Raw genomic sequence first — 57,671 nt, 5'->3', positions numbered from 1 at the left:
ATCTGCACGCGGAAGGCGCGTCCCTGATTGTGACTGACATTAACAAAGAAGCGGTACAGCGCGCCGTGGAGGCCTATGGAGCCAAAGCGGTCGATCCGGGAGATATCGTTGGCTCGGCATGCGATATTTATGCGCCATGCGCGCTTGGCGCCGTCATTAACGATACAACACTGCCTGTGCTTAAGGCGAAGGTGGTGGCAGGCGCGGCGAACAATCAGCTGAAGGAGCCGCGCCACGGCGACGCCTTGTATGAACTGGGGATTGTCTATGCTCCGGACTATGTCATCAATGCGGGCGGCGTCATCAATATCGCTGACGAGCTGCAGGGCTACAACAAGGACCGTGCCTGGAAACAGGTCGCCAAAATTTATGACAACATCACCCGTGTGCTTGAAATTTCCCGTGAACGGGGCATTCCTTCGTACCAGGCGGCCGACCGGCTTGCCGAGGACCGGATTGCTTTGCTCCGGGATACCCGCAGCACGTTTTTGCGCAGCGGACAGCATGCCCTCAGCCGGCGGCGGGTGCGCGGATAATTGGAGTATTCCCCCGGAGGGCCTGGCTTTCCGGGGGCTTCTGTTGTCAGGGCTTCGTGACCAATGTCGCTGCTTAAGAAAACGCTCTCAGGAGAAACTGGAAAAAACGGCAACCAGGGACAGTTAAGAGGCTGAGCTTGGCGGGGATGGATAGATTAGCGGACTGATCAATGTAGAGATGAACACGTGTGCGGAGGACTAAAGCCGGTACAACGAAGGCTGGCAGAACGAAGCTGGGAAAATGGCGGTATCAGCCTGCAAAAAGACGATAGCACCGGCGTAGAGGTGGCAGCGGCAAGCGCAGGCGGTAGCAGCAAGTACAGGCAGCAGCAAGCACAGGCCAACAAGCATAGGCAGCAGCAGGCGCATGTGGCAGCAGCTTTTACAGGTAGGAACAGCAAGCGCACGCAGCAGCAGCCTGCGTGGAAGACGGACAAACGGAGGGCCGGCCCCGTAAAAAAGACAGGCTGGCACCGGGAAATAACACGGCAAGCCTGTCTTGCTGATGTTTTGGCATGGAGGCCAAAAGGGGAGCTTATTGAATCTTTTGCGGTTCGGGATAAGTTTGGCCTAAAGTATCGACGGTTACTTTCTTCATCGCCGGCGGTTCGTTTGGCCGGTCGGATGTGTCCCGCGGCAGAGCGACAATGGCGTCGACAACGTCCATTCCTTCCGTCACCATGCCGAAAGCGGCATAACTGCCGTCCAAATGCGGCGCGTCATCTGTCATAATGAAGAACTGCGAGCCCGCGGAATCGGGCGCTTGGGATCTGGCCATGGACAAGACGCCACGCGTATGCTTTAAGTGATTCTCAAATCCGTTAGCCAAGAATTCGCCCGCGATGCTGTAGTCGGGTCCACCCATCCCGGTGCCCTCAGGGTCGCCGCCCTGAATCATGAAGCCGGGAATCACGCGGTGAAAAATTGTACCGTCATAAGCGCCCGCCTGGATCAGCGAAATAAAGTTATTTACGGTATTCGGGGCTACCTCAGGGTAAAGCTCCGCTTTGATCACTCCGCCGTTGTCCATCTCGATCGTCACGACCGGATGGCTCGTGGACGGATCGGGCAGTCCTTGTCCCGTCTGCTGTTCCGTCTGCTGCGTTGCTGCAGGCTCCGTTGCCGCCGGCTGGCTGGCCGCCGCGCTCGGAGCGGCGGATGGCGCCGCGGACGCTTCGCCTGTGGCCCCGCCGTTCCCGCCGGCTCCGCTTGTTCCGTTCTGCGCGTATTTATTCCCGCAGGCGGCAAGCAGGACGGTCAGCAGCAGCGCAAGCACGAGCAGCATGGGCCGTTTGCGTTGAAGTCTACCTGTCACTGTTATTCTCTCCTTTATGCTTGTAGGTTGTCCTAATTATCATAACGGTTCCAAGCCTCCGGGAAAAGCCCCGGGCGCTGAGCCGTTCGAGAGGGAGGAATCCGCCCGGAAAGCTTCCGGACAAAACAACGAAAGGAAGTGCACACCAATGAAGTTTTCATGGAAGCGAAATCTGGTGGTGCTGTGGATTGGTGTTTTTTTCTGCAGTACCGCTTATTCCATCTCCATCCCGTTTCTGTCGATTTTTATGGCCGAGGAGCTGGGGGTCGACAATCATCTGGAGCTGTGGTCGGGCGTCGCCTTTGGCATCACCTTTCTGGCGAGCGCGCTTGTATCGCCATTCTGGGGTTCGCTCGCTGACAAATACGGGCGCAAGCCGATGCTGATCCGGTCCGGCTTTAGCTTGGCTGTACTGTATTTTTTGAACTATTTTGTTTATGATCCCTATTGGTTTGTTGTGCTCCGTATTTTTCAGGGGCTGCTGGCCGGGTTCGTGCCTGCGGCGATCGCCATGGTAGCAACCAACACGCCTGAAGAAAAAACGGGGTATGCGCTCAGCATCATGTCTACCTCCGGGGCCACCGGCAGCATTGTCGGCCCGCTGATCGGCGGGGTGGTCAGTTTTTATTTTGGCAACCGGAATGCGTTTCTTTTTTCAGCCGGGATTGTGCTGGTTTCGGCTTTGATCGCGGTGTTTTTTGCAAAAGAGCAAAATTTCAACCGCTCGGCACCCCGGTCTCACGTTCGCGACGACCTCAAGGAAGCGGCCGGGAACCGGACTTTCGTGACACTGCTGATGCTGACCGGAATCTGTAATTTCTCGGTGATGATTCTGGAGCCGCTGCTGCCGATCTACCTGCTGGATATGGGGGTATCGCGGGACACGGCGTCGCTCAGCTCGGGCATTGCTTTTTCGGCCGTCGGTATCGCTACGGTGTTAATGGCTCCGCAGTGGGGAAAGATTGGCAGCCGCAAAGGATTTGAGCGGATTTTGTTCATCGGGCTGATCGGCGCCGGTATTGGAAACCTGCTGCAGTTTGCCGTCTCGGGTTATGTGGAATTTGCGCTGCTGCGTTTCGCTTACGGCCTGTTTTATGCCGCCGTACTGCCATCCATTAACGCAATGATTGTACAGGTGACCGATGCTTCCTTCCGCGGCCGGGCGTTTAGCCTAAACCAGTCTTCGTCGCAAATGGCAACGATGGCGGGGCCGATCCTAGGCGGGCTGCTTGGCGGACTGCTGCCGATCCGCTGGGTATTTGTGCTGAATGGTCTGCTTCTGCTGGCGGCGGCGTTTTTTATCAAAAAGCGGAAGCTGGAGTCGGCAAAACCGGCCGGTGTCAAGCGCACGGGAGCGCCGGCGCGAAGTGATGTTTAACCGATGCAGGAGCCATTCGGCTGCTTGACCCTGTCCACCCTTGGATGTTCACGTTCACATTATAAATCGGGGTGCAGATGTCAGACACAGAGCAGGGAAGGGCAGTGCATCAAGTGCATTAACATCAAGCGCACGCATCAAGCACAAAAAGTACAAAAAGCTAAGAATAACAACAGCAAGCCGGCCGGCAAGGAGCTTCTCCTAAACCGGCCGGCTTGCTGTTGTCTATTAAACTGAACGCCATAGTACGGCGGATGTTAATCAACGGCTTCGTTTCAGCGGCTATATGCGTAACGAACAGTTAGCCTGGACTTAGAGATCTTCCTCCCCTGTAGAACCGTTAAGAAGATCCGTACCGTGCGGCTCATCCTCCGGAGGCGAGGCGGGATCGACGGGCGAGCCTGGCTGCAACTCGTCGGCGTCCGGAACGTCCGGCAGCGGGTCCTCCGCTTCCGTCTCCGCTCCGGCCGGGTCATCGGCGTAGTCAATGCTGCCTGTGCCCGCCGCGTAGTCTGCTGCGCCGCCAGTCAGCCCCGCGGCTCCCGCCGCCGTCATCGCATCGGACATCCGCAGGTCGTTCCGTCCGGGCGCAGGCCCGCCGACCACGCCGGAAGCCGGATCGATGCCGTCCGCTGCGTCTCCGGCATAGGTGTCTCCGGTATACGTGTCCGCAGCATAAGCGTCGGCAGCATGCGAGCCTCCGGCATACGCTTCGCCGCGCTCCGTGCCAGCGGCCGGTTCGGAGCGGTCCCTCGCTCCCGAACCGGCCGGCGCGCCGGCTGCCCCGTCGAGCCCGACATCGTAGGCCAGGCGCGGATCAAGCCGGAGCTCTTCATCCAGATCGGACACGGCCAGGCCCGAGTAAGCAGCTGGTTCGTCCCCGCCGCTTCCGGCCGACCATCTGGAGCCTGCGGCCTCTGTCCGGGCTGGATCCGCACCCGGAGGATCCTCGCTGAGACTTTGCCGGGTTTCCCCCTCAAGCGGCTTCATGTCGTCCAGCGGAATATCCTGCGCGGCAGGGAAGTCGGTGCTCATTTTATTGTAACGTTCATATGCAAAATCGGCTTCTGTCTTGTTGTACCGGTTAGCCATTGCACTCAGCTCCTTTGAGTTTAGGTGGAATATGAGGCGGACTTTAGTTGTCGTGCCGCTCCGTCCGGTTTGATGAAGCAGTTTCCCCTGAGGAGGGGTTACCGCCGGAGGATGTCCTGCGGTCCGGCGGATAAGCGTGGCGGATGGCATCCTGCTGATCTTCATCGTCCAGTGCGCCGGGAAATGAGTTTTCCCGAAACAGACCAAACGTCTCGTCGTTATCGCGCTCCGTCACCAGGTTGTCTTCTTCGGCATCCCTGCCGGGGCCGCGGCTCTGTTCCTTGGTCATGATCAGACCTCCTTCAAGTGGAACTTTTCTGGCAATATGCCGATATAACTAAATACCCGCATTAGGGTAACCGAACCGCTTTTCGTTAATAATGAGGTTTTGGTTAATATTGACCAGGGACCGACTTCTTAACCGCCGAATGGGGGAGCGGGTCCGGCTAATGGCATGCGAATTGAGTCCCTTCTCTACGGAGGTCCGAGGGGGCTGACGAATGTCAGAAATCGCCTTTATTCGCCGTTATTTGCACTTCTCTGGCAGGGATACGACGAAGGATGTCGAATTTAAATCCCTATGCTTACTGCTTCCAGACTATTCTTCCTTGACGAGGTGTCATCAAGCTATGAAGCTGCCTACGAACAAAACGGCTGCTCTGATTTTTATATTGCTGCTCCTCTCGGCCCTGATTCCGGCCGGGATTTCACTGGAGTGGAACCGGCATGACGCAGGCGGTGTGCCGGATCTCGCAGTTTACCGGGGAGACGATGGCCGGGCTTCCTTCCCGCCGGGCAATGCGGCGTGGACCAAGGTGAGCGGACAAAGTCCAATTGCCGAAGCCGAAGCCGGTTCCGCACCGTTATGGATGCGGATTACTCTGCCCCCGTCGGAAGGCGGGGCTGCCGTGCTGCTCGACCGGATCACCTGCAGCGGCTTGCAGGCTTATCTGGACGGTCAGCCGTTCTATGAAATGAACCGGCCGCTGCATGGTGAGAAGCTGCTGATCCCGATTCCGGGCGGCCGGCACCATGACGAAAAAATGTATATCCGGACTGGAGGACCATTTTTGCTGGAGGGCGGTATTCGGGCGGGCGATTATGGCAGCATGCTGTCGCAGTATGTCAAAAACGACCTGATCGACGTGATCATCGGTGCGGCCCTGATCCTGATGGCTGTTGTGCTGCTGCTATGCACACTGTTTCTGCGAAGCGAGACTTCACCGGCCGGATATGCGCTGGTCCTGATTATTTTCTCCTCGGGAGTAATGGTCATCACCTACTCGCCGTTTATTCCGCTGGTGGCAGGGGGGAGGAACCGGCTGATTGAGCTGATATTCTCCGCTGCGGTATTTACTTTTTTGCCGGCGTTTACGTATTTCTTCGAGCAGCTCTTCGGCGGAGGCCCGCGCCGGCTGATCACCAAGCTGCGCAAAATCCAAACCTGGGCCTCATTCCTGTTCGCGGCAGTGGTGCTAGTCAATACGCTGCTGCCTTCACCGGCCAGCGGAAAGGTGAATTTTACCGCCGTTACCGTGATCGGCATTGTGGTGATTGCACAAATTTTGCTGCTGCTGTCCGTGCTTTTTTTCAATATGCGCTACCGCGATCCCGATTCGCTGATTTTCGGGGCCGGTTTTAGTGTGCTGGCCGTAACGGGGCTGGCTGAAATGATTTTTTATTTTGCCTCGGAAGGCGGATACCGCCTGTATTGGTGGAAATGGGGGATTGTCGGCTTTATCCTCTCTCTGATTGTCATTATGGGCCGGCGGTTTGCGCTGAACCATGACCGGGTCGTCCAATATTCCACACGGCTTGAAAAGTTTAATAACGAGCTGCAGCGCTCCGAAAAAATGGAAATTATCAGCGAGCTCGCCGCCTCCGTGGCGCATGAGGTCCGGAATCCGCTGCAGGTGACCCGAGGGTTCCTGCAAATTTTGGGCGAGCGTTCGGCGCCGAAAGAGAAGGAATATTTGCAGCTGGCCATCGCCGAGCTGGATCGGGCGTCCATGATTATCACCGACTTTTTAACCTTCGCCAAACCGGAAATGCAAGAATCCGGCCGGCTGGATGTGCTTGCCGAACTGAAGCAGGTCGCCGGTATTCTGGCGCCGCTCGGGCATTTGCAGGGGGTGGAGCTGAAGATGGACCTGCAGCAGAATCTCTATGTGACAGGCAATGCATCCAAGTTCAAGCAGGCGCTGATTAACCTGATCAAAAATGCAATTGAAGCGATGCCTGACCGCGGGACGGTTACAGTTGGCGCGTGGAGCTCGGGCACGGAGGTGATTGTCAGCGTCCGGGATAACGGAATCGGCATGACGCCGCCTGAGCTGGCCCGGCTGGGCGAACCTTATTACTCGAACAAAACCAAAGGAACGGGGCTGGGCTTGATGGTAACCTACCGGATTGTCGAAGCGATGAACGGTGAGCTGAAGTTTTACAGCCATAAAGGTGTCGGGACCCAGGCTGTGATGGTTTTTCCGGCGGCGGACTAACACCCGGCGTAAGAAAATAGAAAAATATTCAAACTTTCCGAAATTTTGAAGGAGTGGAAGCCTTAAGGGGCGAAATAGTACTATGATGTGAGGTTTCTATATAGACTAAGAGCTTGGGGTGCTGGAATGCGCTGTTTGCTGAAAGTAATGTACGGTACACTGCTGCTGTGGGTCATGCTTGCGGCCTCCGGCCTGACGGCGGTTTACGCCGCTTCGAATCCGCCGGAGCAGATTACGGATTGGCGGATCCGTTGGGATGCGCGTGATGGAGGGGCCGTTCATCCGCCCGCCGACGATTCCCTGTGGCTGGAGATGAGAGGTGACAATGCAACCACAAAGCTGCCAAAACCTCATTCGGGAGCCTGGGTTTCGGTCAAGCTGCCTGAGATGAAATGGTCTTCTCCCGCGCTGTACATAGAGACGCTGTATGCGTTGAAAGTTAAAGTGTATGTGGAAGACCGGCTTGTGTACGAGAACAGCAGGAACTACATCAAAGACCACTATTCGCTCCTTGTACCGCTAGGCGTAAACGATGCGGGCAAGAATTTGTACATCTGGACCGGCACGCTGCAGGAACGGGCGGGGATCAAGGAAGCGCCGGTAATCGGAGAGCATTCCGAGATGGTGGACCGCTACATCAAAAACGGGCTGGTTGACGTAATTTTGGGCTGTTCGTTTATATTTGTGGCTTTGGTGCTGTTTGTGTGCTCTTTTTTTCTGAACCGGGATTATTTCTCCGCCGCGGCTTCTCTATCTGTAGTAATCGCTTCGACGGGGCTGCTGGCCATCACGTATTCTCCATTTGTCTACTCGTTCTATGGCTACTTAGGTCCTGCCAGCATCGTGCTGTTTGACCTGGGTTTGCTTTCGCTGCTGCCTGCATTGACCTTTCTGTTTGAGAAAATATTCGGCGGCGGCAAATACGGCCTGATCCGGCATTTTCGCCGGTTCCAAGTGGCGTATTCCGCATTTTGTGTCCTGTGTATGGCGATTAACGGCCTGTCGGGGAACCGGTACGTGGAGCTTTATTATTTTGTCTCTACCCGGGTGATCGGTTACATCATGATTTTCCAGTTTGTATTGCTGATCGGGTGCGTGCTGATCTATTCGCTGAAAGGCAACAAGGATGCGATTATTTTTGCGGTTGGGTTCGGCACTGCGGCGCTTACGGGCGTTATTGAACTGATCTGGTATTTTGCCCGCTCCAGCAACTATGATTTGTTCTACTGGAAGTGGGCTTTAGTAGTCTTTATTTTGTCCCTGATCGTTATTCTTGGACGGCGTCTGGCGCTGAATCACCGTCAGGTTGTGCAGTATTCGCAGGAGCTGGAGATGTTCAACAACGAGCTGCAGCGCTCCGAAAAAATGGAGATCATCAGCGAACTGGCGGCCTCCGTCGCTCACGAGGTACGCAATCCGCTTCAGGTGACACGGGGTTTCCTGCAGCTGCTGGAGCAGAAGACAGACGGCGACGAGCGCAAGTACCTGACTATGGCGCTTAGCGAGCTGGACCGCGCTTCAGGAATTATTACGGATTTTCTGACATTCGCGAAGCCGGAATTTGAACAGGTGACGGTTCTGAACGTACATAACGAGTTCACCCATATCGAGAGCATCCTGCTGCCGCTGTGCCACCTGAACGGAGGCAAAATGGTGCTCGACGTTGCTGAAGGCCTGTGGGTCAAAGGCAACTCCTCCAAGTTCAAGCAGGCGTTCATCAACATTATCAAAAACAGCATCGAAGCGCTTAATGGAGAAGGAATGATCCAGGTTCTGGCTTATGCCAAAGGGGACAAGGCCATTATCCGCATCCGTGACAACGGCGAGGGGATGGAACCGGAGGTGCTGGGCCGGCTGGGCGAACCTTATTTCTCCAACAAAACGAAGGGGACGGGGCTTGGCCTGATGGTGACGTTCCGGATTATTGAAGCCATGAGCGGGGAAATTCAATTTTACAGCAAAAAAGGAGCGGGAACCGAATCGGTTATTCAGCTTCCGCTGACGGCCGTTTAGGTTCGTCGCTCCTTGGCGAACTCTATGAGGTTAAGGTTGAGGGGTCCTTACCAGGATCCCAGGGTTCTGACGTTCGCTTTCTTGTCATTCGAGGCGGGACTTTGCGGGATGACCAGGTACAGCTCGTCGGAGCCTTCCTCAACTGCCTTCAGCTTCATGCTCTCCGGAAGATTGATGCCGAGTACTTCCTTAAGAGCAGTCTTCGGGTCGGACAACAACCGCTGCTTGAAACTTGGATCTTCCCATGCCTTCTGGATTACTTGATTTCTAAGAATTGCTTCTGACATCAACATCCACTCTCCTCAAATGGGTTTTTTTTCCTCCTCAAGTATAGCACAGCCAAATCTCGAATTCTATGCTATTTTTTTGTCGAATTCATATTTTTTGACAGCCAATACGAGAATCCGCCGCCCATTAGCGCCTGCTTCTCCTCCTCTATTTCATGGGCAATCCGCCGCAAGTCCGCTGTCAGGTCCTGGTGAAAAGCATACAGCCCGGGATAACAGGTTTCGGCATGTGCGTTCAAAGCAAGCTGCCTTTCGGCCAAGGAAACGTAAGCTTCCAGGCCGCCGGACACATGGATGAACGTGCGGACTGTCTCCGGAGCAGGGAGCGCAGAAGCGGCGGCAGGTTCGCCGGGGACGGACTGCACGGAGACTAAGGACAGCAGGCAGTTGGAGCTGCCTGTCTGCAAATCTTCTTCCCAATCTTCGAAATCGTCCAGCATCTGCAGCGTAACCAAAGCGCGGTCGATCGCCTCCTCGGCCAGCGGCAGCCGCTCAAGCCGTCCGGTATGCTGCAGCATGCCGGCTGCGGTTATTTTCAGCGGGCTTGATTTGCGTGCGGCATCCAGGGGATCGTCAATAAAGTAGCGGCCTGAGCGTTCCCGGACGGCGCTTGCTGCCCACTCTCTCCAATATCGGTTAAAATAAGACCAGAACGGCGAATCGCCGGGAAAGCAGGCCCGGTAAATATTGAGAAATTCAGCGAAAAAAAGATTGGCGAGCGGCAATGCCTCCGCCGGCGTATGATCCGGCTCGTCCATCAGATCGTCCTGAAGAAAAAAATACAGCATGCAAAAGAGGTTGCCGGCGGTCAGGCGCCGGGCGAGTTCCCGTTCCGTTCCGTCCGGGTCTAGCCAAAAAGGCAGCAGATAGCAGATGTAGTTGGTACGGCTTCCGGCCCGCCTCGGGTCGAAATGTGACAGATAAGCGGCTCCCTTGGCGTTCAGCGGTTCGGGAAAATGGCGGATGGCCAGCGCACATTCGTCAAAAATAGACTCCAGTTCCCCGGTATACGGATTCAGCCAGTTCATAGGCAGGTCTCCTGTCCTAATATGGAATGGTTAATTATGGAATATGGTCAATCCCAGTATAGCGCCGCAGGTTTGCGGCGATCAATAGCAAACTAGGAAAGGGGAAGCAGCGTGAACGAATGGTATACGTTTGGACAGCTGCTGATGCGCATCCGGCTCGGGGAGCAGGCTTCCACGCCGGATGGACGGGTTTTAATCCGTACGCCGGACGGGCTGCGGTGGAAGGATGTCCAGTCTGGCGGCACGGGCAAGTTCGTGGAAATCCGCGATTATTTATTCTCCGATCTGTGGCGGATTGATCCCGCAGAGAGCGTCGAATGGCTGGAGCAGCGTGAGCGGAAAGAGCAGCTGGAACGGGAAATGCTGGAGAACCAGTATGAGGAGATCCGCGAAGCGATGCGGCAGGACAGGCGGGAGCGCAAATAGCGGGAGCTGCTGAACATTGTTTTGCGCCTCCTCCATCCCCGAAGGCAGGAGTGACTCAGTTCAGAGGAATCCGGGGCCCCGTAATCACGGACCTGCCCGTATACAGGCAGGAGGCTGCAGCAGTATGGACAAACATGGACCCGCCCATATACAGACAGGAGGTTGCAGTATGGATAAAATCACATTTGGTCTGCTCGGGAGCGGCTGGCGGGCTGACTTTTACCGGCGCGTCGCCGAGGCGCTGCCTGAGCGGTTCCGCCTTTCGGCCGTGTGGACGCACAGCCCCGGCCGGGCCGCCGAGCTGCAGGCAGCCTGGGACGTGCCGGTCTTCGACTCGCTGGAGGCGTTTCTTGACCGCGGCGGGTTCCGGTTCGCGGTTGTCTGCCTGAACCGCGCCGCTGCCCCGGAATATACCGCTCGGCTGGCGGAGCGGGATATTCCGGTTCTGGCGGAAACGCCGCCGGCTGCGGATCTGCACGGCCTCCGCGTCTTGTGGGAGCGGCTGGGGGCGCAGGCCGCGCGGGTCCAGGTCGCCGAGCAGTACGCGTTCCAGCCGATGCACGCCGCAAGGCTGGCGCTGGCCCGGTCGGGCCGGCTGGGGAGCATCAGCCACGTGCAGGTGTCGGCGGCACACGACTACCATGGCGTCAGCCTGATGCGCGGTCTGCTCGGCGCGGGGTTTGGCCCCGCCGCGGTCCGCGGCGTGAAGCTCACCGCGCCGCTCGCCATCGGGCCGGGACGGAGCGGCCCGCCGGCCGGAGAAGGGACGGCCGAATCGGAGCAGACGCTGGCCGTGTTTGATTTTGGCGGAAAAACCGGCGTGTACGATTTTGCCAAAGAACAGTATTTCTCCTGGATCCGGAACAGCCGGATGCTGATCCGGGGCGAACGGGGCGAAATTTTAAATCAAGAGGCCTCATGGCTGGAACACTATGATTCGCCGCTTTACGCCGAACTGCGGCGGGTAGACGCGGGGCATGGGGGAAATCTTGAAGGGCTGTTTCTCAAAGGCATTTTGTGCGGGTCCGAGTGGCTGTACCGCAATCCTTTTGCGCCCGCCCGGCTGACGGAGGATGAAATCGCGGTGGCCGAAAGTCTGGTGCGGATGGACGAGTTCGTCCGGGGCGGTCCGCCCGTGTACAGTCTTGCGGAGGCATGCCAGGATCAGTATCTGGCGCTTGCCATGCACGAGGCGGTATTAAAGGGGACGGAGATCGTTACCGAAACGCAGGTGTGGGCACCTCCCGGCACCTGATCGCCATCCTTTGGCTTTGGATCCGTCAGCCAGAGCTGTTTTTGCATCTGATCCGCTTGGTGCAGGTGTCTGATCCGGCCAGTTTTGTACAGCCGCTTGAGGGCTTTCGGTCTGACGGCCCTGATAGCCTTGCGGCCTGCTAGCCTGACGGCCCTAATAGCCTTGTGGCCTGCAGCCTGACGGCCCTAATAGCCTTGTGGCCTGCACAGCCTGACGGTCTGATAGCCTTGTGGCCTGATAGCCTGACGTCCGGACGGCCCGATGGCCCTAGCGGTGCGGTCCGCAGCTTGATGGTCCGGCCTGACGGCCTAGTGGCTTACAGCTTGGCGCCATGCGGCTTGATAGCCTAGCGATCTGGTGGCCTCCAGCCTGACGGCAGGAAACCCCGACGGCCCGGCCTCACAGCCTGGCGCCTTGCTTCCCGCCGCTGAACGCCATACCGCCGTGTTCAGTCACCGGCCATCGGCATGCAAAGGCCCCGCTTTCCAGACAGGAAGCGGGGCCTTTCGTCGTTATCGGAGCAGGGCTGCGAGGTTTATAGACCTTTTGCGCCGCCTTCAATCGAGGCCGCAAAGGCGGCGTATTCCCGGCGCAGATGCAGCAGGCGGGAGACGCTTTTGTCGAGGCCGCCGAGACGGTTGCGGCTCAGCCACAGCTGCCGGTACTCGTGCAGCAGGCCGTCCAGGTCGTGCGCCAGCGCTTCCGCTTCGCGCGCCAGCGCCGGGCCGGGCTGCCCTGCCAGTCCGCGCTTCAGCAGACCGAGCCGTACGGCGTGGCGGACGAAGCGGATGCCGTTCTGCAGCTCCCGCATTACCAGTCCGGCATCGTCGCAGCGCAGGCTGAGCCGGTCAAGCCGGCCTTCTATCTCGCCGATGTAGTTCCCCAGCGCCTCCAGCTTTTGCTCGTCAAGCTGCTCTACAATCACCACATTATCGAGATCGGTGCGCAGCAGCATCGACATCTCCGTGTCGTTCCACCGCATGATATCCGACTCCAGCTTGTAGTAGTTTCCGAGGTCGATCAGGAGGCGTCCGGCTTCTGACGCTTCGTCCTTAAAAACAAACCGGTCCAGATAACCCGCCGTATCGGCGTTCAAATTGCCGTCCACGTTCCAGGAGACGGCCGCTCCGTACACATAACCCGGATAGCTGACCGGGAGATGCTGCCAGTGTCCATGGTCGCCCCAATCGGTAATCAGGTAGCCGATGGCGCCGTTATTCCGGCCATGCACCGCTGCATTGCGCAGGTTGCCAAATGCGTTGTCTGCCTGGCCCGTAAGGGAGTTCCAGGCGCTTGTGCCCGGACAGACATAAAACGGAATACCGGCTTCCCGGAATTTTTGCGTATGCTCCTCAAACGGATGCACCTCATGGTATCCCCATTCCATCGCAATAAGATCTTTAGGCAGCCGGGGAATCAGCTCGGGATGCTGCAGAATGATATCGCCCCAGAACTGCATGGTTTTGCCTCTTTGCTTGACCAGTTCATAGACTTCAAGTAAAAAATCGAGATAAACTTCGCCGGCCCCGCGTTTCTCTACTTCTTCTTTACTCCGTCCTAGCCCGAGCTCAAAGGTTTCGTCCAGCCCGGCATTAAACAGAGAAGAGCTGAAATAAGGCAGCAGGTCGTCATACATCCGCTCCAGCAGACGGAATACTTCCGGCTCGCCGGTATAAAACGTTCCGGGCCGCATATACAGCCCTTTCGGGGAAAAATCTGTGGAATACAAGTGTTCCGGCATCATAAACCCTTCGGGTGTCTCCGCCAGATGGTTGAACTCGGGGCGGATCAGCCATTCCTCCATATGGCCGAAGCTGTTCTGGTTCGGCACCAGATCGATGTACCGCTCGCGGCAGTACTCGTCGAGACGGAGAATTTCGTCCCCGGAAATCGGGGTTTCCAGTTCCCAGGCCTGAGGGAAAGATTCGTAGGCGAAAGGCAGGCCTTCGATATACAGCTGCAGCTGATTCAGCTTCAGGTCGGCCATCAAATCCACGATCCGGTGCAGGGTATCCGTTGTCGGAATTTTGTTGCGGCTGATGTCGAGCATTACGCCCCGGGACGGGAAATCGGGTTCGTCGCGGATAAGCAGGCAGGGGAAAACGCGGCCGCACTGCAGCGCAATCTGCTTCAAGGTGGAGACGGCGTAGAACGCGCCTTCCGGCGAGCTGTAAGCAATTTGTACACCTTCGGAACTAATCCTGATTTCATAGCCCTGCGCTGGGAGTGAGGCATTTGCCGCAAAAAGAAAGGCGGCGGAAACTTCGGCCCGTGCCGGCACGGAAATGGGCAGCGACAGGCTGCAGCTGTCTTCGAGCGTTGTCTGGAGCCGGCGGGCAGCCGACAGGGCAGCCTTGTCGGCTGTTTCTTTCAGAACGATCTTGGAAGCATACGGCACGTTAAATGTGCCGCTGTGCGGCTCAAGGTGCCGGGGGGCAGGCATAAGCAGCGGAGTTTGGTTAAAGGACATAGCGGGCTTCACCTCATGTAATGTAGAATATGATCATCTTGAAGTAACCATATCACGCTTAAATGTACGGAGGAATGCAAATGGTATCCAAAGTCATGGATTATATGATCAGCCCGGTGCCGATACGAATCATCGATCCGCACGTCGAACGCTCCATGCTGCGAATCGGGGGCATCCGGGTCGGGCAGACGGGACATCTGCCGGGCCGGACGCTGTTCCGCAGGGAAGCCGTGTTCGATACCTGGGCGGCGGTATTTATCATTTCGGGCGCGGGAACGTACCGCGAGGACGGCGGCGGAGAGCAGGCGGTCCGCGGCGGATCGCTGTTTTTTTTTCATCCGGGGCGGACGTATGACTTTGGGCCTGAAGCGGGAGGCAGCTGGGACGAGTATTACATCAACTTTGAAGGCGAGCGGAGCAGGGAATGGCTGGAGAACGGGCTGATCTTTGCGGGCAGAGTGCTTGAAGGAGCGGTCGGGGAAGAAGTTCCGGCCATGTGCGAGGAGATATTGGCCTGTATGGAGCGGGGGCTGCCGGGGGAAGCGGACCGGGCGGCGCTGCTGCTGGAACGGCTGCTGCTGGAATGCGCGCTTACCGCGGCCGGGAAAGAGCGGCTGCCGGAGGATGACCTGATGTCCCGCGTCCGGAAGGACCTGGAGGCTTCCGTCTACGGAGGGCTCCAGCCGGAGACGATCGCCGAGCGGCACCATGTTTCCGTCTCCACGCTTCGAAGGGCGGTCCGCCGGGCAAGCGGTTATCCGCTGTATGAATACGTACACCGGCTGAAGATGGCGGAAGCCCGTCATCTGCTGCTGAATACGCCGCTCCGGATTCAGGAAATTGCCGCTGCGCTTGGTTATGCGGACCCGTTTTATTTTTCCAGACTGTTCAAAAAATACAGCGGTAAGTCGCCAACAGCGTGCCGGGAACAAATCTACCAAAGTTAATTCTAAACCGGGGTAAAGCGGAGGGATTAAAATCGGGTTATCCGACCTGTATTTAAGGAATTGAGTCGGAATTTGTAGTTTTTTGTTGACACCCTTCGTCAAACGGTGCTATTCTTTAGGTATTGCTGGAAATATAGGTCGGAATCGGAGCACTCACCGCTTAAGCAGAGCCGAGAATGGAACCGAGATCGCTTTTTCGCATACTGGAGATGAAGAACATGAGCGAATTTTACTGCATCACCTGCGGCAGTCTCCATACACTGGATTCCGGGAGCACCCATGTGCGGATTTTATCCACCGGCTTTCATATTGTGGACGGGACCCGTTATCAGATCTGCATTTGCGGATGCGAAGCGCAGAAGCCGGCTGTTGAAGCAGGCAGTACGTGTGACAAGATCTCTTGAGACGGGATGGAATGAATTTAATATAAGACGGAAGAACGCTTGCTCCAGAGAAGAGCTGGCGTTTTTTTTGTAAAGGTCACATTAACATGCCATGTAATGTGCAATTTATAGCAATATTTCCTTTGATTACGTTTGCATTAATTAATGAAACGTAACTTTTTTTGTTTTTTATGTAATGTAACCGTTCACAAAAAATGACGTAACTTGTTATTGTGATTTTTTTTATGTATGATGCTTTTAAACACAGCGCTAAAACAAGCTCGCATTTTCCACAATCTTGGAGAATAGGGTGGTGGGATGAGAATAAGATCAACTGCGGAAGACAGAATGTTCGCTTATTACCGCTACTTTTCCCTGTCCCTGACCTCGCTAATCTATCTGATCAGCCCCGTGGGACCTTCCGTAGGCTACAAAACACTGCTTATCGCGATATTGTTTGGGCTTGCCCGCGTCTTTGACAGCTTGTACCGCAGGCTGCGCGGCGCAAGAAAAACCATGATGCTGGCCGTAAGCGTAGAGACGGCGGGGATTGTGGTGCTGGCCCTGTCAACAGGGGGGCTGGACAGCCCGTTCGGCTGGTACGCGTTAAACCCGGTTATTGCAGCTGCCGGTTTTTTACATTTTTATTTCGCATGGATACTTCTCCTAGGTTATATCGGTTCTTTGATGGCATTTTGTTATAGTTTTTTTGATGGCGATGAATTTTTTTTGACGGCGGCGGTCCGGGAGAACGGAAATCTGTTCCTGGCGCTTGTATTAGCCGTCACGGTGATGCAGATGCTGGTCCGGGCCAAACGGGAGCGGGAGGAAGCCGACGCCCGTACCAACGAGACCATGGAGCACATCAAATCGCTGTATCACATTGTGGAGAACTCCAGCCAGCATGATTTCATGAACATCGGACAGGTCATTACGGACTATGTGGTCAAGCTGACGAAACTGGAGAAGGCGCTGTTCTGGTTCGCCCGAAAGAGCGGCGAGTCGGCCCCGGACAGCCGACAGACCGGCTGGCAGCGGCAGGAGGAGCTGTATCTTTTTGCGGAGCTTGAGAAGCATGAGCAGGAATGGAGATTGCAGCGGGAGCCGGTATTCAAAAGTCTTCCGGGACTAGGCGACTTCCTGCTGATGCCGGTGCGGATGAGCACCCGATTCGTCGGCATGATTGGAGTCAAGCTGGAGTCGGCGGAGGGACTGGAAGGCAGGAGATGGTATATCCAGCAGCTCATGTTCCTTGCGGAGCTGAGCGCGATCATCCTGGAGCGGCATGAGCTGGGCGTCATCGAGAACCGGCTGATCATTACCAATGAGCAGAACCGGATCGCGGATGAAATGCATGACAGCGTATCGCAAAGCTTGTTTGGGATTGTGTATGCGACGCATTCGCTGAAGCAGACATGGCGCAAGATGTCGGATACCGAGCTCGAGGAACAGATCGAGCTGATTCACGATTCGGCGACGAAGGTCGCCAAGGAACTGCGCGTTACCATTTACAGCCTGAGCTCCAAAAAAAGCGGCGGCCCGACCTGGATCGGCATGGTGCGGTCGCACTTGAAGAGCCTGTCCAGGCTGAACAACGTGGAAATCGAGCTGAAGATCACGGGGGACGATTTCAGTCTTCCTTACCCGTACCACAAAGCGCTGTTTCGGATTATTTCCGAAGCTACAGGCAACGCAATCCGCCACGGCGGGGCGACCCGGGTGGATGTGGAGCTGTCCCTGAAGCCGAAATGGATCCGTCTGTCGATCTCCGATGACGGAGCCGGCTTCGATGCGGACAGGCTGTGGGCGCAGTCGGAAGAAGGTTCCGGCGGACTTGGCATGAAGAATATGAAGTATTTGGCGCAATCGCTTGGAGGAAGCTTCCAGCTTTCCAGCAGTCATAATAACGGAACGCAGGTGCTGGTATCGGTACCGGTAGGCATGGCGGAATTGAAGAACGCATAACGAGACAGGAGGTCGCGTAAAGTGAAAATTGTCATCGTGGACGATCACCCTTTGGTGAGAAGAGGCCTGGCGGCGGTTATTTCCATGCAGCCCAATGTGCAGTTTGCCGGTGAAGCCACAAGCGGCCAGGAGGCGCTTGAGGTCATTGCCGAATGCGAGCCGGATCTCGTGCTGATCGATTTGAAGCTGGCCGACGAATCGGGACTGGATGTGATTAAGGCGGCCCGGCAGAAGGGGCTGAATACGAAGTTTATTTTGCTGACGTCGTCGGCGAGCCGGGAGGACTTTTTGAAAGCGGAGGAAGTGCTCGTAGACGGATATGTGCTCAAAGAGGCGCTGCCCGAAGAGCTGTTGTTCGCCATCCAGCTTGTACATAAGGGGAGAAAATACTACGACCCCGGCCTGATGGAGGACAAAATGCGGATGAGTGTCGGCAGTCCGACGGACGAGCTGACGCCCAAGGAACGCGAGGTGCTCATCGAGCTTGGACAAGGCGCGTGCAACCGGGAAATTGCCTCCCGGCTGTTTATCAGCGAGTTCACCGTGAAGAAGCATGTCAGCCAGATCCTGGCTAAACTTCAGGTGGCGGACCGGACGCAGGCGGCGCTGTATGCCAATGCGGTCGGATTAACCAAATACGAAATGTCGGTGGACTAAGCTTTCTGCTTAAGAAGCCTGCTAATGACAGCGTCCCGCCAGGGTAATGGCGGGGCGCTTGTTTTTGTACGCCCAGCATGGGCGTCATTTCTAGGGTGAAAGTCCCGAACGGGGGCTGGCGAACGCCTACCGTTAGCCAAGAGCATGGGTGTCCGCCTTGAGGTGGAATCTAACTGGAACGAATCCTCTCCTGTGACACACCCGCAGCGGATTACCACCGAACGCGATACCGAGGTTTTTCCGGACCCAGAGGACGTTATTTCTGAGTTTCGTGGGCTTTTGGGTTGCCTTGCGGACTCCAGATCCGTTATTCGTACCGAAAACATCCAAACGATGGACTTTCTGCGTAAATAAGGGAATCTGAGTCCGTCTCTTGGCCAAAACACGGAATAATCAGCAAATTAGGTCCTCTGAGTCCGTGAGAAAGTCACAGGGGAGGACAATGCTGAATCGCGTAAGCATAGATTCTGCATCAGATTGGCCAAGTCCATTACGAACAAGGGCTGTCACCTGCAGCGACTTATGAGACAGCCTTTTTTGTATCGGGGGCCGGGTTGGAAATTCGGGAACTCTGGGGGCCCCGATGCCGTTCCGGCAGCAGCTGCGTCCCCGCCTCCGCGCGATTCCCGCGGCGTTGCCCGTCCCGCTTCCGCGCGATTCCCGCAGCGTTGCCCGCCCCCGCTACCGCGCGTACCCCGCAGCGTTGCCCGCCCCCGCCTCCGCGCGTACCCGCAGCGTTGCCAGCCCCGCCTCCGCGCGTACCCCGCAGCGTTGCCCGCCCCGCCTCCGCAGGTTCCGACAGCTTTTTGCGAATATGGCACTAAAGTATACCAAGGGGTAGTCCCATGCGGTAAGAAGGCTCATTCCAAAGTGAACAGGAAAGTGAAGCTACGGCCCATGTCCCCCGGAAGACGAGTTGATAGAATTAAAGCAAGAAAACTGAAAGTTTCATGATTGTTTCAATTGTTTTGCTTGTCGGCACAACGAGAGAAAAAATGCTACGGAAGGAGGCTTCTTGTGGAAAAGACGATTTTGGATTACATCCAGCTGATCAAACGGCGCTTATGGATTATCGTAGCGTTTGTTCTGATCTCCTGCGGCACTACCTACTACGTAAGCAAAAACTTCGTAGAACCCGTCTACTCCGCTTCGGGTCAGCTCCTGGTCAACAACGTCCCCTATGCTGCCGAAGGCAATCAGCTGAATCAACTGAATTTCAGTCTGAATCTGATCGAGAGCTACAAGGACATTTTGAAATCCCCGGCCATTATGGACGAAGTGGTCGCGGCCCATCCCGAATTCGGCATGACGGCGAAAGAGCTCAGCAGCAAGCTGGAAATCCGCTCCTCGGACAAAAGCCAGGTTATCAACCTGAGCATCCAGGACAAGAGTTATGAGCAAGCGGCGAACATCGTCAACGCGGTGTCGCAGACGTTTATTCGCAACGTCCCTTCGCTGATGAAGCTGGACAACGTATCCTTCCTGACGCCGGCCGATCCAAACGCCGAAGCGGTTCCGGTGAACGGCGGATCGATGATGAACATCCTGATCAGCTTCGTTGTATCACTGATGGCGTCGCTGGGACTGATCCTCCTGCTGGAGACGCTGAACAACACGCTCCGCACCGAAAAGGAGGCGCTGCACGATATCGGGCTTCCGGTGATCGCTTCGGTTCCGACCATCCGCAAGCGGGATATGGGCGGAGCGGCGAAGTCAAAAGCAAGAGTAGGGGAGGGCGCTTATGTTGCGGTTGAATAACAGCCTGGTCGCCGACGCGAATCCCGCGTCCCGGGTATCTGAGTCGTTCCGCAGCCTGCGGACGTACATCCGCCAGCTCGGCATTCTGGAGCCTGGAGCCGGCAAGGTGCTGCTGTTCACCTCGGCGGGGGACGGAGAGGGCAAAACGACCATTCTCTCCAACCTGGCAGTGTCCTTCGTACAGGACGGCAAAAAAGTTGCCGTGGTGGATTGCAATCTGAGAAAGCCGGCCCTGCACCTCGTGTTCGGAACGGAGGAAGGCGGCGGACTGACGGGCTACCTGAAAGGCCAGGCGGAAGCGGACGAGACGCCGGTATACGGCTCGCTTGCCAATCTGGCGGTGATTCCCGCAGGAGAGACGGTGCTGAGCCCAGCCGACCTGCTTGGCGGAGAGCGGATGCAGGTTCTGCTGAACGAGCTGCGCGCCTCTTTTGATCTGGTGCTGCTCGATACGCCCCCGGCCGTGGAGTTCAGCGACGCCCGCGTGCTTGCGCCGCAGAGCGACGGAGTCATCGTGGTCGCCCGTCACGGCAAAACAAAACGTGAAAGCCTGCGCAAGCTGAAGCTGCTGCTGGATCAGGCAGGTACCCCGATTCTCGGTATCGCTATGAATCAAACCAAATAACGAAGTCAAGGAGGCAAGTGCGATGAAAAAAGTGAAAAAGGTGATTATCCCCGCAGCCGGTCTGGGAACGCGCTTTCTTCCCGCGACGAAAGCCATGCCTAAAGAAATGCTTCCGATTATCAACAAACCGACAATCCAGTACATTGTCGAGGAGGCGATCGCTTCCGGGATCGAAGACATCATCATCGTAACGGGTAAAGGCAAACGGGCGATCGAAGACCATTTCGACAATGCTTTTGAACTTGAATCCCGCCTGCTGGAAGACGGCAAGCTGGAGCTTTTGCAAGAGGTGCAGCGTTCCTCCAAGGTGGAGATTCACTACATCCGCCAAAAAGAACCCAAAGGCCTCGGCCATGCCGTATGGTGCGCAAGACGCTTTATCGGGGACGAGCCGTTTGGCGTTATGCTGGGCGATGACATTGTAACCGGCCAGACGCCTTGCCTGAAGCAGCTGATTGACCAATACGAGGAAACGCAAAACTCGGTAATCGGCGTACAGACGATTCCGGACGAATTCACGAACCGTTACGGCATCATTGAGCCGGACCTGCAGGACGGACGCCTGTACCGGGTCAACAACTTCGTGGAGAAGCCGCCGCTCGGCACGGCTCCGTCGAACTTGGCCATCATGGGCCGCTACGTGTTTACGCCAAAAATCTTTAAATACCTCGACCTTCAGGAAAAAGGCGCGGGCGGCGAAATCCAGCTGACCGATGCCATTCAAAAGCTGAATCAAAGCGAGCGCGTGTATGCCTATAACTTTGAAGGCACCCGTTACGACGTGGGCGAGCGTCTCGGCTATATTTTGACAACACTGGAGTTTGCGCTTCAGAACGAAGACCTGCGTTATCCGGTGATGGATGCGATGGCCGAATGGCTGAGCAAAGCGGGACAAGCGACGGTCAGCTGACAAACGAAGGTGAGTTCATTTACGGGAAGAGGAGGAATGACGGGGAATGAGCATGCAAAAAATGCCCGAGGATTATGATGTCGTGGCGTCCAAACTTTACATGCTGCAAGCCAAAGAAGGAATCAAAGAAGCGGAATCCTATCTGGTGATGAAGCGGATGATCGATATCTTTTTTTCCGCTCTTGGCCTTCTCGTGCTGCTGCCTCTGTTCATACTGGTTGCCGTACTTATCAAGCTGGAGGACCCCAAAGGCAAGGTGTTCTTCCGGCAGACCCGGGTCGGCAAAGACGAAAAGCCGTTTTCGATGTACAAGTTCCGTTCCATGGTCTCCAATGCCGAAGAGCTGAAAAAGCAGCTGCTGGAGCAGAACGAAGTCAGCGGGGCGATGTTCAAAATGAAAAACGACCCGCGCGTGACCCGCATCGGCCGGTTTATCCGCAAAACAAGCATTGACGAGCTTCCCCAGCTCTGGAACGTGCTGATCGGGAACATGAGCCTTGTTGGTCCCCGGCCGCCGCTCCCCGAGGAAGTGGCCCAGTATACGGAGTACGACAAACAGCGGCTGATGGTAACGCCGGGCTGCACCGGATATTGGCAGGTCAGCGCAAGGAACAGCGTCGGCTTTGACGAGATGGTTCAGATGGACCTGACTTACATTCAAACGCGCAGCACACTGCTTGATCTGAAGATTATTTTCAAAACCGGACTTTTGCTGCTCGGGTCCAAAGATGCCTATTGATACAACAATCCGTGAACTTTAGGAGAATGATTATGCGTGATTCCGGAGACGCTCCCAAGGTTTCCATTATCATCTGCACGTACAACCGCGTTGCTCTGCTGGTCAAGACGCTGGAGTCGCTGCTGTCTCTGGACCGCCTGAGCGAGGCGGAGGTGATTGTGGTCGACAACCGGTCCACCGATACGACGGCGGATGCCGTCAAACGTTTCCTCGAAAAGCACGCCGGCGAACTGGACGCCCGCTACATTTTGGAGCCTGTCCAGGGCTTGTCGGCGGCGCGGAATACGGGGATTCTGGCGGCAAAAGCAGACATCATCGCCTTTCTCGACGACGATGCCATCCCTTGTCCCGGCTGGATCGATACCATCGTCTCCACATTCGGCAGCAGGCCGGATTGTATGGCGATGGGCGGACCGATCGCGCCGATCTTCGAAAGCGGCCGCCCCGAATGGCTGATCAAGCCGTTTGAGCTGCCGTACACGATCGTCGATCTGGGCGGCCGGGTCCGGGAATACCCGGGCAAGCTGCATCCGTGCGGAGCGAACATGGCCATGCGTAAAACGGTGTTCGACATCAGCCTGTTCCCGCTCGAGCTGGGCCGTAAAGGCGATTCGCTGCTGTCGGGCGAAGAGCAGTGGCTGTTCGGACAGATCCGGAAGGAGCGGCACACCATTTTGTACCATCCGGAGATGGCGGTCGACCATTTTGTGGCGGCGGGCCGGCTGACGGAAGAATGGATTATGAAACGATATTATAGCCAAGGCATTTCGAACGCGATGAAGCGGGAGGGCCTGAAAGGCAATGCGGTGCTGCTCGGAACAACGGCCGCAAAAATCGCGTTTGTCCTGGTCGACTCGCTGTTCTCCAGGAGCGCGGGGCGCAAACTGCTGGTCAAGTGCAGGCTGGAGAGTATACGCGGAACCCTCGAAATGATCTGGAACCGGAAAAGGGAATCCGCAGCGGGGTGAGAGACGAATCGTGGCCAACTTTCAATGGGGCTCCAAACTGAATGCTCTGCCTGTCGGAGCGCTATATCTTCTGTCCGCCCTGTTCCTGGGGACGGCGGTTATCGTACAGCCCATCCTCGCGGTGGCGTTTGTCGGCCTGATTCTCGTGCTTGCGGTTTCGCTGTCCCGGCCGGAGATCATTAGCTACTTCGTCCTCATGTCGACGGCAATTTCGGTGAATTTTCTCTACGCCGGAAGCATGTTTGGACTCGAAGTGCTGTCGTTCTACAAGCTGGCGATTATCGGTCTATTAATTCCCTGCATTCTCGTGAACGGTTTGCGCTTCAAGCTGAGCCATCCGATCTGGGCCATGGCCGCGCTCGTGCTGATCACGTTCGGATTTTCGGTCTGGCTGCCGGAGATGACGTCGTCGATCGCGATCAAGGCGTTTATCGGACTATCGCTGCCGTTTATCTTCCTGCTGATCAATTGGAAGAAGCAGGTGGCCGAAACGCATATCCGGATCATCTGCCTGCTCCCGGCCGTCAGCGTCGCGGCGGGGGTGCTGCTCCAGGCGGCGCACCTGCATTCGCTCATGAACGTCGAATTTACCGGCGCGGTCCGGATTCAGGGGGCGAATATTCCGGCGCATCTGGCGATGCTGGCTTTTCTCGGGATTACGATTCCGTTCATCGAGATCAAGCGGAACCCGGATAAATCCCGGTTTTATTATATCGTGCTGGCGGTCAATTTCCTGATCCTGATCGGCACGGGGACGCGGGGTCCCATATTGGCAATGGCGCCGCTGGTTCTCTATTACTTTTACGACATTTCACGGCAGTATTTGAAAGGCAGAACGAAATACCTCATTCCGATCGTTTGCTCGGTCGCGCTCATCACGGGTGCTGTGGCCCTGCAGTGGGACAACATCATGAAGCGGTCGTTCGAGCGGCAGACGGATGAGGGGATCGACTTGTCGGGGCGGGCGGAAGCCTGGACGTATTTCCTGGACAAGGCAGAAGGTTCGCCCTGGTCCGGCAGAGGGCTTGGCGCCGTAACGGTGGCGAATGACGGCACGCTGTACGGAGGGTTCGTCGTTCCCCATAACGAATACATCCGGTTTTATTTTGACGGGGGATATATCGGCTCCACGCTGCTGTTCTTGTCCTTATTGGCTGTGTTTCTCCTGGTCTACCGGGTATTGGCGCCGCCGGTCAAGCCTTATTACGCACTGTTTATCGCGGCTTTTCTGATTTATTCGTTTTCCGACAACACCTTGTCGACGGTCCAGTTTATCATTCCGTTCTGCTGGTATCTAAACTGCCTGTACCGGTCTTCACAGCCAACCGATTCCCCACAAAAAGAAGTGATACGATGAATCTAGTGAACATGTTCGATGTCAATTTCAACAATTACGATTTCATGGATCTGCTTGATTACATAGACACGGCGATCAAGGAGCGGAACCATTCCTACATCCTAACCTGCAACGTCGATCATGTGATCAAGCTGCGCAAGGACAAGGAGTTTCAGACCGTTTACTCCAAAGCCGGAGCGGTTGTCGCGGACGGAATGCCTCTGATCTGGGCGTCAAAAATGCTGGGCAAGCCGCTGAAGCAAAAGGTGTCCGGCGCCGATTTGTTCAACCGTTTGGGCGATGCGTTCGAGCAGCGCAAATACCGGCTGTTTTTCCTCGGATCTGCGGAAGGCGTACCCGAGAAGGCGACGATGAAGCTTAAAGCCGCCTATCCGGGGATGAATATTGTGGGATGTTATTCCCCGTCCTACGGATTTGAGAACAATGCCGAGGAAAATGAACGCATTGTACAGATGCTTACGGAGACCAAGCCGGACATCGTATTTGTCGGCGTAGGCGCGCCGAAGCAGGAGAAGTGGATTTACCGCCATTACCTGTCTTACCAGGCGCCGGTCTCCATCGGCGTTGGCGCGACCTTCGATTTTATCTCCGGGTCGGTCAAACGAGCGCCGGATTTCATGCAGCGGACGGGCCTGGAATGGTTCTGGCGGCTCAGCCAGGAACCGGGCAGGCTGTGGAAGAGATACCTGGTCGATGACGCCCAGTTTCTTGTCCTGCTGCTCAAAGAACTGCGGAAGCGGGGGAGGCCTTAATCATGACGAGCCGGAATCAGGGGAGCGTAAGGCTGCCATCCATGGTACAACTGCGCAGCGCGGGTGCAATGTTCGCGGTCGCGGCGGCCTGTCTCGGACTGCCGCTTGTGATCGGCTTTATCAGCGCGAAGCTCACCGAATCGACGAGCCTTCAAGCCGCCGTCCTGGCTGGGCTGCTGTTCCCGGCTCTGCTGCTGGCGCTGATCAAGCCTAAAGCGCTGGTGCCTTACACGCTGCTCATTTGGGCGGTTGCGCCTGAGCTGCGGCGGATTGCCGACTGGGCGCAAGGCGAATACCATTCCGTGTCGCTGCTGAGTCTGGCGCCGCTGCTTACGGGGGCAACCCTGATCATTCCGGTGATGCGGGAGTTGCACAAGATCCAGCGGTCCTCCACCCGGATCATCGCCCTCTTTGGCGGCGCACTTGTCTACGGCACGCTGATCGGGCTTGCGAAGAACGGGCTTGGCTCGGTGTATGACCTGGCCAATTATATTGTGCCGCTGCTGCTGATTCCGTATTTTGCCGTCATCCGCTTCAGCTCCAAGGATATCGACAGGCTGCTGTACGCCTACGCCAACATCGCGGTGCTTGTGTCGATTTACGGCATCATCCAGTATTTGACGGTTCCCGAATGGGACGCCTTCTGGATGCGGCACGCGGACATGATTTCGATCGGCACGCCGTATCCGCTGGAGATCCGGGTGTTCTCAACCTTGAATTCGCCGGGTCCGGCCGCAACGTTTCTTGTTTTTGCGCTTGTTCCCATGATCCTGGAGCGAAAATGGCAGGGCACGCTGCGCTGGATCGGCGTACTGCTCGTCGTCGTCTGCCTGCTGACCACGCTGGTCCGCTCGGCCTGGCTGGTCCTGCTGGTGATGCTGCTCGTATACATCGCCACCTCACCGTCCAAGGGCAAATGGAAGTCGCTGCTGCAGCTTGGATTTGTGGCAGCGCTGCTGATCTGGATCGTGCCTAAGCTGCCGGGCGCCGAAGGGCTGGTGGCCCGCATGGAGACGTTGACCTCGGTGCAGGAGGACCACTCCTACAATGAACGTCTCGATTTATGGCGCAGCATGCTGCCGACAGTAATGAGCAATCCGGTCGGGCAGGGCATCGGCAGCGTCGGGCAGGGGACAAAGCTGGGCAACGGCGGCGAACTCGGCGAATACGGCAATATGGACAACGGGTTTATCGCCCTGCTGCTGACCTTCGGGATTGCGGGCGGCCTGTTTTTCTTCGGCGCTTTGGGCGCGGCCCTGAAGCAGCTGGCGGTCAAAGTCGCCAAAAAAAATCCCATGCAGCCTTACGCCAGGCTTGCGCTGGCCGCCTGGATGGGCGCCGTAGCCAGCCTGGTGTCGGACAACGGTTTCCCGGGACTGAAAGGGTATCTGATCTGGATGCTGGTCGGCATCGGGCTGGGAGCAAGAGAAGCTATTGCGAACAGAAAGAAGGGGACCTCCCATGCAGCAATTGAACGCGAAATCATATCCTCGTAGCTCCGTCTGGTCCACCCTGGTCCGCTTTACTAAAAGCAAGGACAACAGCTCGGCGGCAGTGAAAACCATGTTCGTCAGCGTCATGATCCTGCTGCTGAATATGCTGACAGGCGTGCTGACCGCGCGTTATCTCGGCCCGACCGGACGCGGGGAGCAGACGGCGATGGTGAACTGGTCCCAGTTCCTGGCGTTCAGTCTCAGTTTCGGTATTCCTTCCGCTCTGATCTACAATGCCAAAAAAAATCCGGACGACGCCGGCCTCCTGTACCGGATGGCGCTGCTGATCGCCCTTGGATTCGGGGCAATCGCCGCCATTGTCGGCGTAGTGGTAATGCCTTATTGGCTGGGTTCCTTCGATCCGGCAGTTGTGCGGACCGCCCAATGGACGATGATCCTGTGCCCGATCGTGGCGATCTCGCAGATCAATAACGCCGCCTTTCAGTTCCGCGGCGATTACAAGCGTTTCAACTGGGTCCGGTACCTGAACCCGGTCATGACGCTGGTCATTATCGGCATTTTGATCGCGACCGATACGATGAATCCTTACACTACCGCGATGGCCTACCTGCTTCCGTCAGTGCCGATGTACATTGGCATGACGGTGACGCTGCTGAAGACCTACAAGCAAAAAATGCGGGACGGGTATCTGCAGTTCAAACGCCTGATCACCTATGGAATGGGGTCTTACGGCAACGATTTGCTTGGTCAATTCTCGTATTACATTGACCAGATCTTGATCGCGGGCCTGCTCCGCCCGGCCGATCTGGGCTTGTACGCGGTGGCGGTCAGCTTGTCGCGGATGGTCAATATTTTTTCGACCTCCATCACGGTTGTCCTTTTCCCGAAAGCTTCTGACCTTTCGAAGGATGACGCGATTAACCTTACGTTCCGGGCGTTCCGGATCAGCTCCACCTTCACGCTGCTTGGTTCGCTGGCGCTGATGCTTATCGCGCCGCTGGTCATTCCGCTGCTGTACGGCAAAGAGTTCAACACGGCGCTGACCGTGTTCCGCCTGCTGCTGCTGGAGGTGACCATCAGCGGAAGCGTGCTGATTCTGGCCCAAGTGTTTATGGCGCTTGGTAAGCCGAAGTTTGTTTCGCTCCTGCAGCTTGTAGGACTGCTGCTGGTGATCCCGCTGCTTCTGTGGCTGGTGCCGGCTTACGGGCTGTTCGGCGCAGGGCTTGCGATGCTGCTCTCCAGCACGCTCCGGTTCGCGTTTATTATCTTTAACATCCGCTTCAGTCTGAAAGTGAAGGTTCCCCGTCTGCTGATTACGGGCGAGGATATCCGCTGGCTGAAGACGACAATGAATTCCTACATCCGCAAGAAACCGGCGGACGTGTAGAACAAGGAGGAAACGTCATGGGTTCAGTAACCAGCGTAATTGGCGGCCCGGGGAATTATCCGATTTCGGTGGTCATCATTGCTCAGGATGACGAGGTACGGATTGCCAAAGCCATCGAATCCTGCCGGCCTTTCGCCGACGAGATCGTCGTCATTGACGGCGGAAGCAAGGACGGGACGGTGCGGCTGGCCGAAAGCCTGAACTGCCGTGTGTTCGTCAATCCATGGCCCGGATACGCCAGACAGCGCGAATTTGGGGTGGAGCGCGCCGTCCATGATTGGGTTTTCCTTATCGACACCGACGAAGTGGTCTCGGACGAGCTTGCCGCCGATATCCTGCAGCGCAAACGGGGATTGTCCGATCCGACGGCGGCCTACTCGCTGTACCGGATCGGCGATTTTCTCGGCAAATGGCTGGACCGCGGCGAGTACCTGGTCCGGCTGTACAACCGGAAGCAATACGGCATCCGCAACAGCCTGGTGCATGAGATGCCCGAGGTGTCCGAGGAGAAGACGGTGAAGCTGAAGGGCACGCTCTGGCATCAGGGCTTCCGCAGCATTAACGACCACGTGAATCGCTTCAACAAATACACCGATCTGGAAGCGCAGGCCGCCTTCGAGAGCGGGAAGCCGTTCCGGGTCAGCCGGTTGCTGCTGCGTCCGCCGGCGCGTTTTTTCCAGAAGTATCTGGTGCACGGCCTGTATAAAAAAGGGCTGTCCGGCTTCGCCGTCTCGGTATTCTGGGTGATGTACGAATTCATGGTCGGCTTCAAACATTACGAGCTTCAGAGCAAAGACAAGCTTGCGGCCCATAACCGTATGGAGCAGGCGGAGCCGGACAAGAAGGGGGAGAGAAGCTATGCAGTACAATGACGGTCTTAACATTATGGCGACGGGCCTGAGCTGGCCGTCGGTGCAGCCCGGCGGTTTGAATACGTATTTCAAATCGGTGTGCGAGGAGTTGTCCTCCCGCAACCGGGTGCATGCGCTGATCTGCACGCCCGACCGGCCGGATACGCCGGAGAACCTGACGCTCCACAGCGCAGGCGACCCGAAGGAGACGATCTGGAAACGCAAAGACGCGTTCCAGCGGAGGGCTGCCGAGCTGATGGGAGAAGGAACGGGACGGATCGATGTATTGTACTCCCATTTCGCGCCATACGGCGTCGGACCGGCGCTGGAGGCGAAAAAACGGGGAATTCCCGTCGTCATGACCTTTCACGGTCCCTGGAACGAGGAGATGAAAATCGAGGGAGCGGGCCTCAAACACCGGGTCAAAACGACCATCGCCCGCTCGATCGAACGCAAAGCCTACCGGCTTGCGGATAAATTCATTGTGCTGAGCGAGACGTTCCGCGATATTTTGCACCGGGAACACAACGTCCCGCTGCATAAAATCCGGATCGTTCCCGGGGCGGCGAATATCGAACGTTTTGTGCCGGCGGCTAACCGGCTGGCGGTCCGCCGGACGCTGGGGCTGCCGGAAGGAGCCACCACCGTGCTGACCGTGCGGCGCCTGGTGAACCGGATGGGGCTGCTGCAGCTGCTGGAAGCCTGGCGGCAGGTGTCTGAACGGTTCCCGAACGCGATTCTGCTGATTGGGGGCAAAGGCCCGCTGCGCGGCGAATTGGAGACACGGATTGCCGATTACGGACTAAGCAACAAGGTGAAGCTCCTGGGCTACATTCCCGATCATGAGCTGGCCGGTTATTACCAGGCCGCCGACCTGTTTGTAGTTCCGTCGCAGGCGCTGGAAGGCTTCGGCCTCATTACGACCGAAGCGCTGTCGTCCGGACTGCCGGTGATGGCAACGCCAATCGGGGGCAACCGGGAAATTCTTGAGAAGTTCCGCCCGGAGCTGCTGTTTAAAGGCACGACGTCGGCGGATATTGCCGAGGGCATGATCCACATGCTCGGCAACCGCAAGCTGCTGCCGAGCCGGGAAGAATGCCGGCAGCATGTGCTGGAACGGTACACATGGGAGAAGGTGGCCGATGAAGTCGAGTCGGTCTTCCGTCAAATGCTTGGGAAGGAGGTGGCCGCAGGATGCTGAGAGTGGCTTATATCGATCACACCGCCAAATGGAGCGGCGGCGAAGTAGCGCTTTATAACATTTTGACGAATATCGGGAGTCAAATCGATCCGCTGGTGATTTTGGCCGAGGAGGGCGCGCTGGCTGACCGGCTGCGTGAGCGCGGCATCGACGTGCGCGTTGTTCCGCTGGATGAAAGCGTCCGGACCCGGAACCGCAACGCGGTGAACCTGGGCGCGCCAAGCGCGGCCCTCAAGCTGCTGTCTTACGGCAGACGCCTTGCACCGCTGCTGAAGCGGGAGCAGGTAGCCTGCGTGCATACCAATTCCCTGAAATCGGCCCTTTACGGCGCGATTGCGGCGAAGCTGGCGGGTGTGCCGCTGATCTGGCATATCCGGGACCATATCGGTCCCCCGTATCTGAAGCCGGTGGTCGCCAAAACCATCCGGCTCCTGTCGCGTCTGCTTCCGAACGGCGTGATCGCCAATTCTCATTCTACACTGAACGCGCTGGAGCTTCCGAGAACGAAAAAGACGCTGGTTGTCTACTCGGCGTTTGCCAAAGCGATCGGCGGCGGACGCGGCCGGGAGCAGGGAAAAGACTTCAACGTGCTGCTGGTCGGGCGGCTGGCGCACTGGAAAGGGCAGCATGTTCTGCTGCAGGCGGCCAAGTCGTTTAAGCCGGATACCCGGGTGAAGTTCTGGCTGGCCGGGGACGCGCTTTTTGGAGAAGACGCCTACAAGCAGGAGCTGCTGAAAATGATCGAGCAGGACGGTTTAACAAACGTCAGCCTTCTCGGTCACGTCGACGACATTCAGGGCCTCATGCAGCAGGCGGATCTGCTGGTGCATACCTCCATCACGCCGGAGCCGTTTGGCCAGGTTATCGTGGAAGGGATGGCGGCCGGTCTGCCGGTAATCGCCTCAAATGAAGGCGGGCCGGTGGAAATCGTCGTTCCCGGCGAAACCGGACTGCTGATCCGGCCCGGCGACCCCGCTGTCCTGGCTGAATCCATCGCCTGGATGCTGGAGCATCCGGAAGAGCGGAGACAGATGGCGGAACGGGGAGTGAAGCGGGTCAAAGAGCATTTTGTTATCGAAAACACGGTCAAGGATATTGTCGATTATTATAAGGGATTGCTGGCGGGCACCTGATCCACGGCTCCCGGGCCGGTTGGCCGGGAAGAGGCAAGTCTGCGTCCGCAGTGGCTGCTCCATAAAACTTTGAGGATGATTCACATGAAAATAGCGATAGCACACGATTATTTGATCCAGATGGGCGGAGCCGAACGAGTCGTGGAAGTATTTCACCATATGTATCCGGAAGCTCCGATCTTCACGACGGTATTCAACGGAAGCCGCCTGACCGAGAACTTGAAGGATGCGGACATCCGGGCGTCCTTTCTGCAAAAAATCCCGGGCGTGAAGACCAATTTCAAAGGAGTGCTGCCGCTGTATCCCATGGCTGTCCGTGATTTGGACTTTCGCGGTTTCGATATCGTCCTGAGTTCCAGCAGCGCTTTTATGAAAAGCATTCAGGTGCCCAAGCACACCTTTCATTTGTGCTACTGCCATACGCCGATGCGTTTCGCGTGGGATTACGACACATACATGGAACGGCAGTCGAACTCCGGTTTGTTCAAAAAGTTACTGAAGGTATATATGCAGCAGCTTAAATCCTGGGATCAGCGCACTTCAAAAAACGTGAACCAGTTTGTGGCCAACTCGTCCGTGGTGAAGACCCGCATCCGCAATTACTACCAACGCGATGCGGACGTTATCTTCCCGCCGATCAACACATCCAGGTTCACAAGCTCCAGCTCTATCGGAGACTATTACCTGATTGTCTCCCGGCTTGTATCGTACAAACGGATTGACCTGGCGGTTGAAGCGTTCAACCGCAACGGCCTGAAGCTGTATATCGTGGGCGACGGACCGGACCGTAAGCGGCTGGAGGGAATGGCTAAATCCAACGTCTCTTTCCTCGGGCGGCTGGAGGATGAGCAGGTGACCGGGCTGATGGCCCAATGCCGGGCGTTTATTTTCCCCGGGGAAGAGGATTTCGGCATTACGCCGCTGGAAGCAAATGCGGCGGGACGGCCGGTGATTGCTTACCAGGCGGGGGGCGCACTCGATACGATTGTCCCTTACGTCAACGGCGTGTTTTTCAAACGCCAGGAGGTCGACGACCTGCTGGAGGCGATCTCCGAGGTGGAGCGTTACGCCTGGGATATCGGACAAATTATGCAGCACGCGCAAAAATTCGATGAACGCACGTTCATGGACCAGTTCAAGCAGTATGTCGAGCAGGCCTACGTGAACTTTTTAAAAGGAGGATGAAGGGTATGAAAATCGCGGTAATCGGAACCGGCTATGTCGGTCTGGTATCGGGCGTCTGCTTTACGCTTAACGGGAACCATGTCATCTGTGTGGACAAGGACGAAAGCAAAATCGAAAAGCTGAACCGTATGGAGTCGCCGATTTACGAACCCGGCATCGAAGCGCTGATTGAAATGAACCTGAAGGAAGGCCGGTTGTCGTTCTCCCCGGATATCCGGGAATCGGTGCAGCGCTCCGAAATCGTCATTTTGGCCGTGGGCACGCCTTCGCTGCCGAACGGGGAAGCCGACCTGCAGTATATCGAAGCGGCGGCGGCCGAAGTCGGCCGGTCGATGGAAGGCTACAAAATTATCATGACCAAATCGACGGTGCCGGTCGGCACCAACGAGCGGATTCGTTCCATCATCGCAGCGCAGACACAGCATCCGTTCGATATCGTATCCGCGCCGGAATTCCTGCGCGAAGGTTCGGCGATCCGCGATACGCTGCATCCGGACCGGATCGTGATCGGCATCGACAACCCCGCGCTGGAGCCGGTGATGCGTGAGCTGCATCAGGGTTTTACCCCGAATATTGTAGTCACGGACATCCGCAGTGCGGAAATGATCAAATACGCTTCGAACGCCTTCCTCGCCACCAAAATATCGTTCATCAACGAAATCGCCAACATCTGCGAGAAGGTCGGCGCGGACGTCACTGAAGTCGCCCAAGGGATGGGATTGGACAAACGGATCGGCTCGTCGTTCCTGCAGGCGGGTATCGGCTACGGCGGGTCCTGCTTCCCGAAAGACACCAACGCGCTGATTCAGATTGCCGGCAATGTGGACTACAACTTCAAGCTGCTGCGTTCGGTGGTGGAAGTGAACAAAGACCAGCGTTTTATGATAATCGCGAAGCTGCGCGAATCGCTTGGCGCGCTGCGCGGGGCGGAAATCGGCATCTGGGGGCTGGCGTTTAAGCCGAACACCGACGATGTCCGCGAAGCGCCGGCCCGCGAAATCGTGGAGACGCTGGTAGCGGAAGGCGCAATCGTCAAACTGTATGATCCAATCGCTGCAGACAAGTTCCGTGAGCAATACGATCATCCGCAGCTCCGGTGGTGCGTAAGTGCGGAAGAAGCAGCGGCGGGCAGCGACGCGGTTTGCCTCCTGACGGATTGGAGCGTATTCAAGGACATCGACCTGCACCTCCTTGCGCCGACGATGCGGCGGCAGGTGCTGATCGACGGACGTAACGTGTATACGAAAGAGCAAATCGAGGGCACGGGGCTGGAATACCATTCGGTCGGCCGCCCGCAGATGGGCGGACTGAGCGGCATGTCCCGCAGTATGGCGGGAGCGCTGTAGGCATTGCGGGCTGACACTGCAGCGGATATGACCGGAAGTGCAAATCTGCCGCAGTGCCAGCTCCGCCTAGCCTGTACATTTTCAGCTCAATCCATTGATAGACTGACCAATGAAATGGCAGCAAAAGCGGCAGGCCCGCTTATAACGAACGATCAGGAGGGTTCACTATGAAACTGGTTCTTTTATCGGGCGGTTCGGGCAAACGCCTGTGGCCGCTGTCCAACGACTCGCGGTCCAAGCAGTTCTTGAAAGTATTGGAGGGGCCTACGGGCCAGCCGGAGTCGATGGTGCAGCGGGTATGGCGGCAGCTGACCGAAACCGGACTCGCAGACTCTTCGTACCTGGCTACCGGCCGGGGGCAGGTGGAGATGATTCAGAGCCAGCTTGGCGCCGAGGTGCCGATCATCGTAGAGCCTGAGCGGCGGGACACCTTCCCGGCGATTGCGCTGACCGCCAGCTATCTGTATTCCATGGAAGGCGTGTCGCCGGACTCCGCCGTGGCAATTTTGCCGGTTGATCCGTATGTGGAGTCCTCCTTTTTCGAAAGCGTGGCGCTGCTGGAGCAGACGATGCGGGAGAGCGGAGCGAACCTTGCGCTGATGGGCGTAGTTCCGGAACTCGCATCGGAGAAATACGGATACATTATCCCGGCCGAGCCCGACGGAGCCGAGCGCGGTTACCTGAAAGTCAGCCATTTTCAGGAGAAGCCGGACCGCAAGCTGGCGCAGGAGCTAATCTCCCGCGGGGCGCTCTGGAACTGCGGCGTGTTCGCTTTCCGTTTGGGGTATCTGCTTGATATTCTCCAGCGCAAGGGACTGCCGCTCAATTATGAGGAGATGCAGAAGCAATACAAGCTGCTTGCGTCGATCAGCTTCGATTACGAAGTGGTGGAAAAAGAGGAAAACATCGTCGTTCTCCCCTATAACGGATTTTGGAAGGACCTTGGCACCTGGAATACGTTGACCGAGGAAATGTCCCGAAATCAGCTGGGCCGGGGCGTGCTGACGGAAGATTCAAGCTCCAGCTGCCTGATCAACGAGCTGGACATTCCGATCACCGTGATCGGCGCCCAAGATCTGATTGTGGCGGCCAGTCCCGACGGGATTCTGGTTACCAGCAAATCGGAGAGCCCGCGGATCAAAGAAGTGCTGAAGGGCATCGAGCAGCGGCCGATGTACGAAGAGCGGCGCTGGGGACATTACCGGGTTATCGATTATGTGAAATATGAAGAGGGGAACGAGGTCCTGACGAAACGCATCCGGATTAAAGAGGGGAAAAACATCAGCTACCAGCTGCACCGCAAACGCAGCGAAATCTGGACGATTATCAGCGGCGAGGCCAGCGTCATTCTGAATGAGCGGCTGCATCAAGTGAAAGCCGGGGACGTCGTCCGGATTCCCGAAGGCACCAAACACAGCATCCTGGCACTGACGGATGTGGAGTTTATCGAGGTACAGACCGGCTCCGAGCTGGTGGAGGAAGACAACATCCGGATTTGCCTGGAGTGGGACGATATAGTTCTACAGCAGTTTATTTCATAAGTCAAAAACATATTATTACCCGAAAAAACCGGGACTGAAACAGAAAAACGTGCGACTAATTAACCATTTTTGAATTTTGCACTAAAACGAAAACTAAATAGGTCGATAACATACGGTAAGAAGGATGAATCCTTCCAAAATACGACAAAGGCAAACCTGTCGAAAGGCAGGGACGCAAAGCTATAGGGCCTTTCGCAAGAGTGGCAGCCTGGCTACCGAAAGGAAGATGATTTTTGAACGCTTACCGTTTGTTTCGACCTCTGTGCAGAATTTTGTCGATTGCTCTGCTTGCTGCTGTAATACCGGTGGGAGCCGGCGCTTTTCCGTCCGCTGCATCGGCGGCCGTTGAGCCCGGTACTCCAGTTAATGCTTCCGCTTCGCCTGAAGCGGTGAAGCTGCTTCAGTACTTGACGTCCATCTCCGGGAAAAGCACGCTGACAGGGCAACACGATTACCTGGAAAGCCCGGATGAGTTCAATAATAAGCTGAAGAACACCAGCGGAAAGTTTGCCGCTCTGCATGGTTATGAGATTGGAGCCATCAGCGGACAGTCCGAAAGCGGCGTCGCCTGGTACCGCCAGAATGTGGTGAATAGCGCCATCAACTGGCACAAAAACGGCGGCGTAGTCGCCATGACCTTTCACGCGAATCTGCCGGGAACGTCTTATGACTGGTCCAATGTGTCCAGAAGTCTCAGCCAGGCGGAGTTTAATAAATATGTAACGCCAGGTACGGCGCAGTACAACAGCCTGATCAACGAACTGGATAAAGTGGCCGTATCACTGAAACAACTCCGCGATGCCGACGTGCCCGTGCTGTGGAGACCGTATCACGAAATGAACGGCGGCTGGTTCTGGTGGGGCCAAAAAACAAATTTTGCCGCACTTTGGAACATCATGTACGACCGGTTCGTTAATGTGCACAAACTGAACAACCTGCTGTGGGTGTGGAGCCCAAATGCTCCAAACGCCTGGTCTGACGCCTACTCGCTGACCTACCCGGGAGCGAGCAAGGTGGACATTCTCGCCGCCGACATTTATGAGAACGACTATAAGCAGAGCCATTACGACGGCCTGCTGGCCTTGGCGGCCGGCAAACCGATCGCCATCGGGGAGAACGGCGAAATGCCGAACCTCACCACCCTGTCCAAAACGCAGAGCAAGTGGGCGTTTATGATGACTTGGGGCAAGATGCTGTACGAAAAGAATTCTACCGATACCATTAAAGGCTTTATGGGCAGCAGTCAAACGCTGACGAGAGACGAGTTTACAGCCGCTTTGACGGCGCTGCCGAGCCCGACGCCGAAACCAAGCCCGACACCGACGCCGAGCCCGAGCGTATCGCCAAGCCCGACACCGACGCCGAGTCCGAGCATATCGCCGAGCCCAACGCCGAAACCGAGCCCGAGTGTATCGCCAAGCCCGGCGCCGGTGCCGAGCCCGAGTGTATCGCCAAGCCCGGCGCCGACACCGAGTCCAAGTGTAGCACCAAGTCCGACGCCGGTGCCAAGTCCAAGTGTAGCGCCAAGTCCGACGCCGGTGCCGAGCCCAAGCGTGATGCCGAGCCCGACGCCGGTACCGAGCCCAAGCGTGATGCCGAGCCCGGCCCCTATGCCGGAGCCATCCGCACCGGTTCAGGCTCCGCTGCCGGACAGCCCGCAAAAACCGGCCCCGGCTGAACCCGAGCCGGTGTACGCAGCCGGACTGATGGCCGAGTATTTCAATAACAAGACGCTTTCCGATTCACCGGTTCTGGTCAGAACGGATGCGGCAATCAATTTCAACTGGAGACAAGCCAGTCCGGACGCCGCGCTTGGCGCCGATAACTTCTCGGTCCGTTGGACCGGAACAATCAAGCCGAAATACAGCGAGACCTACAAATTCTACATGCAAGCGGACGATGGCGTCCGGTTATGGATCGACGGCCAGCTGATTATCGACGGCTGGGTCAAACAGAGCGGTGTGGAGCGCTCCGGAACGATCGCCCTTACCGCCGGTCAAATGCACGATATCAAAGTGGAATATTTTGAGAACCAGGGAGACGCCAGCGCAAAAATGATTTGGGAAAGCCCAAGCCAGCCCTGGACCACTGTACCGGCATCCGCCCTGTTTTCGCTTCAATAATGCAGCCGGGCCCTTAAAGGGCCTGTCCGCGTTTTCGTTGGGATAAAAAAAAGGAGTCTCAAGCTCTTTCAGCAGCAGTCCGGTTTTTGCTGCCCTGCTGATTCCAACGAAACGCTGCGGACCTGCGAGTCGATACCTGCCAGGGCGTTAGAAGCAATCTTATCCGCGGTTTTGTAGGCCCTGCTATCCGGCAGGGCTACTGAACTATCGGGTCCCGCTTTCGCGAGAGGACTGCCGGATGCCGTTAAAAAGGCAGCCGGCGGTTCGGCCACCGAAAGGAAGATGACTTTGAACACGAAGCGTATGTACCGACTATTTAGCACCGTGCTCCCTATACTTGTGGTACTTAGCCTGCTCCCTTGGGGCGAAGGTTCAAAGCCCGATACGCCGGCGGAAGGGGAGGTCCCTGTCCCGGCGCGTACCGGTGCGGCTGTGCCTTCCGGCCAGCCGGTCAAGCCGATTAACCCCGATGCTTCGCCCGAAGCCCGGGAGCTGCTGGAGGAGCTGTCGAGTCTTTCGGGCAAAGGGATGATCAGCGGCCAGCATGACTATTTGGAGAGCCCTGACGAGTTCAGCAACAAGCTGAATCAAACCGCGGGCCAGCATGCGCTGCTGCACGGTTATGAGCTGGGACCGATCAACAACCAGTCCAAAAGCACAATCGCATGGCAGCGGCAAAATGTGGTGGACAGCGCCATCCGCTGGCACGATCAGGGCGGAATTGTCGCTATGACCTTTCATCAGGCGCTGCCCGGCCGTTCGCCAGCCTGGTCTAATGTCACCATGCCGCTGAGCCAGAATATGTTCGATGCTTATGTTACGCCGGGAACACCGGAATACAAGCAGCTGATCTCCGATCTGGATGAAGTTGCCGGTTATCTGAAGCAGCTGAAGGAAGCGGGCGTGCCCGTATTGTGGCGGCCGTATCATGAAATGAACGGCGGTTGGTTCTGGTGGGGCCAAAAGGACAATTTTACCGCCTTGTGGGATTTGATGTACAACCGTTTTACCGGCACCCATCAACTGAACAATCTGCTGTGGGTGTGGAACCCAAACGCGCCGAATGAGTGGGCGGACCCGTATGAGACACATTTTCCCGGAATCGGCAAGGTGGATATCCTTGCCGCCGATATTTATAATAACGACTTCAAGCAGTCCTATCACGATGATCTGCTGAAGCTGGCCGGCGGGAAGCCGATAGCCATCGGCGAAAGCGGCGAACTGCCTGATCCCGACCTTATGGCGGGAAAACAGAATCAGTGGGTGTATATGATGACCTGGGGAAAAATGCTGACCGAAAACAACAGCACCCAAGACATCAAAAAGTTCATGACCCATCCGTTTACGGTTTCCATGGAGAAACGGTTATCCGTGCCGAGTCCCGGAAAAACAGCTCCGGCCGAACGTCCGGGCAGCGAACAACAGGACAACACACAGAAGGACAATCCACAACAGGACAATGCACAGCAGGGCACCGGACTGCGGGGAGAATATTTTAACAACACGGAGCTGAGGGGGAAACCGGCGCTTGTCCGCGAGGATGCGAATGTAGACTTCAACTGGCGCGGAGACGCTCCGGCACCGGTGATCGCGGTTGATGAATTCTCCGTGCGCTGGACTGGAAAGCTGAAGCCGGCGGTTAGCGGCGAATACAGCTTTACGGCTTCGTCGGACGACGGCATCCGGGTCTGGATCGGCGGCCGGTTGATCATTGATAACTGGGAAACGCAAAGCGGAGTGGACCGCAAAGGCAGCCTTTCCCTGAAAAGCGGCGAAACATACGACATCAAGGTGGAATATTTCGAACAGCATGGCGATGCGAATGTCCAATTGAAATGGAAGCCGCCGGGACGGGCGGAGTCCGTTATTCCCGGAAACGTATTGTTCCTGCCCTAAAGACAGGGTGAGCTGACGAGTGCTGTACATTCCGAAGAAAGCGAGGGCGGGGAGATGAGCGATTCACACAGGAAAAAGCGCACCTCTACCAAGTACAAGCTGCTTGGGATCTTACTCCTGCTTTTGCTGTCCGGTTATTATTTGGGAGGCGGAGGCGCCCGCGAGCATGGAGAGACAGTGGAGCAGGAACCGCTGACCGGGGAAAATACCGTCAAAAGCATCATGCCTGCCGGCTCCGTACTCTGGAAGCTGGGCAGCCATGACGGCTCGGCCGGCGAATTCAAGGGTAAAGGCAATACTGAAGCCGTGGCCGTTTCATCCAATAAGCAGAGCGGACCAAGTCCAAGCGGTATTCCAGCCGGATTAAACGGGAAATCCCAGCCGGAGCTGAAGATCGGCTATGACCTGAAGGAGGTCCCGCAAAACGGCGTTTTGTTTCGCGTAAGTATTTTGGAGGCATACAAAAACGTTCCCCAGATGGCCGTGTTCTCCAACCGCCAGCTGTCAGGCATCATTCAGCTTGCCGGGGTGTCGGGGACGGGGGTTGAACAGCCGTTCCGCAAAACCTATGAGCTGTATATCCCGAAAGAGCAGCTTCAGACCGGACAAAATGAGCTGCGGCTCGAAGCGGTCCGGTGCTTATACTGTTCGGCGGCGGAAGACCAGTTTAACTGGTGGACGTGGGACGATCTCAGCCTTGAGGCGCTGTCTACGCCTGCGCCTGAGCCGGTTCACGGCAATTACGTGCTTACCGGCACAACCATTAACAACAAACAGTTTTATTTTGACGAAGGGGCAGTCAAGCATTTGCCTTATTTGATCAAATGGCTTGGCTTAGCATACAGCGGCAACATTATGCGGACGAACTGCGCCAGCGATGTCGGCCGCTCCTGCTCCAACATGGAAGAATACTACAAGGTGCTGCAGGATTATAATATGCAGTCGGTGGCTCTTTATCTGTATACCGGCGACATCAAGCTGGATGCGGACGGCTCTCTGCCTAAGGAAGCGGAAGCCAAGCTGGAAGACTATTTCAAGAAATACGGTTCTTACTTCCAATATTACGAGGTGGATAATGAGCCGGGACTGTTTAACCGTTCCAAGGCCGTCAATCTGGCGATTGCGGACTGGCTGAACAAGCGGGGCAAACAGCTGTCCCCCGAGCTGCAGACCGTCGCGCCAGGCTGGGCGTATTGGCCGAGCTACAAGGACGACTCATGCGGCAACCAGAAAGGAAGTGTCCGCAAGTGCGGCGATCCCGACGGTTGGGAACGCGATCCCAAGCAGCGGCTGGAGCTGGAGGAAGCAACGGATTTGACGAACGGTCACTCTTACGGAGAATCTTATATTTTCCGGGGAGGCGGCAGCTTTACCGAAAACCTGAAGACGTTTAGCGGCGCGGCGAACGGGCTGCCCAAAAAAATGCTGTCCACGGAATTCGGGACCTCCGACAGTCATGTGGATGATTACCGGTACGGCGCGGACCAGCGGAATGCCGCCGTGTTTGACCGGATTATGCGGGCGCATATCGGGTATGCCGACATGTTTGTGCAGCATGCAGCTTTTTTTAAGGATTACAGCCTGTTTGAATACGGGTTTAATCTGGAGGAGCATGATCCCGCCAAAACAAAAGTGTACTATATTACCAAAGACCAGGAGTCCCGTGTGAGCATCATGCGGCGTTTGGCTTTGGCCTACGCTACACACGGTGCGCCGCTCACCTATGAAGTGAGCAACAAGGCGGAGCTGGCCGATAAACTGGTGTATGTCCGTGCGGTTGATACGTCGACGCTGAAGCCGCTGCCGGTTACGGGAGCCGAGTCGAATAAGGTGCTGGTTAATCTGGTCAATTTTGAGGATACCGAGCAGCGGATTACGGTAAAAGTCAAAATGCCGAAACAGGAAGTCTACGAAGGCGAGCGTTACGGCCGGGGCGATACGTATGAGGAAGCCCGCAGTTACGTAAAAGGGCAAGCAGCCGGAGAGATGACCTTTACCGAAACGCTGGCGCCCGGAGAAGGAGTGCAGTTTATTTTGCAGCCCTCCTCCGAGGTGACGGGGGAAGCGCCGCAGCAGCTGACAGCTGCCGCGGTGAAAGGCCCCGGCGTAAGCCTGAACTGGCTTGAGGTAACGGGGAACGGTTATGAGGTGCTGCGGGCCGACGGCCCCGATGCGGACTTGCGCGTGATTGCTTCGGGAGTTCAGCAGACCGGTTATATTGACAAAAGTGTGCGCGAAAGCACGGATTATACTTATGCGGTAAGGGTTACCGGGTCAAAGGAGCTGTCGAATCCGGTGACCATCACGGCGACGGGTCTTGTCCCGCTGGACCGTTCCAGCTGGAAAATCTCGTCCAATGTAAACGAGCAGGGCGCCAATCCGGCAAGCGCGATTGACGGTGACCGCCGTACCCGCTGGGATTCGGGACGCCATCAAAAAGGCGGCGAAGCGCTCCGGGTAGACCTGGGCCGCACCCACCGGATTGAACAGGTGACACTGGACAATACGATTTCGGCTTATGATTACCCGAGAGTATACGAGGTCCAGGTATCCACCGACGGAACCAATTGGACAACAGCGGCGTCGGGAGTCAACCGGAACAAGCAGGAGCGGACGATCATCCGTTTTAATCCGGTGACTGCGCGTTATGTGCGGATTATGCAAAACGGATCGGGCGGCAACTATTGGTCGGTCCACGAGCTGTATATTTACTCCAGGGATTAAAACGAATCGCGGTGCACTGTGTGGAACTGCCGGGTGGCGGATGGCAAATTGGCCAGCAGGCAGGATCATAAATTATGCAAGCAGGATTACTAAATACCGCTTACGCTTAATAGAAGAAAAGCGGGTAACTCCAGTTTCCCACCTAAGACAAACAGCCTTCGACCGCATGCGGGGAAGGTTTTTTGGCATGTTCAGGACGTTCTTTCGGTGTTCCGCGTTCTTTTGGTGTCCTGGCGTTCTTTCTGTCTCCAGACATTTTTTCTGCCTCCCGGGTTCTGCTGGTGTTCCTCCGGTTTTGGATGGCAGGGTTTTCTGATCTTGTTTGTTCGGCGGCTCAATGGCAAAAAGAAGCAGGCTGCCGCCTGCTTCCTACGTGTTTCTACTATTATATATGTGACATGTATATCGTATGATCCGGTCAGGCGGTTTCGCGGGACCGGGAACCGGACCCGCCCAGACGCAGTGACGAGACGCCGAGCGCCAGCAGACAGACGGCCATCGCAGTCCAGAATACCGGGTGCAGCGCGTTCAGGACCGCTTGCTCGGCGCCAGTGCCGGGTGCAGCCTGCTCAGCCATAAGGCGGGTAGAGTACAGAGCAACGGACAGTGAAGTCCCCAGCACCATGCCGATATTGCGGACCAGCGCGTTCAGACCGCCTGCGGTACCCAGCTTGGTCCGGGGGACGGCCCCCATGATGCTGGAGTTGTTGGGCGATTGGAATAGCCCGCCGCCAAGCCCGAACAGGGACAAATGCAGCCCCACCGCCAGCGGACTCGCATCCAGCGTGAGGGTGTTCAAAAGCGCGAAGGCCAGCGCATTGATGGCAAGCCCTGCGGTTGTCAGGAGCGTATAGCCGATTTTGTCCGACAGCCAACCCGAAAGCGGCGCTACCAGCGCCATGGTCAGCGGATAAACCATCATCGTATACCCGGTCGTCTGCGGCGAAAAATGCAGCGCATTTTGCATATAAAACGGCATCATGACATTGGTGAAGAACAGCGCCACGAACGACAGCAGCGCGGCAATATTACCCAGCGCGAAGGCGGGAATACGGTATAGGCTAAGCTCAAGCATCGGATGGTCCGTCCGGCGTTCCCACAGATAAAAACCAAGCAGCAGCAGCAGCGAACCGGATCCCCCGGCGAGCACCGCCGGCGAGGTCCAGCCGAAATCATGCCCGTTTGAAACGATGTATAAAAAAGCGGTGATGCCGAGAATAAACAGCACCGAACCCGGATAGTCGAACGGTTTGCGTTCTTCCGCCGGCCGGTCTTTGGGGAGCAGGAACAAACCAGCCGCGAAACCGAGGATCCCGATCGGCACGTTGATCCAGAAGATGGAGGTCCATCCGGCGCGTTCGACAAGAATGCCGCCGATCCCCGGTCCGGTCAGCGAACCAAGCGACACGACCGTACCGATGATGCCGATGGCGCGCCCCCGTTCTCCCTGTCCAAACGTCTCGGCAATGATCGCCTGGCTGTTCGACATCAGGCAGGCGGCCCCCAGCGCCTGAACGACCCGGGACAACACGAGCAGCCACAGCGTATGGGAGAGTCCGCACAAGGCGGAACCTAGCGTAAAGATCAGGAAGCCATAGTTGAACACCCGGCTTTTGCCAAACATATCGGAAATTTTACCCATGACGGGCAGCAGGGCGCAGATGGTCAGCAAATAGGCGGTCAGCACCCACTGCACGGTATGCAGCTCCGCTTGAAGATCGCCCGCAATGGTTGGCAGTGCGACGTTGGCGATGCTGCCGTCCAATGTGGACATAAAAGTGCCGACCGCAACACTCGCCAGCACAAGCCAGCGGTTGGCCGGCGGAGCGGATGGGCCAGATGTCTGTGTCTTCATAAATTAGAGTTCTCCTTTGAACATCCGTCCAGTCCGTACCTTCCCTGAAAAGCTTATGGAAAGCGCGGACCGGTCCGGATTAAATAAACGCAAGTCCCGACATATAGGGCAGGGGCAGTGCGGGCGGCGCGTTCGGATAATCACGCCGCAGCGGGCTGTCCGGATCGAACAGGAGGGAGAGCAGCCCGGCGTCATCCAGCCCTTCCGCCCAAACAACGCCGCCGCGATCCGGCGTGACGGACACCTGCTGCAGCAGCGCGCCGCGGCTTGCGATCCCGGCCGTCCCGCTGTTCGGACCGGTCTGGACGCTTGCCCCGGCGCCGGCCAGCAGCTGCAGCAGCTCGCGCTCCTGCCAGGGCACCGGCACGTCGAGCCCGCCGCTCTCCGCCGCAGCCCGGCCCAGCAGCCGGGCGACGGCGTCGGCCGGGCCGGCCCACTCCAGGGCCGTCCCCGGCCCGGGCTCGTCTGGCGTGCGCGTCAGCGCAGCTGCGGCGAAGGCCTGCACGGCGCCGGAGCGCGCCGCGACCAGGCAGCGCTGGCTGCGGCCCAGCACGCCAGCGTAAGCGCCGGCGCCGAGCAGCCGGGCGAGCTCGCCATGGCCGAGCTCGTGGCTTGCAGCCCGGGACGCCAGCAGCTGGCGGACGTCCCACAGATCGGCCGGTTCCATCGGCCGGATCTCCCAGCCGTCCGCCTCGCTGAACGCGCCGGCCGGCAGCCGGGCGGTGTGCACCTGCCCGAACGGCACGCAGCCGGCGCGGGTGTAGAGCGAGCGGTCGCCGGACACGAACAGCAGCGCGGCTCCCGCACGGCTTGCATGTTCCCGGCACAGCCGCAGCAACCCGCTGGCTAAACCGCGGCCGCGGTACAACGGGCCGGTGCAGACCGAACCGACAGCGTAGGTACGCAGCCGGGCCGTCCCGGCTTGAATGCCAAAGGGGACAAGGCCCATAAAAGCCGCCAGCGTTTCGTCTTCATCGAACGCTCCGTAGGATTCACTGATCCCCGGGTCGAATAAGGGCGGGAACAGCTCCCGCATGGACCGTTCCCCGGAATCCCGGAATACTTCATCCGCCAGCCGGGCTGCGGCGTCAAGCTCCCCGGGCTGCAAAAGTCTCAAGTTCATTTCTGCTCCACCTCCATGCTTAAACTAGTAAAAACAGGAGACAATATAACCTCAGTATAATTCCACATCCGCCCTAATATCCAGCCGGATTCCCGGGGTGTCTTAAACCCGGGAAATAACGGGTAATATTTAGTTACCGGCGCTGCAGCACTAACTACCGTATTTATTTAACCCTAAGCTTCGCCGCATACATCCTTCCGCTATACGCTATACAGGCAAAAGTTAAACCAGCTTTTTACGGACAACAGCAATGCCTACACAGAAGGCAGTCTCATACCGGACCGAATTAGAGGGTTGACCTGGCTCAGGCCGCATTCCTCTCCAGCTTTATTAACGCCGCTTGTCCGTTTTTTTTCTTTCCATAAATAAGCCAGATGACTTCTTGAAAAGCCTCTACTTGCACACACTCAACTCATTTTGACGAATGGATCCGAAAGTTCTGGAGGGAGGAACCCGGCCTTATGCTTTCACTTGCCGATTCGATTATCCTGCTGCTTGCCGCGCTGCTGCTCACCGGGGTGCTGTCCACAAAGTTTTCGGCCAAATTCGGCATGCCCGCACTCGTGCTGTTTATTGCGGCCGGCATGCTGCTCAATCCTTTTATTTACTATAATAACGCGTCGTTTACGCAGATCGTGGGCATTTTTGCACTGGTGGTCATTTTGTTCGACGGAGGGATGCAGACGGATATCAAAGACATCCGTCCCGTCATGGGCTCGGCGCTGTCGCTGGCAACGGTGGGGGTGCTGTTGACGACAGGCATTGTTGGGGTGTTTGCACATTTTGTGCTGGAAGTGTCCTGGGCGGAAAGCCTGCTGTTCGGGGCGATTGTTGGCTCGACGGATGCGGCGGCGGTCTTTTCGGTGCTTGGCGGCAAAAACATTCACAAAAAACTGACCGCGGTCCTGGAGGCCGAGTCGGGGAGCAACGACCCGATGGCGGTTTTTTTGACCGTGTCGCTGATTGAGTGGATTCAGCATCCCGGCAGCTCCATATGGCAGATGACGTTGTCTTTTTTCTGGGAAATGGGGGCGGGGCTGCTCATCGGCCTTGCGGTCGGGAAGCTGGCGGTGTTACTGATCAACCGGATCAATCTGGATTCCACCGGACTGTACCCGGTGCTGGCCATCGGAATGGCGGTTTTAACGTATGGCGCGGCGGCGCTGCTCCACAGCAGCGGTCTGCTGGCCGTTTATGTGATGGCGCTGGTGCTTGGCAACTCCAAGCTGATGTATCACCGCACTATTATGAACTTTAATCACGGTTTTGCCTGGATGATGCAAATCGCTATGTTTGTGCTGTTGGGGCTGCTCGTTTTTCCGCAGGAGCTGGTGCATGTGGCCTGGCAGGGGATGCTCCTGTCCGTAATTCTTATGCTGCTGGCCCGGCCTGCCGGAGTGTTTATCAGTCTGCTTTTTTCCGGGTTCAGTTTCCGCGAAAAAACCTTTATCTCCTGGGCCGGTCTGCGCGGCGCGGTGCCGATTGTCTTGGCCACCTACCCGCTGCTGGCGGGGCTCGAGCACGGGCGGCTATTTTTTAACGTCGTATTTTTTGTCGTCTTAACCTCCGCCGTCATCCAGGGCACCACCATTTCTCCGCTGGCCGGTGTGTTTGGGCTGGTGGGCCGGGAAGGGCCGCAGCCTTCGCTGCTGGAGCTGGTGGGTCTTGGAAAAACTGATACGGAACTCAACCATGTTCAAATTGCGGAGCAGATGCCGATATCCGGCCGGCGGATCGCCGATCTTGAGCTGCCCGACGATATTTTGTTCACCGCCATCATCCGGGGCAGCCGTGTTGTAACTCCCCGCGGCGATACCGTTATCGAGCCCGGCGATACGCTTTATGTGCTCAGTCCGAAGGACAAGCGGGAACGGATGCGTGCGCTGTTCCGGACGGATCTCGGCAGAACGGCGGAGCATGGACAGCCGCTTGGCCAGCATCCGCCCAATATTATCCCGCCTGAAGGATCGCCGCCGGAACACGGTGAGGGTCGACTGGATTCCGTAGCTCCCGCAGATCCCGTAGATCCTGCAGATTCCGTAGATCCCGCAGATCCCGCAGATCCCGCAGATCCCGCAGATCCCGCAGATCCCGCAGATCCCGCAGATCCCGCAGATCCTTCAGATCCCCGGCGCAAGGAATGAGAACGGCATGTGACGCAGATAATATACACCGAGGATAACCTATGATAAACTTCCAGACAGCGGTACACGCACTATGTCAAAGGTGTTTGCAACAACGGAAAAACTATGCTATATTATAAGTAGATTTAGAACAAGTCTAAATACTTATTGAAGAATTGATAACTTAGGGAGGGTTTTTCATGAGCACACACACCCATCAATCTGCGGCACTGGAAACCGCACTGAATGTTCAAGTTGCGAACTGGACGCTGCTTGGCATGAAGCTGCATCACTATCACTGGTATGTGAAAGGCCCGCAATTTTTTACACTGCACGAGAAATTCGAGGAGCTGTACAATGAGGCAGCGGGCTACGTGGATGAGCTTGCGGAACGTCTGCTGGCGATCGGCGGACAGCCGGTATCCACGCTGAAGCAGTCGATCGAGCTCTCGACTCTGGAAGAAGCGAAAGGCGGCGAAGAAGCCAAAGCTATGGTCGCCGAGCTTGTGAAGGACCTGGGCATTGTCGCGCGCGAGCTGACAGAGACCATTCCGGTGGCGGAAGAGGGCAGCGACCAGCCGACAGCCGACCTCTTGATCGGCATGCGTGCAAGTATTGAGAAACATATGTGGATGCTGAACGCGTTTCTGGGATAATTCTCACCAATAACATAAACGGCGGCAAGCTGGACGAAGGCCTTTTACAGACCTGTCCGGCTTGCCGCCGTTTGTTATGTCTTTCCTAAATGTAATCAATCTACTTAATAAAAACCCCGCCAAAGGGGAGGGCTTCCCGCAAAAAACGTTTGACGATCCCGTCCTCGCCGTTCACTTCCCGCTCCAGCCGCCGGCTCTGGCGTCCGGCCTGGAACAGCACGGGACCGCTGCCTGTCATCTTCCAGTGGTAGTTCATATGCTGGCTGGCAAGATGATTGCCGTAGACTGTAAGCTCCAGATGGGCATTCTCCGGATAGGCGATCACACTGCCTGCATCCACATAAAGCGGCTCCGTCGGATGGAGCGCTGCTTCGCAGACGGCTCCTTCCGTCAGCAGGCCGATGCTGCCGCGGCCCGAGAACTTCACCTTCACGACATCGCGTGTGACCAGCATGTTTTTCATATTCAAGATCCGGGTCTGCATGTTGATGCCTTCCATGTAATAAAATAGATGCCGGAAATCATACAGCAGATCGCTGTGTTCCTCCAGCTCCACCGTCTTCAGCCGGTAGCCCGGCGGAAGCGCCGCTACAAACTGGCACGGCCCCGTGATATCCGCCCGGATGAGCTTATGCTTGCGGTACATTCCTTTCATATCCATCAGCTTGTCCGCTCTTCCGCCGGAAGGGCCGCGATAGGCAATGATCTGCTGGGGATGCAGCACATGCACCTGCTCCTGTCCGGACAGAGTGAACGTCAGCGCCTGGCCGCTGTCCGAGCCGTAATCGTCCATATATTCAACGTTCACCGGTTATTTTTCCCCTTTCGGAATCGGGTTTTGGGGGCGATCACCGTCTCGCTTCGTCCCGACCGGGACCGCATGCCCAAACGGATCAGCCGCACCAGCACAAAATATCCCGCCAGCAGACCGATGCCTGTAAACACGGTGACACGTATTCTCCGAATGTATTTCTCCCGAGCCGCCCGCTCGTCGCGCAGCTCGTCCACCATTTGGGTAAGCTTCCGGTTCTGTTCGGCAAGCTCGGCGTTCTCCGTCCGGTAGGCATTCATCTCCTCGACGGCATTATCGAGAGTGTCCCGGGTTTCATTGAGGTCCTGCCGCGCTTTGTTCAGTTCATCGACGGTTTCTCGGTAGCTCTCTTGCAGCCGGTTCACTTCGCCCGGCAGCTCCGAGAACTGCTCTAGTCCGTTATACATATCTCCAAATACATTGGCGCTTGCTCTGGAAGGAGCTATCCCGATTAGACCGGACAGCAGCCCCGCTGTCAGTAAGATTCGAAACTTTGCGGATCTGGCCGTTGTCATCGTTCCCATTCACCACCTGTAGCAAATTCATATAGCAGCCTAATGCGCGGGCAGAGGGCCTGCAAAGCCGCGATCCTGCCCTTATTTTATCATAGCCGTTCCTGCCCGTCAGCTTGCGGGACCGATTGTAAAACCCTTCGTGTACAGATTGTGAAACGCTTCAAATTATCGTATACTTTGGCCAGGAGAGGAGGAGAAAATCATGAATCGCTGGCTGCAAACGATCCTGCTTCTTTTGCTGTCCGCCGTTCTAACACGGCTTATCCCATTCTCTTCTCTGTTCCGCAACCTGGACACGATGATCCACGAGTTCGGCCATGCGCTGGCCACGCTGCTGCTGTCCGGGCAGGTGCTGCGGATCGAGCTGTACGCGGATCACAGCGGCGTTACCTATTCCTCGGTTGCTCCGGGTTTATCAGCTGTCGCCGTGTCTTTAGCGGGATATCTCACCGCTTCGCTGTTTGCCCTGCTGTTGTTCTACCTGTACGCCCGCAAGAAACTTGAATGGGGACTGATGTTGTCCGTAGGACTGGCGCTGATCATGCTGGCGCTGTATGTCCGGGGGACTTTCGGCATGGCCTGGCTGGCCGGCTTCGTAGTGCTTAGCTTGGCTGTTCTTCTGGCTGGAGGCAAGCTGCTCCGGATTTATTATTTGCTGCTCGCTTTCCTGACGCTGGAAGAGTCGGTGGCCGCGCCGTTTATTCTGCTCCGAATGTCCTTGACGGCGCCTTCCCGGGCCGGAGACGCGGCGAATCTTGCCCGTCTGACTTCGATTCCCGCCCTCGTCTGGTCCCTGCTGTTCTTGGCAGCCGCACTGCTGTGCGCCATGTGGGCGCTGAAGCTGTTCACCTCATCCTTCCGTACCCGGGAGCGTTCCCGCAGAAACACCCCGCGCCGTTTCGGCAAATTAAATCCATAGAGGGCTCCCAGGACTGCCCGGCTTCCCTGTGCTGTCATTTCTACGAAGAGCGGTTCACTTGGTTCCAGTGAATGGCTCTTTTTTGTCGATTTTTTCCACCCGAACATACATTCCGTGACATGGAGTTGTCCGCCAATCTTGGTACATTAATAGAAGACCCAGAAAAAGAAAGAGGTGGAAATATGCTTGCAAGCATACATCCGATTTACACATGGAGCAAAGATCTCATTTTTGCGGGAAAAACCGAACGGGTGGTTTTGCTCGTAGAGTACCGCGGCGAAATCGAGCAGGAAACCGGACGCAGACGCAAACCGCGGACCGCAGCGCGGGACATCGAGCTTAGCGTGTGGCTTGAGCCGCATGTATCCTTAACGGAAGCGCATGGAGGGCGGGCGATTGAAGCAGGGGGGCGCATGTACCGGTTTGAACTGGCCAATCTCCGGGCGGGCCAAAGAAAAATGCTGGCGCTGGAGCTGACACACGGTTCCATGCCGGCCGGTGTCCATGACGCCGTCTGGGTGCAGTGGAAATTCAAGCAGCCTGCCGGAGAACGGCTGCGCGAGCTTCCGATCGAGAAGCTAAGCCTGGAATCGTGCCGTCATACGGGAGTGCTTGTCCCAAGCAGCCCTGGATATGTGGACAAGCATCTGGAGCTGTTGAAGAGCGATGAGACGAGGGAGCTGGCGCTGCGTCTGCGGTTGTCCGGCCGGGAGGAGGAGGCGCGGGAGGAGTTAAAGCGGCGCGCGGACAGTCTGCTGCTGCTGGCAGCTAGGACCGGCGACCCCAAACTATTGACGGAGGCCGAATCGATGTACAAGCAAAGCGAATTCCCCGGCAATGCCCGCGCTCTGAAAAAACATGAGCAAAGCCGCACCTCCGGCATCTTGTAACAACGCATATCCCATCCGCAAGCAACTTTCCCATATTTGCGTAAATACCGCAATGACAGGGTGAAGATTATGGATTTAATGAATGTGGTAATATAGTAAAATAGTTCTATTATATTCGTTCTGGTGGAGAAAATTACTGTATATATAGGAAAAATAAACTAGAAAATCGAAAAATAATGAGTCTATTTTACTATACGGGCAAGGAGAATGGAGTATGACTGACCGATTGATCCGGCTGATGCGCATCATCACACTTGTTCAGTCCCGACCCGGAATACTGGCTCGTGAACTGGCCGAGCGCTGCGGCACCAGTGAGAGAACCATCTACAGAGACATGGAGGCTCTTAGCGCCATGCACATTCCCATAGCCCATCAAGGGCATGGCAAAGGCTATGCGTTTATCGGCAATTTTGCGCTCCATCCCTTGGATTGGTCGGACGAGGAAGCGGTGGCCTTCGCGGAAGCGGGAACACTGCTCGGTCAATGGAAAGGCTTGCTGCCGGAAGCTTTCGAAAGTGCCTACGACAAAGTATTGGCCTGGGCGTACAAACAAAGGGCCGACAAAGAGGAAAAGCTCGAAAGAGTAAAAAAAGAAGGAGGTCCGGGTCGGATGGAAAGAAGCTACCAAACGGAGGTTCCTCCTTTTTTATCGGCGGTACTGGCTGCTGTGCTGAAGCGGAAGGCGATTAAGGCGGACTATTGCGAGAATTCACACCAGGAGGAAGGAACGCTGATCCATCCTTATGGTATTGTGCCGCTGGAGAACCGGTTTTATCTGATCGGATACTGTCATCGGCTCAGGCAGATACGCACATTTAATCTCAGCTCCTTTTCCCGTGTTGCGCTGCTCGACGCATCGTTTTCCAAAGAACGGTTCGATATGCAGCAGTTTCTGCAGCAGAAATGGTCGCTGGACCGGGACAGCCTGCTGGTAAAATTCAAGGTGCGCTTCTCTGAGCAGGCGCTGTATGAAATGACGGGTCACGTGGATATGCCGATCAGGCCGCTGAAGTCCGACCCGGACGCTCGCTGCCTTTTTTTTGAAGTTTCGCTTGAGCAGGACAGCCGGTTTATGAGATGGATCGCAGGATTTGGAGAAGACGCCGAGATATTAGAACCCTTATATTACCGGGATGCGCTGAGGTTTTTGCTGGAGCGCTGGCTAGCCGTGTATTCCCGGTAGCGTTGCGGCAGCACAAACGTTTTCGCACAGACAGGGGGAGCGGTCAACAGGACCGTTCTTTTTCTATAATTACGATATTAATTATAACTAGTTATAACGAAACATAACTAATTATAACAATAGATATAGTCACTTTCCCGCTCGTGTGCTAAAATGGCTGCATTGTTAATCAAGCAGGGGAAGGTGGCGCATATGCGTACAAAAAAAATTGCGGCAGCCGCCGCAGTGGTGGTGCTGGCTGCTGTAATTATCGCAGCGGTTGTAACGCAGCGCGGCAATGGCCAGGCGACAGCGGCGGACCGGAAGGAAGTTGTGATCTCGGCTGCAGCCAGCCTCAAGGACGGACTGGAAGACATCGCGGCTCTTTACGAGCAGGAGCATCCGGCTGTTGATCTGGTGATGAATTATGGCGCATCGGGAACACTTCAAAAACAGATCGAGCAGGGCGCCCCGGCAGATTTGTTCCTGTCCGCAGGGGAGAAACAAATGAAGGCGCTGGAAACGAAAGGGCTGATCTCCCGCCGCGCCGATCTGCTGAAGAATGAACTGGTTGTGGTCGTTCCGTCCGGCTCCGGGACGCTTGCTTCGCTGAAGGAGCTTACGGGCGAGCGCTACAAACGGATCGCTGTAGGGCAGCCGGAAGCGGTGCCGGCAGGGGAATATGCGCGCCAGTCGCTGACGGCTACCGGTGTATGGGAGCAGCTGGACGGAAAGCTGGTGTTCGTCAAAGACGTCCGGCAGGTGCTGTCGTATGTCGAAACGGGGAATGCCGAAGCCGGTTTGGTATACCGGACGGATGCGCTGACTTCTGACAAAGTGGACATCGCGGCTCCTGTCGAAGAGTCGTCCCACGAGCCGATTTTGTATCCGGCTGGCGTGATTAAAGATGCGGCCCATGAGTCCGAGGCGGATGCGTTTCTCGAATATCTTGAATCGGAAGCGGCAATCAAAATATTCGAGGGTTATGGATTCAAACGTCCGTGACTCCTCGAACAGCACGGCAATGATGCTATGAGCAGCACAGCTAGCGGCATGGCAGGCGGCACGTGCAACGGGACATAGCGAGAGACATAGTAAGGGATATAGAGAGTGATATAAATAAGGAAATATGGGCAAGGACCTAGTGAGAGATATAATAAGGGATATAGGATATAGCAAGGGATATAGGATGGGTCACATTAACGGACATAGTGAATGACTTGATGAATGACTTGATGAATGACAAGGCGGGGGGCACGCAGGGTGACCTGGCGAAAAAAAGGACGGACAGGCAGGTGACGGCATGGATGTGAACTGGAGCGAGTGGCTGGCGCCTGTATGGTTGTCCGTCAAAATCGCCGTGATTGCCAGCGTGCTGGCTTTTGCCCTGGCGGTCGCCGCCGCCAGGACGATGTCGCGTCGCCCGTTCCGCGGGCAAACCGCGGTTGAGACGGTGCTGCTGCTGCCCTTGGTCCTGCCGCCAACGGTGGTCGGCTTTTTGCTGCTGCTTGCACTGGGGCGGAACAGCTGGATCGGCAGGCTGTATGAATGGCTGACCTCGGACACGATTTTGTTTACCTGGGTTGCCGGAGTGATCGCGGCGGCGGTGGTGGCTTTTCCGCTGATGTACCGGACGGTTAAAGCCGGATTTGACGGTGTGGAACGCGAGCTGGAGGATGCGGCACGGGCCCAAGGGGCCGGCGAGTGGCAGGTGCTCCGGTATGTGACGCTGCCGCTGGCATCCCGTTCCCTGAGCGCCGGGTATGTGCTTGGCTTCGCCAGAGCGCTTGGCGAATTTGGAGCGACCATCATGGTCGCGGGGAATATCCCCGGCCGGACCCAGACCATTCCCACAGCCATCTATGTCGCCGTGGACGGCGGCGATATGACGCTGGCTTGGCTGTGGGTCGCTTCGATCATGGGGATTTCGTTCCTTATGCTGATGTTCGTGAACCGCCGGACATAAAACGAGCGGCTAAAAGCCCGCTTGTGCCTTAATGGCACGGGCGGGCTTTTTGGTGGTGTAGGGGATGGCAAGTGTACAATTCAGTTGGCTAGTCTAGTTGGTTTGCGCGATCTTACAGAAACATTCATACAGGGAACAAGGGGGAATTCAAGTTGTTTCTTCTCAAAAAAATAAGTACTCCTCGAATTCATTATGCAGCTCCGCTGCCGGGCGCTCCAAAATAGAAAGTCCGATCTTGGCAAAGACCAAGAGTACACGAAAATGTGAGGAAAAGGTGCTAGGGGCCAAATGTAATAAGTCGCCTGTTGATACGAAACGCACAATAATTGCTGTACGTATCAGTTATAAAAAGGAAAAGGGGTAGGGTAATTATGGAAAGCAGTAGTCCAATCGATTTGTTAAGAAAAGAGGAAAAGGTGTTTCAAGCATTCAGTAAATTAAGAGCAGTCCCTCTTAGAAACAGAAAGACCGATATTGTTATTAATATTTTTATTATTATATCAATTTGCATATTCCTGTCCCTTTTGTTTTATTTCACGGGAGTGTTTAATTCAGCCATTACAAGTATAATTATTTACTCTTCCATTGCGCTTCTCTTTGTTGGTATCAAGGTGTATGACAAGTTCGAGATCGAATCAATAAAGAAAAAATTTGAAGAAGAATCATCGTTCAAACTAAAAAGAGGGTTTCTTGTAACTGATAAACGTCCTTTCTATTTACCATACATCGCAATGAGACTAAATGATGAAGTGGATTTCAAACTCTTGCCTGATCTTGATTATTTTATAGAATCATTTTCTAAAAGGGCTAATAAAAGAAATAATAATTGGGCGTTTATTACGATAGCAAGTGTATTCTTGTTAACCTTATGGAGCGAAACCATTGGTGCGATTTTGGGAAAGCAAAATAATGTGGTGGAGATTATTTTTGTCGCCGTTATTACTTTAGGTATCTCAATAATTGCTGCAGTTATAGCTTATTTCTATAGAAAAGTTTTTGAAAAGGTAATTCTGAAAGAATATGATGATTACGACTTACTGGTAGATGTACTTGGTGTTATAAAGAAGACACTTAAAGAAGACTGATAGAAAATCGTCCCGATGAAGAAATGTTTTTTCATTTAGTATGTGTTTTAATAATTGTTATAGATAATCTCGATACCGGAAGGAACTTTAACGTGCCCGTTAACTCGCCCAGTAGCAAGTGTTACTACAATGCTTGAAGACTAAATAGTTATGTAACGAGAAACCAAAGGAGTAAATGGTACAGCGACTGAATTATATGTGACACCATAACCTAAAATCGCTATCAAAACAAACTGGCGATCTGTCTCCGGTAGAATACTTGGAACATGTCGCCGCATAAAATCCTCCTTTTTCAGATGCCGTGAAACCCTACCATCCTAAAGCCCAAGCGACCGGCTATGCCGTTCTATTAGGCTTTTGTTGATCTGACGCTTAGCAACCTATGATACTAGAGGAATGAAAAAGGCAAAGGTGAAGCGAACTGGAAGCCTTTTGACTTATGACGGAAGCCGAGGCCGTTGTCCTTTGCCGCCCATAGTCCAACTTGTTAGGGCACTTAGGAGTTATAAAGATTTGCCAACTGATGCTTTCCTTTCTAAAAGACAAGTTCCATTCCTCCAGAACAGGGATTTAGAGCGAAGCTTGCGGTAAAACTCCACTTAAATGCAGCGCCCTATCCGGTTAAGGCATCGGAAGAGCTCCTCTCACTCGCTTTCATACAAAATCTCCCCGGTCCGGCTGAGGTCATGGCCGTGCATTGATCCCAGCTCGCTGCGGAAAGCTGTTGAACGCAGGACGTCCAGCACAGCAGCGACCCAGCGCTCATGTTCGGGCTTCTTCAGCATGACCAGGTCGTACCGTTCCTGGATCAGAGGGATAAATTCGACGCCGTCGATGATTCGCGCCGCTTTTTCCGTGCCGACACCGACATCGGCGTCGCCCCGGGACACGCTGCCTGCTACGGCCAGATGGCTGTACTCCTCCCGGCTGTAACCGGGAAGACCGCTAACGGGAATACCGTGCAGCCGCAGCTGCTCATCAAGCAGCACCCTGGCGCCCGAGCCCCGTTCCCGGTTGACAAGCCGGGCGCGGCCTCCGGCCAGATCAGACCAGGAGCGGATGTTCAGCGGATTGCCTGTGCGGACATACAGCCCGGCGCTGCGGGACAGCAAGTTTACAACCAGATAGGGAAAACCGACAAGCAGCCGCCGGATATAAGGGAGATTATAATCCCCGGTATCTCCGTCCAGCAGATGGGTGCTGACGATATCCGATTCCCCCCGGTACATGGCGATCAGGCTGTCCAGGCTGCCGGCATACGAGCGGAGCGGGCGGGAAGCGGGCAGTCTGGCCTCCAGATGGGTGGCCAGGAGGTCCAGCGACAGATCCTGCCCGGTGATGACCAGATTCCGCACCGGCTGTTTGTCCGCCGGGGTGTGAGCTTTGGCAGGTTGCGGCGCTTCATACCGTCCTGCAGGCGTTTCGGCCGGCGGCTCTCCGCCAGTAAAAGACTCCGGGCGGTGCAGTGCGCTCGGTTCAATGAAGGACGCCGGTGCATGCCGGCCGCCTTCCGCCGAAGGCGCTGCGCTTTCGGCCGAGCGTTCCGCTTGAACAGCGCTGCGCGAAGCACGCTTATACGCCTCCAGATCGGAAGCGTCGACACGCATCTGTCTGCCGACACGGTAGGAGGGCAGCTCTCCTTTTTTGATCAGATCGTAGACCTTCAGCTTTGATATCTTCAGCAGTTGGGCGAGTTCCTCAACGGTATATGATGTTTCGCCGTTCATGGGCGGGTTCCTCCGGATCGGCGGGCACTGCGCCCGCAGGTTCTGTATCTAGTGAAAGACTACCTTAATTAACGGACTCCCGCAAGCCGTTAAGATCCGCCGCTAAACCTTTGCTGCAGGTTGTGTTCCTCTTTTATTGATTAGCGTCTGTACGCAAACTTACTTCAGCAATAACCTCATCGAAAACGCCAAAAAAAGTCTTGAACTTGCTCGCTGTCTTGTCATAGCGGGCTGCCAAGCGCCGATAACTTTTCATTTTATTAAAAAGCATTCGATAAAATGCCGTTCTCTATAAGTATCATAGTCGTAAACTCGTTTCTTTCGCCGGTTTCGCTTGCCCGGAATGAATGGGAGAGCGTGTGACTGTCCAGGTGTGAATTCAAAGCGTAGCGGGTTTCCCAGTCCATCGACCACGGCATGAACTTGGTCGTTAATTCGCCTCGGGAACGTCCGGTCGCTTGCTTGCTTTGCCCCCTTTTGCGCCGACCCCATACGGATGGACTCGGACTATGGTTTGTATCCATCATCCTCTGCTCAAAGTCGGGTTCAATGGTAACCTAAGTCCGGCTCAATGGTAACGTGCTTCAGGATCTCATCCCAGATTCCCGCCTTTTGCAGCCGCCAGAGAAAGTAGGGGGA

General features: G+C 56.1%; 47 protein-coding genes and 1 riboswitch (1 of these 48 running past the window's edge). Of the genes, 36 read left to right on the top strand and 11 right to left on the bottom strand.

Annotated features, from left to right (window positions below):
- On the top strand, window positions 1-536 hold the 3' portion of the coding sequence (locus ACE6ED_RS22600) for a Leu/Phe/Val dehydrogenase (protein ID WP_410829687.1). It extends 571 nt beyond the left edge of the window; the window shows 536 of its 1,107 coding nt (coding positions 572-1,107); the start codon falls outside the window, past its left edge; it ends in the stop codon at window positions 534-536.
- A gap of 535 nt (window positions 537-1,071) precedes the next feature.
- Here the strand turns inward: ACE6ED_RS22600 and ACE6ED_RS22595 are convergent.
- Window positions 1,072-1,821 (bottom strand): peptidylprolyl isomerase, encoded by a 750-nt coding sequence (locus ACE6ED_RS22595; RefSeq protein ID WP_410829704.1) that lies wholly within the window; start codon window positions 1,819-1,821, stop codon window positions 1,072-1,074.
- A 178-nt stretch (window positions 1,822-1,999) separates the two neighbouring features.
- Here ACE6ED_RS22595 and ACE6ED_RS22590 point away from each other — a divergent pair, with 178 nt between their 5' ends.
- Complete coding sequence (locus tag ACE6ED_RS22590) at window positions 2,000-3,229, top strand: MFS transporter (RefSeq protein ID WP_410829686.1); 1,230 nt, start codon at window positions 2,000-2,002, stop codon at window positions 3,227-3,229.
- Window positions 3,230-3,541: 312 nt separating this feature from the next.
- Here the strand turns inward: ACE6ED_RS22590 and ACE6ED_RS22585 are convergent, their stop codons facing one another.
- Window positions 3,542-4,321, bottom strand: coding sequence for a hypothetical protein (locus tag ACE6ED_RS22585; protein ID WP_410829685.1), 780 nt, complete (start codon window positions 4,319-4,321; stop codon window positions 3,542-3,544).
- Window positions 4,322-4,364: 43 nt separating this feature from the next.
- Window positions 4,365-4,610, bottom strand: coding sequence for a hypothetical protein (locus ACE6ED_RS22580; protein ID WP_410829684.1), 246 nt, complete (start codon window positions 4,608-4,610; stop codon window positions 4,365-4,367).
- A gap of 340 nt (window positions 4,611-4,950) precedes the next feature.
- Between ACE6ED_RS22580 and ACE6ED_RS22575 the strand changes: the two genes are divergently transcribed.
- Both ACE6ED_RS22575 and ACE6ED_RS22570 read left to right on the top strand, forming a co-directional pair.
- Window positions 4,951-6,819 carry an ATP-binding protein gene (locus tag ACE6ED_RS22575; protein ID WP_410829683.1) on the top strand — a complete coding sequence of 623 codons (1,869 nt, stop codon included), beginning with the start codon at window positions 4,951-4,953 and terminating at the stop codon, window positions 6,817-6,819.
- Between the two features lie 126 nt (window positions 6,820-6,945).
- The gene (locus tag ACE6ED_RS22570) at window positions 6,946-8,832 is read left to right on the top strand and encodes an ATP-binding protein (RefSeq protein ID WP_410829682.1); all 1,887 of its coding nucleotides are present in this window, start codon (window positions 6,946-6,948) and stop codon (window positions 8,830-8,832) included.
- A 47-nt stretch (window positions 8,833-8,879) separates the two neighbouring features.
- Here the strand turns inward: ACE6ED_RS22570 and ACE6ED_RS22565 are convergent, their stop codons facing one another.
- Window positions 8,880-9,119, bottom strand: coding sequence for an NHLP leader peptide family RiPP precursor (locus ACE6ED_RS22565; protein ID WP_410829681.1), 240 nt, complete (start codon window positions 9,117-9,119; stop codon window positions 8,880-8,882).
- A 71-nt stretch (window positions 9,120-9,190) separates the two neighbouring features.
- Complete coding sequence (locus ACE6ED_RS22560) at window positions 9,191-10,147, bottom strand: hypothetical protein (protein ID WP_410829680.1); 957 nt, start codon at window positions 10,145-10,147, stop codon at window positions 9,191-9,193.
- 111 nt (window positions 10,148-10,258) lie between these two features.
- On the opposite strand from ACE6ED_RS22560, the gene ACE6ED_RS22555 reads away from it, so the two are divergent.
- Window positions 10,259-10,573 (top strand): hypothetical protein, encoded by a 315-nt coding sequence (locus ACE6ED_RS22555; protein WP_410829679.1) that lies wholly within the window; start codon window positions 10,259-10,261, stop codon window positions 10,571-10,573.
- A 169-nt stretch (window positions 10,574-10,742) separates the two neighbouring features.
- Window positions 10,743-11,828 carry a Gfo/Idh/MocA family protein gene (locus tag ACE6ED_RS22550; RefSeq protein ID WP_410829678.1) on the top strand — a complete coding sequence of 362 codons (1,086 nt, stop codon included), beginning with the start codon at window positions 10,743-10,745 and terminating at the stop codon, window positions 11,826-11,828.
- 535 nt (window positions 11,829-12,363) lie between these two features.
- Here the strand turns inward: ACE6ED_RS22550 and ACE6ED_RS22545 are convergent.
- Window positions 12,364-14,298, bottom strand: a complete 1,935-nt coding sequence (locus ACE6ED_RS22545; RefSeq protein WP_410829677.1) for a glycoside hydrolase family 20 zincin-like fold domain-containing protein — start codon at window positions 14,296-14,298, stop codon at window positions 12,364-12,366.
- A gap of 80 nt (window positions 14,299-14,378) precedes the next feature.
- Between ACE6ED_RS22545 and ACE6ED_RS22540 the strand changes: the two genes are divergently transcribed.
- The 22 genes from ACE6ED_RS22540 (at window position 14,379) to ACE6ED_RS22435 (ending at window position 42,200) form a co-directional block, all read left to right on the top strand.
- Window positions 14,379-15,245 (top strand): AraC family transcriptional regulator, encoded by an 867-nt coding sequence (locus tag ACE6ED_RS22540; RefSeq protein WP_410829676.1) that lies wholly within the window; start codon window positions 14,379-14,381, stop codon window positions 15,243-15,245.
- Between the two features lie 218 nt (window positions 15,246-15,463).
- The gene (locus ACE6ED_RS22535) at window positions 15,464-15,649 is read left to right on the top strand and encodes a hypothetical protein (protein WP_410829675.1); all 186 of its coding nucleotides are present in this window, start codon (window positions 15,464-15,466) and stop codon (window positions 15,647-15,649) included.
- 297 nt (window positions 15,650-15,946) lie between these two features.
- A complete protein-coding gene (locus tag ACE6ED_RS22530) occupies window positions 15,947-17,593 on the top strand; it encodes a sensor histidine kinase (protein WP_410829674.1) in 1,647 nt (548 codons plus the stop codon).
- Between the two features lie 21 nt (window positions 17,594-17,614).
- Window positions 17,615-18,250: a response regulator gene (locus tag ACE6ED_RS22525; protein ID WP_410829673.1), complete on the top strand. Its 636-nt coding sequence runs from the start codon at window positions 17,615-17,617 to the stop codon at window positions 18,248-18,250.
- Between the two features lie 1,017 nt (window positions 18,251-19,267).
- A complete protein-coding gene (locus ACE6ED_RS22520; protein WP_410829672.1) occupies window positions 19,268-20,008 on the top strand; it encodes a YveK family protein in 741 nt (246 codons plus the stop codon).
- Complete coding sequence (locus ACE6ED_RS22515; RefSeq protein ID WP_410829671.1) at window positions 19,992-20,633, top strand: CpsD/CapB family tyrosine-protein kinase; 642 nt, start codon at window positions 19,992-19,994, stop codon at window positions 20,631-20,633. The genes ACE6ED_RS22520 and ACE6ED_RS22515 overlap by 17 nt, the downstream gene beginning before the upstream one ends.
- 22 nt (window positions 20,634-20,655) lie before the next feature.
- Window positions 20,656-21,543, top strand: a complete 888-nt coding sequence (galU, locus tag ACE6ED_RS22510) for a UTP--glucose-1-phosphate uridylyltransferase GalU (RefSeq protein ID WP_410829670.1) — start codon at window positions 20,656-20,658, stop codon at window positions 21,541-21,543.
- A 46-nt stretch (window positions 21,544-21,589) separates the two neighbouring features.
- Entirely contained in the window at window positions 21,590-22,282 is a 693-nt protein-coding gene (locus ACE6ED_RS22505; protein ID WP_410829669.1) for a sugar transferase, read from the top strand.
- Window positions 22,283-22,314: 32 nt separating this feature from the next.
- Window positions 22,315-23,250: a glycosyltransferase gene (locus ACE6ED_RS22500; protein ID WP_410829668.1), complete on the top strand. Its 936-nt coding sequence runs from the start codon at window positions 22,315-22,317 to the stop codon at window positions 23,248-23,250.
- A 10-nt stretch (window positions 23,251-23,260) separates the two neighbouring features.
- Window positions 23,261-24,607: an O-antigen ligase family protein gene (locus ACE6ED_RS22495; protein ID WP_410829667.1), complete on the top strand. Its 1,347-nt coding sequence runs from the start codon at window positions 23,261-23,263 to the stop codon at window positions 24,605-24,607.
- Entirely contained in the window at window positions 24,604-25,359 is a 756-nt protein-coding gene (locus tag ACE6ED_RS22490; RefSeq protein WP_410829666.1) for a WecB/TagA/CpsF family glycosyltransferase, read from the top strand. The genes ACE6ED_RS22495 and ACE6ED_RS22490 overlap by 4 nt, the downstream gene beginning before the upstream one ends.
- A gap of 2 nt (window positions 25,360-25,361) precedes the next feature.
- Window positions 25,362-26,855 carry an O-antigen ligase family protein gene (locus ACE6ED_RS22485; protein WP_410829665.1) on the top strand — a complete coding sequence of 498 codons (1,494 nt, stop codon included), beginning with the start codon at window positions 25,362-25,364 and terminating at the stop codon, window positions 26,853-26,855.
- On the top strand, window positions 26,821-28,200 hold the full coding sequence (locus ACE6ED_RS22480; protein ID WP_410829664.1) for a lipopolysaccharide biosynthesis protein: 1,380 nt from the start codon (window positions 26,821-26,823) through the stop codon (window positions 28,198-28,200). The genes ACE6ED_RS22485 and ACE6ED_RS22480 overlap by 35 nt, the downstream gene beginning before the upstream one ends.
- A gap of 17 nt (window positions 28,201-28,217) precedes the next feature.
- On the top strand, window positions 28,218-29,072 hold the full coding sequence (locus ACE6ED_RS22475; RefSeq protein ID WP_410829663.1) for a glycosyltransferase family 2 protein: 855 nt from the start codon (window positions 28,218-28,220) through the stop codon (window positions 29,070-29,072).
- On the top strand, window positions 29,059-30,252 hold the full coding sequence (locus tag ACE6ED_RS22470) for a glycosyltransferase family 4 protein (protein WP_410829662.1): 1,194 nt from the start codon (window positions 29,059-29,061) through the stop codon (window positions 30,250-30,252). Before ACE6ED_RS22475 ends, ACE6ED_RS22470 begins: the two co-directional genes overlap by 14 nt.
- On the top strand, window positions 30,246-31,385 hold the full coding sequence (locus tag ACE6ED_RS22465; RefSeq protein WP_410829661.1) for a glycosyltransferase family 4 protein: 1,140 nt from the start codon (window positions 30,246-30,248) through the stop codon (window positions 31,383-31,385). Before ACE6ED_RS22470 ends, ACE6ED_RS22465 begins: the two co-directional genes overlap by 7 nt.
- Window positions 31,386-31,469: 84 nt before the next feature.
- Complete coding sequence (locus ACE6ED_RS22460) at window positions 31,470-32,570, top strand: glycosyltransferase (protein WP_410829660.1); 1,101 nt, start codon at window positions 31,470-31,472, stop codon at window positions 32,568-32,570.
- A gap of 5 nt (window positions 32,571-32,575) precedes the next feature.
- The gene (locus ACE6ED_RS22455) at window positions 32,576-33,916 is read left to right on the top strand and encodes a UDP-glucose dehydrogenase family protein (protein WP_410829659.1); all 1,341 of its coding nucleotides are present in this window, start codon (window positions 32,576-32,578) and stop codon (window positions 33,914-33,916) included.
- Window positions 33,917-34,083: 167 nt separating this feature from the next.
- Window positions 34,084-35,457 carry a sugar phosphate nucleotidyltransferase gene (locus tag ACE6ED_RS22450; RefSeq protein ID WP_410829658.1) on the top strand — a complete coding sequence of 458 codons (1,374 nt, stop codon included), beginning with the start codon at window positions 34,084-34,086 and terminating at the stop codon, window positions 35,455-35,457.
- A gap of 139 nt (window positions 35,458-35,596) precedes the next feature.
- Window positions 35,597-35,677: riboswitch (cyclic di-GMP riboswitch) on the top strand.
- Window positions 35,678-35,690: 13 nt separating this feature from the next.
- On the top strand, window positions 35,691-37,580 hold the full coding sequence (locus ACE6ED_RS22445) for a glycosyl hydrolase (protein ID WP_410829657.1): 1,890 nt from the start codon (window positions 35,691-35,693) through the stop codon (window positions 37,578-37,580).
- 282 nt (window positions 37,581-37,862) lie between these two features.
- Window positions 37,863-39,476: a glycosyl hydrolase gene (locus tag ACE6ED_RS22440; protein WP_410829656.1), complete on the top strand. Its 1,614-nt coding sequence runs from the start codon at window positions 37,863-37,865 to the stop codon at window positions 39,474-39,476.
- A 54-nt stretch (window positions 39,477-39,530) separates the two neighbouring features.
- Window positions 39,531-42,200, top strand: coding sequence for a discoidin domain-containing protein (locus ACE6ED_RS22435; protein WP_410829655.1), 2,670 nt, complete (start codon window positions 39,531-39,533; stop codon window positions 42,198-42,200).
- Window positions 42,201-42,618: 418 nt separating this feature from the next.
- Here the strand turns inward: ACE6ED_RS22435 and ACE6ED_RS22430 are convergent, their stop codons facing one another.
- Entirely contained in the window at window positions 42,619-44,055 is a 1,437-nt protein-coding gene (locus ACE6ED_RS22430; RefSeq protein ID WP_410829654.1) for an MFS transporter, read from the bottom strand.
- Window positions 44,056-44,134: 79 nt separating this feature from the next.
- Window positions 44,135-45,178: a GNAT family N-acetyltransferase gene (locus ACE6ED_RS22425; protein WP_410829653.1), complete on the bottom strand. Its 1,044-nt coding sequence runs from the start codon at window positions 45,176-45,178 to the stop codon at window positions 44,135-44,137.
- A 461-nt stretch (window positions 45,179-45,639) separates the two neighbouring features.
- On the opposite strand from ACE6ED_RS22425, the gene ACE6ED_RS22420 reads away from it, so the two are divergent.
- Both ACE6ED_RS22420 and ACE6ED_RS22415 read left to right on the top strand, forming a co-directional pair.
- Complete coding sequence (locus ACE6ED_RS22420; RefSeq protein WP_410829652.1) at window positions 45,640-47,322, top strand: potassium/proton antiporter; 1,683 nt, start codon at window positions 45,640-45,642, stop codon at window positions 47,320-47,322.
- 179 nt (window positions 47,323-47,501) lie between these two features.
- Window positions 47,502-47,957, top strand: coding sequence for a Dps family protein (locus ACE6ED_RS22415; protein WP_410829651.1), 456 nt, complete (start codon window positions 47,502-47,504; stop codon window positions 47,955-47,957).
- 100 nt (window positions 47,958-48,057) lie between these two features.
- Here the strand turns inward: ACE6ED_RS22415 and ACE6ED_RS22410 are convergent, their stop codons facing one another.
- Window positions 48,058-48,765 (bottom strand): AIM24 family protein, encoded by a 708-nt coding sequence (locus ACE6ED_RS22410; RefSeq protein WP_410829650.1) that lies wholly within the window; start codon window positions 48,763-48,765, stop codon window positions 48,058-48,060.
- Window positions 48,762-49,283: a coiled-coil domain-containing protein gene (locus tag ACE6ED_RS22405; protein ID WP_410829649.1), complete on the bottom strand. Its 522-nt coding sequence runs from the start codon at window positions 49,281-49,283 to the stop codon at window positions 48,762-48,764. Before ACE6ED_RS22405 ends, ACE6ED_RS22410 begins: the two co-directional genes overlap by 4 nt.
- A 202-nt stretch (window positions 49,284-49,485) precedes the next feature.
- Between ACE6ED_RS22405 and ACE6ED_RS22400 the strand changes: the two genes are divergently transcribed.
- The 6 genes from ACE6ED_RS22400 to ACE6ED_RS22375 all read left to right on the top strand — a co-directional run bounded on the left by ACE6ED_RS22400 (window position 49,486) and on the right by ACE6ED_RS22375 (window position 55,305).
- A complete protein-coding gene (locus ACE6ED_RS22400; RefSeq protein WP_410829648.1) occupies window positions 49,486-50,202 on the top strand; it encodes a M50 family metallopeptidase in 717 nt (238 codons plus the stop codon).
- A gap of 182 nt (window positions 50,203-50,384) precedes the next feature.
- Window positions 50,385-51,092 carry a hypothetical protein gene (locus tag ACE6ED_RS22395; RefSeq protein WP_410829647.1) on the top strand — a complete coding sequence of 236 codons (708 nt, stop codon included), beginning with the start codon at window positions 50,385-50,387 and terminating at the stop codon, window positions 51,090-51,092.
- Between the two features lie 214 nt (window positions 51,093-51,306).
- On the top strand, window positions 51,307-52,275 hold the full coding sequence (locus tag ACE6ED_RS22390) for a helix-turn-helix transcriptional regulator (RefSeq protein WP_410829646.1): 969 nt from the start codon (window positions 51,307-51,309) through the stop codon (window positions 52,273-52,275).
- A 192-nt stretch (window positions 52,276-52,467) separates the two neighbouring features.
- Complete coding sequence (modA, locus tag ACE6ED_RS22385) at window positions 52,468-53,259, top strand: molybdate ABC transporter substrate-binding protein (protein ID WP_410829645.1); 792 nt, start codon at window positions 52,468-52,470, stop codon at window positions 53,257-53,259.
- Window positions 53,260-53,557: 298 nt separating this feature from the next.
- A complete protein-coding gene (gene modB / locus ACE6ED_RS22380) occupies window positions 53,558-54,220 on the top strand; it encodes a molybdate ABC transporter permease subunit (protein WP_410829644.1) in 663 nt (220 codons plus the stop codon).
- A gap of 371 nt (window positions 54,221-54,591) precedes the next feature.
- Window positions 54,592-55,305 (top strand): hypothetical protein, encoded by a 714-nt coding sequence (locus ACE6ED_RS22375; RefSeq protein WP_410829643.1) that lies wholly within the window; start codon window positions 54,592-54,594, stop codon window positions 55,303-55,305.
- A 644-nt stretch (window positions 55,306-55,949) separates the two neighbouring features.
- Here the strand turns inward: ACE6ED_RS22375 and ACE6ED_RS22370 are convergent.
- Window positions 55,950-57,032: a substrate-binding domain-containing protein gene (locus tag ACE6ED_RS22370; protein ID WP_410829642.1), complete on the bottom strand. Its 1,083-nt coding sequence runs from the start codon at window positions 57,030-57,032 to the stop codon at window positions 55,950-55,952.
- Window positions 57,033-57,671 lie beyond the last annotated feature (639 nt).

Origin of the sequence: Paenibacillus nanchangensis (assembly GCF_046543445.1) — a bacterium.
GTDB classification, from domain to species: domain Bacteria; phylum Bacillota; class Bacilli; order Paenibacillales; family Paenibacillaceae; genus Paenibacillus_AQ; species Paenibacillus_AQ nanchangensis.
Note: the sequence above shows the minus strand (reverse complement) of the source record. Positions and strands in the feature narration are given on the sequence as shown.

Coding starts and splice junctions, on each gene's coding strand:
- ACE6ED_RS22595 (WP_410829704.1), bottom strand. CDS start 1,821: ATGCTGCTCGTGCTTGCGCTGCTGCTGACCGTCCTGCTTGCCGCCTGC.
- ACE6ED_RS22590 (WP_410829686.1), top strand. CDS start 2,000: ATGAAGTTTTCATGGAAGCGAAATCTGGTGGTGCTGTGGATTGGTGTT.
- ACE6ED_RS22585 (WP_410829685.1), bottom strand. CDS start 4,321: ATGGCTAACCGGTACAACAAGACAGAAGCCGATTTTGCATATGAACGT.
- ACE6ED_RS22580 (WP_410829684.1), bottom strand. CDS start 4,610: ATGACCAAGGAACAGAGCCGCGGCCCCGGCAGGGATGCCGAAGAAGAC.
- ACE6ED_RS22575 (WP_410829683.1), top strand. CDS start 4,951: ATGAAGCTGCCTACGAACAAAACGGCTGCTCTGATTTTTATATTGCTG.
- ACE6ED_RS22570 (WP_410829682.1), top strand. CDS start 6,946: ATGCGCTGTTTGCTGAAAGTAATGTACGGTACACTGCTGCTGTGGGTC.
- ACE6ED_RS22565 (WP_410829681.1), bottom strand. CDS start 9,119: ATGTCAGAAGCAATTCTTAGAAATCAAGTAATCCAGAAGGCATGGGAA.
- ACE6ED_RS22560 (WP_410829680.1), bottom strand. CDS start 10,147: ATGAACTGGCTGAATCCGTATACCGGGGAACTGGAGTCTATTTTTGAC.
- ACE6ED_RS22550 (WP_410829678.1), top strand. CDS start 10,743: ATGGATAAAATCACATTTGGTCTGCTCGGGAGCGGCTGGCGGGCTGAC.
- ACE6ED_RS22545 (WP_410829677.1), bottom strand. CDS start 14,298: ATGTCCTTTAACCAAACTCCGCTGCTTATGCCTGCCCCCCGGCACCTT.
- ACE6ED_RS22540 (WP_410829676.1), top strand. CDS start 14,379: ATGGTATCCAAAGTCATGGATTATATGATCAGCCCGGTGCCGATACGA.
- ACE6ED_RS22535 (WP_410829675.1), top strand. CDS start 15,464: ATGAGCGAATTTTACTGCATCACCTGCGGCAGTCTCCATACACTGGAT.
- ACE6ED_RS22530 (WP_410829674.1), top strand. CDS start 15,947: ATGAGAATAAGATCAACTGCGGAAGACAGAATGTTCGCTTATTACCGC.
- ACE6ED_RS22515 (WP_410829671.1), top strand. CDS start 19,992: ATGTTGCGGTTGAATAACAGCCTGGTCGCCGACGCGAATCCCGCGTCC.
- galU (WP_410829670.1), top strand. CDS start 20,656: ATGAAAAAAGTGAAAAAGGTGATTATCCCCGCAGCCGGTCTGGGAACG.
- ACE6ED_RS22505 (WP_410829669.1), top strand. CDS start 21,590: ATGAGCATGCAAAAAATGCCCGAGGATTATGATGTCGTGGCGTCCAAA.
- ACE6ED_RS22500 (WP_410829668.1), top strand. CDS start 22,315: ATGCGTGATTCCGGAGACGCTCCCAAGGTTTCCATTATCATCTGCACG.
- ACE6ED_RS22490 (WP_410829666.1), top strand. CDS start 24,604: ATGAATCTAGTGAACATGTTCGATGTCAATTTCAACAATTACGATTTC.
- ACE6ED_RS22485 (WP_410829665.1), top strand. CDS start 25,362: ATGACGAGCCGGAATCAGGGGAGCGTAAGGCTGCCATCCATGGTACAA.
- ACE6ED_RS22480 (WP_410829664.1), top strand. CDS start 26,821: ATGCAGCAATTGAACGCGAAATCATATCCTCGTAGCTCCGTCTGGTCC.
- ACE6ED_RS22475 (WP_410829663.1), top strand. CDS start 28,218: ATGGGTTCAGTAACCAGCGTAATTGGCGGCCCGGGGAATTATCCGATT.
- ACE6ED_RS22470 (WP_410829662.1), top strand. CDS start 29,059: ATGCAGTACAATGACGGTCTTAACATTATGGCGACGGGCCTGAGCTGG.
- ACE6ED_RS22465 (WP_410829661.1), top strand. CDS start 30,246: ATGCTGAGAGTGGCTTATATCGATCACACCGCCAAATGGAGCGGCGGC.
- ACE6ED_RS22460 (WP_410829660.1), top strand. CDS start 31,470: ATGAAAATAGCGATAGCACACGATTATTTGATCCAGATGGGCGGAGCC.
- ACE6ED_RS22455 (WP_410829659.1), top strand. CDS start 32,576: ATGAAAATCGCGGTAATCGGAACCGGCTATGTCGGTCTGGTATCGGGC.
- ACE6ED_RS22450 (WP_410829658.1), top strand. CDS start 34,084: ATGAAACTGGTTCTTTTATCGGGCGGTTCGGGCAAACGCCTGTGGCCG.
- ACE6ED_RS22440 (WP_410829656.1), top strand. CDS start 37,863: ATGACTTTGAACACGAAGCGTATGTACCGACTATTTAGCACCGTGCTC.
- ACE6ED_RS22435 (WP_410829655.1), top strand. CDS start 39,531: ATGAGCGATTCACACAGGAAAAAGCGCACCTCTACCAAGTACAAGCTG.
- ACE6ED_RS22430 (WP_410829654.1), bottom strand. CDS start 44,055: ATGAAGACACAGACATCTGGCCCATCCGCTCCGCCGGCCAACCGCTGG.
- ACE6ED_RS22425 (WP_410829653.1), bottom strand. CDS start 45,178: ATGAACTTGAGACTTTTGCAGCCCGGGGAGCTTGACGCCGCAGCCCGG.
- ACE6ED_RS22420 (WP_410829652.1), top strand. CDS start 45,640: ATGCTTTCACTTGCCGATTCGATTATCCTGCTGCTTGCCGCGCTGCTG.
- ACE6ED_RS22415 (WP_410829651.1), top strand. CDS start 47,502: ATGAGCACACACACCCATCAATCTGCGGCACTGGAAACCGCACTGAAT.
- ACE6ED_RS22405 (WP_410829649.1), bottom strand. CDS start 49,283: ATGACAACGGCCAGATCCGCAAAGTTTCGAATCTTACTGACAGCGGGG.
- ACE6ED_RS22400 (WP_410829648.1), top strand. CDS start 49,486: ATGAATCGCTGGCTGCAAACGATCCTGCTTCTTTTGCTGTCCGCCGTT.
- ACE6ED_RS22395 (WP_410829647.1), top strand. CDS start 50,385: ATGCTTGCAAGCATACATCCGATTTACACATGGAGCAAAGATCTCATT.
- ACE6ED_RS22390 (WP_410829646.1), top strand. CDS start 51,307: ATGACTGACCGATTGATCCGGCTGATGCGCATCATCACACTTGTTCAG.
- modA (WP_410829645.1), top strand. CDS start 52,468: ATGCGTACAAAAAAAATTGCGGCAGCCGCCGCAGTGGTGGTGCTGGCT.
- modB (WP_410829644.1), top strand. CDS start 53,558: ATGGATGTGAACTGGAGCGAGTGGCTGGCGCCTGTATGGTTGTCCGTC.
- ACE6ED_RS22375 (WP_410829643.1), top strand. CDS start 54,592: ATGGAAAGCAGTAGTCCAATCGATTTGTTAAGAAAAGAGGAAAAGGTG.
- ACE6ED_RS22370 (WP_410829642.1), bottom strand. CDS start 57,032: ATGAACGGCGAAACATCATATACCGTTGAGGAACTCGCCCAACTGCTG.